50 protein-coding genes and 1 pseudogene (2 of these 51 running past the window's edge) are annotated in these 56,643 nt (G+C 72.4%); 30 read left to right on the plus strand and 21 right to left on the minus strand.

Translation table 11 applies throughout. The features are described from left to right. Nucleotides 1–108: the 5' portion of a hypothetical protein gene (locus ACZ3OF_RS25395; protein WP_467306951.1), read on the minus strand. It extends 39 nt beyond the left edge of the window; the window shows 108 of its 147 coding nt (coding positions 1–108); the start codon lies at nt 106–108; its stop codon lies beyond the left edge, outside the window. Nucleotides 109–169: 61 nt separating this feature from the next. Continuing rightward, nucleotides 170–1,249 (minus strand): GNAT family N-acetyltransferase, encoded by a 1,080-nt coding sequence (locus ACZ3OF_RS25400; protein WP_467306953.1) that lies wholly within the window; start codon nt 1,247–1,249, stop codon nt 170–172. Between the two features lie 505 nt (nt 1,250–1,754). Here ACZ3OF_RS25400 and ACZ3OF_RS25405 point away from each other — a divergent pair. From ACZ3OF_RS25405 to ACZ3OF_RS25415, 3 genes are all read left to right on the plus strand, one after another. Then, nucleotides 1,755–2,021, plus strand: a complete 267-nt coding sequence (locus ACZ3OF_RS25405) for a ferredoxin (RefSeq protein WP_467306955.1) — start codon at nt 1,755–1,757, stop codon at nt 2,019–2,021. Further along, nucleotides 2,011–3,405 (plus strand): NAD(P)/FAD-dependent oxidoreductase, encoded by a 1,395-nt coding sequence (locus tag ACZ3OF_RS25410; RefSeq protein WP_361673953.1) that lies wholly within the window; start codon nt 2,011–2,013, stop codon nt 3,403–3,405. The genes ACZ3OF_RS25405 and ACZ3OF_RS25410 overlap by 11 nt, the downstream gene beginning before the upstream one ends. A 98-nt stretch (nt 3,406–3,503) precedes the next feature. Next, nucleotides 3,504–4,754 (plus strand): cytochrome P450, encoded by a 1,251-nt coding sequence (locus ACZ3OF_RS25415; protein WP_467306958.1) that lies wholly within the window; start codon nt 3,504–3,506, stop codon nt 4,752–4,754. Nucleotides 4,755–4,779: 25 nt separating this feature from the next. Here ACZ3OF_RS25415 and ACZ3OF_RS25420 read toward each other — a convergent pair whose 3' ends face one another. Next, on the minus strand, nt 4,780–5,673 hold the full coding sequence (locus ACZ3OF_RS25420; protein ID WP_361673949.1) for an aminoglycoside phosphotransferase family protein: 894 nt from the start codon (nt 5,671–5,673) through the stop codon (nt 4,780–4,782). Nucleotides 5,674–5,829: 156 nt separating this feature from the next. Continuing rightward, entirely contained in the window at nt 5,830–6,459 is a 630-nt protein-coding gene (locus tag ACZ3OF_RS25425; RefSeq protein WP_361673947.1) for a TetR/AcrR family transcriptional regulator, read from the minus strand. An 89-nt stretch (nt 6,460–6,548) separates the two neighbouring features. Between ACZ3OF_RS25425 and ACZ3OF_RS25430 the strand changes: the two genes are divergently transcribed. Both ACZ3OF_RS25430 and ACZ3OF_RS25435 read left to right on the plus strand, forming a co-directional pair. Then, nucleotides 6,549–6,956 carry a DUF4345 domain-containing protein gene (locus tag ACZ3OF_RS25430; RefSeq protein WP_467306961.1) on the plus strand — a complete coding sequence of 136 codons (408 nt, stop codon included), beginning with the start codon at nt 6,549–6,551 and terminating at the stop codon, nt 6,954–6,956. Nucleotides 6,957–7,104: 148 nt separating this feature from the next. Continuing rightward, complete coding sequence (locus ACZ3OF_RS25435; protein WP_361673943.1) at nt 7,105–7,608, plus strand: GNAT family N-acetyltransferase; 504 nt, start codon at nt 7,105–7,107, stop codon at nt 7,606–7,608. 130 nt (nt 7,609–7,738) lie between these two features. Here ACZ3OF_RS25435 and ACZ3OF_RS25440 read toward each other — a convergent pair whose 3' ends face one another. Beyond that, on the minus strand, nt 7,739–9,379 hold the full coding sequence (locus ACZ3OF_RS25440; RefSeq protein ID WP_467306962.1) for a HEAT repeat domain-containing protein: 1,641 nt from the start codon (nt 9,377–9,379) through the stop codon (nt 7,739–7,741). 160 nt (nt 9,380–9,539) lie between these two features. Between ACZ3OF_RS25440 and ACZ3OF_RS25445 the strand changes: the two genes are divergently transcribed. Further along, complete coding sequence (locus ACZ3OF_RS25445; protein WP_361673939.1) at nt 9,540–10,157, plus strand: DUF1707 SHOCT-like domain-containing protein; 618 nt, start codon at nt 9,540–9,542, stop codon at nt 10,155–10,157. 110 nt (nt 10,158–10,267) lie between these two features. Here ACZ3OF_RS25445 and ACZ3OF_RS25450 read toward each other — a convergent pair whose 3' ends face one another. Beyond that, a complete protein-coding gene (locus ACZ3OF_RS25450; RefSeq protein ID WP_361673937.1) occupies nt 10,268–11,446 on the minus strand; it encodes an acyl-CoA dehydrogenase family protein in 1,179 nt (392 codons plus the stop codon). A gap of 178 nt (nt 11,447–11,624) precedes the next feature. Beyond that, on the minus strand, nt 11,625–11,825 hold the full coding sequence (locus ACZ3OF_RS25455) for a hypothetical protein (protein ID WP_361434042.1): 201 nt from the start codon (nt 11,823–11,825) through the stop codon (nt 11,625–11,627). A 296-nt stretch (nt 11,826–12,121) separates the two neighbouring features. On the opposite strand from ACZ3OF_RS25455, the pseudogene ACZ3OF_RS25460 reads away from it, so the two are divergent. Both ACZ3OF_RS25460 and ACZ3OF_RS25465 read left to right on the plus strand, forming a co-directional pair. Beyond that, nucleotides 12,122–12,401 (plus strand): annotated as a pseudogene (locus tag ACZ3OF_RS25460) (siderophore-interacting protein); the annotation flags it as partial. Nucleotides 12,402–12,443: 42 nt separating this feature from the next. After that, the gene (locus ACZ3OF_RS25465; RefSeq protein WP_361674330.1) at nt 12,444–12,659 is read left to right on the plus strand and encodes an SIP domain-containing protein; all 216 of its coding nucleotides are present in this window, start codon (nt 12,444–12,446) and stop codon (nt 12,657–12,659) included. 92 nt (nt 12,660–12,751) lie between these two features. On the opposite strand, the gene ACZ3OF_RS25470 is transcribed toward ACZ3OF_RS25465, so the two are convergent. Continuing rightward, nucleotides 12,752–16,162 (minus strand): ATP-binding protein, encoded by a 3,411-nt coding sequence (locus tag ACZ3OF_RS25470; protein ID WP_467307028.1) that lies wholly within the window; start codon nt 16,160–16,162, stop codon nt 12,752–12,754. Nucleotides 16,163–16,258: 96 nt separating this feature from the next. On the opposite strand from ACZ3OF_RS25470, the gene ACZ3OF_RS25475 reads away from it, so the two are divergent. Next, nucleotides 16,259–18,346 carry a SpoIIE family protein phosphatase gene (locus ACZ3OF_RS25475; protein ID WP_467306965.1) on the plus strand — a complete coding sequence of 696 codons (2,088 nt, stop codon included), beginning with the start codon at nt 16,259–16,261 and terminating at the stop codon, nt 18,344–18,346. A gap of 13 nt (nt 18,347–18,359) precedes the next feature. Next, a complete protein-coding gene (locus ACZ3OF_RS25480; RefSeq protein WP_361673933.1) occupies nt 18,360–19,373 on the plus strand; it encodes a PHP domain-containing protein in 1,014 nt (337 codons plus the stop codon). Nucleotides 19,374–19,508: 135 nt separating this feature from the next. Here the strand turns inward: ACZ3OF_RS25480 and ACZ3OF_RS25485 are convergent, their stop codons facing one another. Together ACZ3OF_RS25485 and ACZ3OF_RS25490 are read right to left on the minus strand one after the other, a co-directional pair. Continuing rightward, complete coding sequence (locus ACZ3OF_RS25485) at nt 19,509–20,900, minus strand: NADP-dependent succinic semialdehyde dehydrogenase (protein WP_361673931.1); 1,392 nt, start codon at nt 20,898–20,900, stop codon at nt 19,509–19,511. Nucleotides 20,901–21,244: 344 nt separating this feature from the next. Then, nucleotides 21,245–21,919 (minus strand): ThuA domain-containing protein, encoded by a 675-nt coding sequence (locus ACZ3OF_RS25490; RefSeq protein ID WP_361673929.1) that lies wholly within the window; start codon nt 21,917–21,919, stop codon nt 21,245–21,247. Between the two features lie 136 nt (nt 21,920–22,055). Between ACZ3OF_RS25490 and ACZ3OF_RS25495 the strand changes: the two genes are divergently transcribed. Then, nucleotides 22,056–22,862 carry a class II aldolase/adducin family protein gene (locus tag ACZ3OF_RS25495; protein ID WP_467306968.1) on the plus strand — a complete coding sequence of 269 codons (807 nt, stop codon included), beginning with the start codon at nt 22,056–22,058 and terminating at the stop codon, nt 22,860–22,862. A 27-nt stretch (nt 22,863–22,889) separates the two neighbouring features. Here the strand turns inward: ACZ3OF_RS25495 and ACZ3OF_RS25500 are convergent, their stop codons facing one another. Further along, complete coding sequence (locus ACZ3OF_RS25500; RefSeq protein WP_361673925.1) at nt 22,890–23,510, minus strand: TetR/AcrR family transcriptional regulator; 621 nt, start codon at nt 23,508–23,510, stop codon at nt 22,890–22,892. A 90-nt stretch (nt 23,511–23,600) separates the two neighbouring features. On the opposite strand from ACZ3OF_RS25500, the gene ACZ3OF_RS25505 reads away from it, so the two are divergent. The 3 genes from ACZ3OF_RS25505 to ACZ3OF_RS25515 all read left to right on the plus strand — a co-directional run bounded on the left by ACZ3OF_RS25505 (nt 23,601) and on the right by ACZ3OF_RS25515 (nt 28,075). Continuing rightward, a complete protein-coding gene (locus tag ACZ3OF_RS25505; protein WP_467306971.1) occupies nt 23,601–26,294 on the plus strand; it encodes an FHA domain-containing protein in 2,694 nt (897 codons plus the stop codon). Nucleotides 26,295–26,396: 102 nt separating this feature from the next. Then, complete coding sequence (locus ACZ3OF_RS25510) at nt 26,397–27,071, plus strand: SH3 domain-containing protein (protein WP_361673921.1); 675 nt, start codon at nt 26,397–26,399, stop codon at nt 27,069–27,071. After that, nucleotides 27,071–28,075: a serine/threonine-protein kinase gene (locus ACZ3OF_RS25515; protein ID WP_467306973.1), complete on the plus strand. Its 1,005-nt coding sequence runs from the start codon at nt 27,071–27,073 to the stop codon at nt 28,073–28,075. The genes ACZ3OF_RS25510 and ACZ3OF_RS25515 overlap by 1 nt, the downstream gene beginning before the upstream one ends. Before the next feature lie 7 nt (nt 28,076–28,082). On the opposite strand, the gene ACZ3OF_RS25520 is transcribed toward ACZ3OF_RS25515, so the two are convergent. Then, nucleotides 28,083–28,991, minus strand: coding sequence for an NAD(P)-dependent oxidoreductase (locus ACZ3OF_RS25520; RefSeq protein WP_467306975.1), 909 nt, complete (start codon nt 28,989–28,991; stop codon nt 28,083–28,085). 111 nt (nt 28,992–29,102) lie between these two features. Between ACZ3OF_RS25520 and ACZ3OF_RS25525 the strand changes: the two genes are divergently transcribed. Then, the gene (locus tag ACZ3OF_RS25525; protein ID WP_467306977.1) at nt 29,103–29,690 is read left to right on the plus strand and encodes a TetR/AcrR family transcriptional regulator; all 588 of its coding nucleotides are present in this window, start codon (nt 29,103–29,105) and stop codon (nt 29,688–29,690) included. Nucleotides 29,691–29,764: 74 nt separating this feature from the next. Here ACZ3OF_RS25525 and ACZ3OF_RS25530 read toward each other — a convergent pair whose 3' ends face one another. After that, the gene (locus ACZ3OF_RS25530) at nt 29,765–31,099 is read right to left on the minus strand and encodes a streptophobe family protein (RefSeq protein WP_361673913.1); all 1,335 of its coding nucleotides are present in this window, start codon (nt 31,097–31,099) and stop codon (nt 29,765–29,767) included. A 162-nt stretch (nt 31,100–31,261) separates the two neighbouring features. Between ACZ3OF_RS25530 and ACZ3OF_RS25535 the strand changes: the two genes are divergently transcribed. Both ACZ3OF_RS25535 and ACZ3OF_RS25540 read left to right on the plus strand, forming a co-directional pair. Next, nucleotides 31,262–32,611 carry a DUF6777 domain-containing protein gene (locus tag ACZ3OF_RS25535; protein WP_467306979.1) on the plus strand — a complete coding sequence of 450 codons (1,350 nt, stop codon included), beginning with the start codon at nt 31,262–31,264 and terminating at the stop codon, nt 32,609–32,611. Between the two features lie 72 nt (nt 32,612–32,683). After that, complete coding sequence (locus ACZ3OF_RS25540) at nt 32,684–33,187, plus strand: FBP domain-containing protein (RefSeq protein WP_361673909.1); 504 nt, start codon at nt 32,684–32,686, stop codon at nt 33,185–33,187. A 16-nt stretch (nt 33,188–33,203) separates the two neighbouring features. Here the strand turns inward: ACZ3OF_RS25540 and ACZ3OF_RS25545 are convergent, their stop codons facing one another. Beyond that, nucleotides 33,204–34,418 carry an acyl-CoA dehydrogenase family protein gene (locus tag ACZ3OF_RS25545; protein WP_467306982.1) on the minus strand — a complete coding sequence of 405 codons (1,215 nt, stop codon included), beginning with the start codon at nt 34,416–34,418 and terminating at the stop codon, nt 33,204–33,206. 136 nt (nt 34,419–34,554) lie between these two features. On the opposite strand from ACZ3OF_RS25545, the gene ACZ3OF_RS25550 reads away from it, so the two are divergent. From ACZ3OF_RS25550 to ACZ3OF_RS25565, 4 genes are all read left to right on the plus strand, one after another. Next, entirely contained in the window at nt 34,555–35,730 is a 1,176-nt protein-coding gene (locus tag ACZ3OF_RS25550) for a CaiB/BaiF CoA transferase family protein (protein WP_467306984.1), read from the plus strand. Nucleotides 35,731–35,825: 95 nt separating this feature from the next. Beyond that, on the plus strand, nt 35,826–36,491 hold the full coding sequence (locus ACZ3OF_RS25555) for a GntR family transcriptional regulator (protein ID WP_467306986.1): 666 nt from the start codon (nt 35,826–35,828) through the stop codon (nt 36,489–36,491). A gap of 58 nt (nt 36,492–36,549) precedes the next feature. Beyond that, entirely contained in the window at nt 36,550–37,113 is a 564-nt protein-coding gene (locus ACZ3OF_RS25560) for a 3'-5' exonuclease (RefSeq protein ID WP_361673903.1), read from the plus strand. Between the two features lie 119 nt (nt 37,114–37,232). After that, the gene (locus ACZ3OF_RS25565) at nt 37,233–38,477 is read left to right on the plus strand and encodes a glycoside hydrolase family 64 protein (RefSeq protein WP_467306989.1); all 1,245 of its coding nucleotides are present in this window, start codon (nt 37,233–37,235) and stop codon (nt 38,475–38,477) included. A gap of 87 nt (nt 38,478–38,564) precedes the next feature. Here the strand turns inward: ACZ3OF_RS25565 and ACZ3OF_RS25570 are convergent, their stop codons facing one another. Together ACZ3OF_RS25570 and ACZ3OF_RS25575 are read right to left on the minus strand one after the other, a co-directional pair. Then, entirely contained in the window at nt 38,565–39,107 is a 543-nt protein-coding gene (locus ACZ3OF_RS25570) for a GNAT family N-acetyltransferase (protein ID WP_361673899.1), read from the minus strand. Between the two features lie 155 nt (nt 39,108–39,262). Continuing rightward, complete coding sequence (locus ACZ3OF_RS25575) at nt 39,263–39,403, minus strand: hypothetical protein (protein ID WP_361673897.1); 141 nt, start codon at nt 39,401–39,403, stop codon at nt 39,263–39,265. Between the two features lie 45 nt (nt 39,404–39,448). Between ACZ3OF_RS25575 and ACZ3OF_RS25580 the strand changes: the two genes are divergently transcribed. Continuing rightward, nucleotides 39,449–40,162, plus strand: coding sequence for a CBS domain-containing protein (locus ACZ3OF_RS25580; RefSeq protein ID WP_361673895.1), 714 nt, complete (start codon nt 39,449–39,451; stop codon nt 40,160–40,162). Between the two features lie 57 nt (nt 40,163–40,219). Here ACZ3OF_RS25580 and ACZ3OF_RS25585 read toward each other — a convergent pair whose 3' ends face one another. Both ACZ3OF_RS25585 and ACZ3OF_RS25590 read right to left on the minus strand, forming a co-directional pair. Continuing rightward, on the minus strand, nt 40,220–40,519 hold the full coding sequence (locus tag ACZ3OF_RS25585; RefSeq protein ID WP_361433997.1) for a DUF1876 domain-containing protein: 300 nt from the start codon (nt 40,517–40,519) through the stop codon (nt 40,220–40,222). Between the two features lie 51 nt (nt 40,520–40,570). After that, nucleotides 40,571–41,533 (minus strand): ion transporter, encoded by a 963-nt coding sequence (locus ACZ3OF_RS25590; protein WP_467306991.1) that lies wholly within the window; start codon nt 41,531–41,533, stop codon nt 40,571–40,573. Between the two features lie 206 nt (nt 41,534–41,739). On the opposite strand from ACZ3OF_RS25590, the gene ACZ3OF_RS25595 reads away from it, so the two are divergent. The 6 genes from ACZ3OF_RS25595 to meaB all read left to right on the plus strand — a co-directional run bounded on the left by ACZ3OF_RS25595 (nt 41,740) and on the right by meaB (nt 52,506). Then, nucleotides 41,740–43,659: a serine/threonine-protein kinase gene (locus ACZ3OF_RS25595; RefSeq protein WP_361673891.1), complete on the plus strand. Its 1,920-nt coding sequence runs from the start codon at nt 41,740–41,742 to the stop codon at nt 43,657–43,659. A gap of 148 nt (nt 43,660–43,807) precedes the next feature. Beyond that, entirely contained in the window at nt 43,808–46,042 is a 2,235-nt protein-coding gene (locus ACZ3OF_RS25600; protein ID WP_467306992.1) for an RICIN domain-containing protein, read from the plus strand. Nucleotides 46,043–46,103: 61 nt separating this feature from the next. Next, nucleotides 46,104–47,429: a nicotinate phosphoribosyltransferase gene (locus ACZ3OF_RS25605; RefSeq protein ID WP_467306994.1), complete on the plus strand. Its 1,326-nt coding sequence runs from the start codon at nt 46,104–46,106 to the stop codon at nt 47,427–47,429. A gap of 96 nt (nt 47,430–47,525) precedes the next feature. After that, a complete protein-coding gene (locus ACZ3OF_RS25610; RefSeq protein ID WP_361673885.1) occupies nt 47,526–49,334 on the plus strand; it encodes a methylmalonyl-CoA mutase subunit beta in 1,809 nt (602 codons plus the stop codon). After that, nucleotides 49,334–51,508 carry a methylmalonyl-CoA mutase gene (gene scpA, locus ACZ3OF_RS25615; protein ID WP_467306996.1) on the plus strand — a complete coding sequence of 725 codons (2,175 nt, stop codon included), beginning with the start codon at nt 49,334–49,336 and terminating at the stop codon, nt 51,506–51,508. The genes ACZ3OF_RS25610 and scpA overlap by 1 nt, the downstream gene beginning before the upstream one ends. Continuing rightward, entirely contained in the window at nt 51,505–52,506 is a 1,002-nt protein-coding gene (gene meaB / locus ACZ3OF_RS25620) for a methylmalonyl Co-A mutase-associated GTPase MeaB (protein WP_467306998.1), read from the plus strand. Before scpA ends, meaB begins: the two co-directional genes overlap by 4 nt. Nucleotides 52,507–52,604: 98 nt before the next feature. Here meaB and ACZ3OF_RS25625 read toward each other — a convergent pair whose 3' ends face one another. Together ACZ3OF_RS25625 and ACZ3OF_RS25630 are read right to left on the minus strand one after the other, a co-directional pair. Beyond that, nucleotides 52,605–54,572 carry an Ig-like domain-containing protein gene (locus tag ACZ3OF_RS25625; protein WP_467307000.1) on the minus strand — a complete coding sequence of 656 codons (1,968 nt, stop codon included), beginning with the start codon at nt 54,570–54,572 and terminating at the stop codon, nt 52,605–52,607. A 234-nt stretch (nt 54,573–54,806) separates the two neighbouring features. Next, nucleotides 54,807–55,226: a TOBE domain-containing protein gene (locus ACZ3OF_RS25630; RefSeq protein WP_361673875.1), complete on the minus strand. Its 420-nt coding sequence runs from the start codon at nt 55,224–55,226 to the stop codon at nt 54,807–54,809. Between the two features lie 262 nt (nt 55,227–55,488). Here ACZ3OF_RS25630 and ACZ3OF_RS25635 point away from each other — a divergent pair, with 262 nt between their 5' ends. Together ACZ3OF_RS25635 and ACZ3OF_RS25640 are read left to right on the plus strand one after the other, a co-directional pair. Further along, nucleotides 55,489–55,953 (plus strand): DUF5709 domain-containing protein, encoded by a 465-nt coding sequence (locus ACZ3OF_RS25635; protein ID WP_467307003.1) that lies wholly within the window; start codon nt 55,489–55,491, stop codon nt 55,951–55,953. A 79-nt stretch (nt 55,954–56,032) separates the two neighbouring features. Next, nucleotides 56,033–56,275 (plus strand): DUF6480 family protein, encoded by a 243-nt coding sequence (locus ACZ3OF_RS25640; RefSeq protein WP_361673871.1) that lies wholly within the window; start codon nt 56,033–56,035, stop codon nt 56,273–56,275. A 79-nt stretch (nt 56,276–56,354) separates the two neighbouring features. Here ACZ3OF_RS25640 and ACZ3OF_RS25645 read toward each other — a convergent pair whose 3' ends face one another. After that, nucleotides 56,355–56,643, minus strand: partial view of a thiamine pyrophosphate-requiring protein gene (locus ACZ3OF_RS25645; protein ID WP_361673869.1) — the 3' portion only. It continues 1,529 nt past the right edge of the window; only the last 289 of its 1,818 coding nucleotides appear in the window; its start codon lies off the right edge, out of view; its stop codon occupies nt 56,355–56,357.

Here is a 56,643-nt window from a genome sequence, read left to right on the forward strand (position 1 = left end):
GCCGGACTCGGTGAGCTGCATGACCGTGCTGTTCTTCAGCGGGCGGCGGTGGAGCAGCTTGCCCACGGGTCCGGCGATGTCGATCCGTCCTGCCTCGCTGAGGCTCAACCCAGCGGCTCCTTCTCGTACGTCGGCATGGTCGTGGTGCCGGTGTCGGGCGGGGGTCGTCTCAGCCCCGGACTTCGGGGTCGTCGGTCCAGCTGAAGGACTCGATGAGCCAGTCGCCCGTGGCGCGCGTCAGCCGGGTGTGCTTGCGGCCCCACGCCGAGAAGGGGACGCCGTCGCGGATGCCGTGCTTGTAGTAGAGCGAGCTCCGCAGGGCGCGATCGGCGCTGACGACGGTCGAGAACTGGACCTCGAACTCCTCGAAGTCGCTCAGCTCGGGCCCGTTCAGATAGTCCTGACGGGGCTCCAGGAACTCGTCGACGTCCATCCGCGTGACCTGCCCGTCCGCCGCCACGTACTCGATCACGGCCTCCGGCGCGAGCACCGCACGGGCCGCGTCGAGGCTGACCGGCTCTCCGGAGCGGCGGGTGAACGCGGAGAGGAAGGCCGTGACCGCCGTGTCCACGGCACGCTCGTCCGCGGAGCGCTCCGGGGTCCTGCGCCACTCGCGGGCCAGGACCGCGAACACCGAGTCGCTGCACCAGGCGTTCTTGATGAAGGCGCCGTCGCGGAGAACGGACTCATGACGCATGCCGATGCGGCGCATCAGCGCGGCGGACGCCCGGTTACGGATGTCACAGATCCCGATCACGCGGTGCCAGCCGAAGTACTCGAAGGCGATGTCGAGCGCGGCGGCGACGGCCTCGGAGGGGATGCCGGTGCCGTGCACGTCCGGGTGGAAGGCGAACCCCACCTGGCCGGTGGCCGGTTCGTCGGGCTCACGCCGGAGCAGAACCTCCCCCACGACCCGGCCGGACTCGTTCTCCACGGCCAGGTCGAACCAGTCACCGGGTTTGGCGAGCGCCTCCCCCGCGATGTAGCGCTCGACGACCTCGGCGGTCACCTCCCGCCTGTGCGGCTCGTGCGGCAGATAGCGGGCGACCTCGGGCAACGACCGGTGTGCGTAGATGGCTTCGACGTCGTCCATACGCACGGGACGCAGGCTGAGCCGCTTCGTACGCACCGGGTACGGCGGGTGGACGGGGGCGCCCTCGGCAGCCGGGTCGGCGGGCGTGGCCGGGCCGGTCGAGTCTGCGGCGTCGGCGGGGTCGGTCGGCCGGGAGGGGTCGGGTACGTCCGTCATGGGGTCTCCATTCATACGGTGAACTGCACAGTCTGCCGTGCCCGGTTCGAGCCGGCCGACGGCAGGGCGGGTGCTGTCGGCGGGGCGCTGCTTCACCGTGCCGGGGTGTGATGAACAGGGGCCGCCACCTCGGTCTCGGCGTCGGTGGCTCTCGCGGGCGGGTCTGCGCATCCGCGCTGCGGGCGCCTGGGGCTCGCGAGGGGTCTGGGCATGGGCCTGGGTCTGGGTCTGGGCCTGCGCGGACCGGACCCGCCGGGACGGGCGACCGGCCGTCGACGTCACGTACGACGGCCGTGGGCACGCCCCCGGTCGGTCGAACCGTCAGCCGTCGGTCCGCGCCGTGGCCACCGGGGCCACCGGGGCCACCGGGCCACTCCTTCGGCGGTCCTCGGCGAGCGCGGGGCCCGCTGGGGCTCCCATGCTGGTCCGGGGGAGATGACCGCTGTCCGAGGCCGCCGTCGAATCCTGGCTCCCTGGGACCTGGCCGCGGAGGACCGGAGCGCTGATGAGGCTTGTCGTCGATCTCAACAGATGCCAGGGATACGCGCAGTGCGCCTTCCTCGCGCCCGAGGTATTCACCATGCACGGTGACGAGTCCCTCGTCTACGACCCACGTGCCGAGGACGAGCATCGGGAGAAGGTGGCGCGTGCCGTCGCGGCCTGCCCGGTGCAGGCGATCATGGCGGAGGGACTGACCGAAGTGGCACGCACCCCCGCGGCGCAGGCCTCGCAGGCCGTTCCGCCCCGGCAGGAGTCGTCCGATGTCGGTTGAGGACTTCCACGCGTGGCTCAGGCGCGAGGGCAGGATCGTGATCGTGGGAGCGTCCCTGGCGGGGCTGCGGGCGGCGGAGACGCTGCGCGCCGAGGGCTTCGCCGGCTCGCTCACGCTGATCGGGGACGAGCCGTACGAGCCGTACGACCGTCCCCCGCTCTCCAAGGCGGTCCTCCTGGGGAAGGCCGCACCCGACCGCACCGAGCTGCCCCGGCGCCGGGAGATCGACGCCACCTGGCGGCTCGGGGTCGCGGCGACAGGCCTCGACATGGCCGCCAAACGGGTGCGCCTGGCCGACGGGGACGCGGTGGAGTACGACCGCCTGCTGATCGCGACCGGCGTGCGCGCCCGGCCCTGGCCGCACGAGGAGGAAGCACGGCTGGACGGGGTCTTCGCGCTCCGGAGCCGTGACGACGCGGTGGGCCTCCACCGCCGGATCGAGGCCGCGCCCCGTCGCGTCCTGGTCGTCGGAGCCGGGTTCACCGGTTCGGAGATCGCCTCGGCGTGCCGGGACCGGGGCATCGACGTCACCGTCACGGAGCGCGCCGACGCTCCCCTGGTGGCCGCGCTCGGCGGAGTGGTCGGTGCGGTCGCGGCGGACATGCACCGCGAGAACGGCGTGGATCTGCGGACAGGTGTCACGGTCACCGCGCTGGAGGGCGACGCGGCGGGCCGCGTCCGGGCCGCGCGTCTCTCCGACGGCAGCGTCGTCGAGGCGGATGTCGTGGTCGTCTCGCTCGGGGCGATCCGCAACACCGAGTGGCTGGCGGGCTCGGGCCTCGGCGCGGGCCCCCGCGGTATCGCCTGCGACGCGGGCTGCCGGGCCTTCGACATCCGGGGCATCGTCACGGACGACATCTACGCCGCGGGAGATGTGGCGCGGTCCCCGAACGCCCTGTTCAACTACCAGTTCCTGTCCCTGGAGCACTGGGGCAACGCCGTGACGCAGGCAGAGGTGGCCGCGCACAACATGATCAGCACCAGTGCGGAGCGCCGTCCGCACATGGGGGTGCCCGCCTTCTGGTCCTCCCAGTTCGGCGTGAACATCAAGTCGGTCGGCGTGCCCTCGATGGGCGACGAGATCATGATCACGCAGGGCACGCCGGCCGAGCGGCGTTTCATCGGGGTGTACGGCCATCAGGGCCGCGTCGTCGCGGCCGTCAGCTTCGACAACTCACGGTGGCTGGAGTTCTACCAGCGGCTGATCGAGACCGGTGCGCCGTTCCCCGTGGAGTTCCCGACGGTGGACCGGCGGCCCGAGGGCCGCAAGCCGGTCCCGGCGGACTTCCCCGACCCGTCCCTTCCGACGCACGGCCCGACGGTGACCCTCAGCGGTTACTCACCGACCGACCAACAGCTGGTTTTCACCCCGGCCCACCGCTGACCGACGCCCGCGGGCCCAGCCCTGACCGATGCCCGTCCGGCCCACCGCTGACCGACCCCTGGGCGCCCGTTCCGGCCCTCTCGACCCGAGGACACCCCATGAAGCACGCCGTCCCGCTCCTGCGCCAGATCACCGACTACGCACATCGCGCGAACCCGTACCCGCTGTACGAGAAGCTCCGCGAGACCCCGGTGCTCCACGAGGAGGAGGACGGCCTCTACGTCATCAGCTCCTACTACGACATCCTCCATCTGCTCCACGACCCCCGTATCAGCTCGGACGCCGCCAACGTCACCGCGCCGGGCGCCGAGGGAGGTGCCGCCGGCACGGGCGGCGCGGAGGAGACGGGGCTGCCGCCGAGCTTCATCCGGCTCGACCCGCCCGAGCACGACCGGCTTCGGCGGCTCGCCAACCGTCCCTTCGGCCCGCCGCACAGCCCCCACCGGATCGACTCCATGCGCGACGAGCTGGCCGAGATCGTCTCCGGGCTGCTCGACGGCCTGGGGGACGCGACGGAGATCGACCTGGTCGACCAGTTCGCGTACCCCTTTCCCGTGACCGTGATCTGTCGGCTGCTCGGGGTCCCGCGCGAGGACGAGCCGCGGTTCCGCTCCTGGGTCGACCCGATCGTGGCCGGTCTGGACCCGGACGCGGGCGGTGGCACCGCCGAGCGCCGGCGGGAGTCACAGGAGGCGCGGGTGCAGCTGGGCATGTATCTGGCCGGGCTCGTCGAGCAGCGCGGCAGGGAGCCCCGTGACGACATGCTGTCCCAGCTGGTGACGAGCCATGGCGAGGACGGGCGCATGACGACGGTGGAGGTGCTCAGCACCGCGGTCCTCCTCCTCATCGCGGGGCACGAGACGACGGTCAACCTCATCACCAACGGCATGCTCACCCTGCTCCGCCACCCGGACGTCCTCGACAGGCTGCGCGACGACCCGGGCCTCGCCGTCAACATCGTGGAGGAGCTGCTGCGTTACGAGCCTCCCGTCCAGCTCGTACCGCAGCGCACCTGCATCGCGGACATCGAGGTGCGCGGGGTGACCATTCCGAAGGGCTCACGGATCTGGCTCGTACTCGCCGCGGGCAACAGGGATCCGGAGCGGTTCAAGGAGCCCGACCGCTTCGACCCTGACCGCAAGGACATCCAGCACCTCGGCCTGGGCAGCGGTGTCCACTCCTGCTTCGGCGCGCCCCTGGCCCGGCTGGAGGCCCAGATCGCGCTGTCCGCGCTGGCCCGCCGCCTCGACGGCCCGCGGCTGTTGGAGGACCCGCCGCCGTACCGTCACAACGCGGTGCTGCGCGGCCCGCGCCATCTGCGCATCGGCGTCGACGGAGTACGTCCCTAGCCGGGGTGCGCCGACCCGGTGGCGCTCACCCGGTGGCGTGCACCATGCGTGTGAGGATGGTCCGGCCGCGGTCGATGAGCTGCGGCTCCTTCTTCGTGACGCCCGCGTCGAGGTAGGTGACGCCGAGACGCGCGGTGAAGAGGGGCAGGGCCTGCCGTTCGGTGTCGGTCAGCCCGCGTCCGTATCCGCCGAGGAACGCCGGCTCGAGTTCGGGGCGTGGGGGCCAGGCGGCACAGCACAGCCACACGAAGTCCTCGACGGCGATGCCGTGGTCGGACTTCTCGAAGTCGATCAGGCTGTGGGTGTCGCGCCGGGAGTCCCAGAGCCAGTTACGGGTCGAGTAGTCGCCGTGCCGGAAGACGATCGGGAGATCCTCGGCCAGCCGCGGCAGCTCGTGGCTCACCCGCTGGACGAGGGCACGCTGGGCGTCGGTGAGGTGGTGCGCGGTGTGCTCCAGGCAGGCTGCGGCCTCGTCGGCCTGCCGGGCGACCGATGCCAGGATTCCTGCGCGCTCCCCGCCCGTGGTCGGCACCGGGTGATCGTGCCATCGCCTGAGCAGCCGGCCGGCGAGCTCGTGTACGCGGATTTCCTCGGCGGCCGTGAGAGGGAGGCCCCTGACGACGCGGCCCGGGAGCGGCGAACTCAGGATGGCGCGCAGGCCCGGATCGCAGGCCAGGAGCCGAGGCGCCTCTCCGTCGGCGAGGGAGCGGGCCGCATGGTCGTAGCCGCGCACCTCGCGCGCGAAGTTCGCCGGGTTCGGGCTCAGCTTCACGTACGCCGCCGCCGTGCCGGAGTCCACGCGCCAGACCTTGGAGTCACCGCGTGACCAGGAGACGTCCAGGACCTGCGCGAGGCTGCCGGGCAGACGGTGCGTAACCCATTGGCGCAGGTCCGCGGGGAGAGGGGCGTCGAACGTCACGTATGGGGCTCTTCTCGGTGGGGGACGGCGGTACTCGAAGTTCCGGCCTACCCGCCCCACCGCCTCCCCTACGCGACGACCCGCCCACGTTCATCCGAAAAGGAGCCGCACCTGGGCGTCCTCGTGCCACGGGGCCGCGTGGCGGCACCGACAGTCCTAGGCTCCCGCGCCCGGTGCCGGTCGAGGCCAGTCGGGCGCGGGGTCCTCGGCGAGCAGCGGCCGGAGGGCGCCGATGACCGCGCCGACGCAGACGTCGCGCACCTGGGTGCGGGTGCAGGTCTCGTGGGTGAGCCAGTCGACGCAGAGGACCTGCACGAAGACCAGCCAGCTCTTCAGGACGGCGGACACGGCTTCGCGGGCGGTGTCGTCGGCGAGGGGGAGGACGGCCAGCAGCCGCGCACGGAGCGCGTCCAGCTCGTTATTCATGATCGTCTGGATCACCGGGTCACCGGCGAGGACCCGGTTCGCGGCGAGGACGGCGTTGCGGTTCGCGACGAAGTAGTCGAGGTGGACGTTCATTCCCTGGATGAGCTGCTCCACCAGGGAGTCGGCAGGGTCGAGCCTCGTCCGCGCGAGCAGCTGGTCCGCGGCCTGCTGGTAGACGGCCGCGAAGAGGTCGTGCTTGCTGGGGAAGTGACGGTAGAGCAGGGCCCGGGAGACACCGGCTTCTTCGGCGACCTGCTCCATCAGCACGTCGGCGTACGGATACGCGGCGAAGAGACGCGCGCCGACGGCGAGGAGTTGGGCGCGGCGGTCGGCGGGGGTGAGTCGCTGGCGGGGAGGCACGCGCGCAGTCTAGTTGACATGCGTCTACTGAGACTCCACTGTAGTAGACACATGTCAACTAAGCTCCGCCACGGCGGCTTGGGGGGAAAATGGCCAGGGCTCTGCGCGTACTCACACATCTGATGGGCTGGTCCTGCGTGGCGATCGGCCTGTTCCACGTGGCCCTCGGCAACGCGGCGACCCCCGGGCTCGGTTCCGCGGGCGCGACGGTCGACAGCTGGGGCCGGTTCATGGGCGCGATCTTCGCCGGCTACGGCCTGGCCTGGCTCTGGGCCGCACGACAGCACCCGATCCCGGCACGGGCGGTGCGGTGGCTGACCAGCGTCTTCCTCCTGGGCGGCGTGGGCCGACTGCTCTCCCTCGCCGTCCACGGCAGCCCGCACGACTTCCAGATCGCACTGACGGTTCTCGAACTCGGCCTGTCGCCGATCCTCTTCCTCCTGGCCGACGCGGAGGAGCGAGCCGCACGACGCAACGCGGAACCCGTAAGCAGCTGACCGAGTTCGGCCGCGAGTTCCGCACCACCCCCGCCGGAGTCCACGGAGCGCACGAAACCGCGGGCCGAGCCGACCTCACAGACCCTCGTCAGGGGCGGACCGATGCCCCAGCTGTAGCCGGTGATGTTCCCTGGACCAGAGTAGCGACATGTCTACGTACGAGACGATGTCGTTCCACCTCGAGACCGAGCGGCTGACACTGCGGCCGTGGGCCGAGTCGGACGCCGGCGAGTTCCGCGCCCTCCTCGCCGAACGCGGCAAGGAAACGCCCACGGTCGAGTACACCCGAACGGCCATCGCGAAGCTGCTCACCGCGACGGAGAGCACGGGGATCGCCCTCCTGCCCATCCAGCGCCGTGAAGAAGGTGACTTCATCGGCTACTGCGGGTTGATCATCGGCCGGTCCACCGTGGAGGAGCCTGAGATCGCGTATGAGCTGTTCCGGCGCGCGCATGGGCGTGGCTACGCCACCGAGGCCGCCCGCGCGGTGCTGGATGCCGCTGTCGCGACCGGGCGGAAACGGCTCTGGGCGACCGTCGGCGCGTGGAACACGCCGTCCTTCCGTGTCCTTGAGAAGCTCGGGTTCGAGCGGGATCACGTGTCCACGGAGGAGAGTGGTGAAGTCGTATGGCTCACGCGCTCGTTGCCGTGAAGCGGGTCGCGCCCCCGGGGCTCGACGCCCAGGGGCGCGAGTGCGCTCAGGCAGGGCGGACAGCTCGACGGCGGGCGCGTATGCCTCGTCGGCGGCGCGACCGGCCGAGCCGGTGGGACGGCGATGGCGCTCAGTCCCGGCAGCCGTACGCCGCGGCCACCTCCGCCAGTCCCTCCAGGCCGCCGTCCGCGCCACCGCCCTCGCCCACGCGGGCGATCAGGACCACCCGGGCCGGCACTCCGGCGGCCGCGTACGCGGCGAGCCGGTGATGACCGTCCAGGACCGCACCGACCAGCCACCTCTCCTCGTACCGGGCCTCCACGTACCGGTCGTCGATCCAGCCGAGGACCACGGCGGCCGGCCGCTCCCCCGCCGCTATCGCGGCCGTGTGCCGGGCGAGGGTCGCCGGGTCGAGCGCTTCCGGCGGCTGTGAGGGCAGGAAGGCGCCGTAGGTGGACGGCACTCGGCCGCCCGGAACAGGCGTGGTGAGCTGGAAGTGCGCGACGCCGGGCCAGTGGTCCTCGGGAAGGTCGTCACCGTACTCGCACTCGTCGCCGTCCTCCCGCACCCGGGCCACCGCTCGGCGGTACCACCACGACCGGGCCGGCTCGGTCACCTGCTCCATGGGGAGGTCGAGCAGGAGGACGCGGTAGTGACCGGTCTCCAGCTCGCCCAGCACGGGGGCCCATTCGACGAGCAGCGCGGCGTCGAGCCTGTCCAGGCCGGCCAGCCGCCCGCGCATGCGGGCCGCGACCCGAGTCGCCTCGCCGTCCGGCCAGTCCAGCAACGTCAGGCCCAGCTCGCACGTGTCGCACAGCGAGCCGACCCGGTAGAGCGGCTTTCGGTCGAACATCAGGGACCGGTCCCAGCGCGGCCAGGAGGAGCCGGGAACCGGCGGGTCGAAGGCGAGCCGAATCCGGCCCGCGCCCCCGTCGACGGAGAACCGCGCCCTCGCGCCGGACTCGACGACGAGGTCCCGCATCGTCATGGCCGCTCGCTCGGTGCGGCCGTCGGCCCAGGCGGCGCGCACAGCCGCCGCGTACGCCGCCCCGCTCGCCCCCTCCGGCAGGAGCGGGTCGCGACCGGTGAGCCGTACGAGTGCGTGGTGGACGTCGTACACCCGCTCCTCGCCGCTCTCGGCCAGCCATCGCAGCAGGTGCGGTACGGCGGCCGGATCGCCCATCAGCTCCAGGGCGACGGTGAACGCGGTGCGGTCGAGCCCGGTCACCTCGGACAGGCCCCGGGCGATCGGCACCGTCCACCGGCGGGCACCGAGGCGGCCCAGCGCGAGCGCGGCGCGGCCGCGCGGTGCGGTGGAGTCCTCGAGGAGGGCACCGAGGCGCGGCGCGAAGGACGGGTCGCCGGAGAGCCCCATGGCGTCGACGAACTCGGGGGCGGGCGAGCCGCCGGCACGAGCATCGCCCTCACGGGATTCCGAGGCCGAGTCCGCGTGCGTACGCAGGAGCTCGGCGGGCAGCCGCAGCCCACGCGCCACGGCGGCCCTCAGCACGGCCCGGCGGTCGTCGGCGGCCATCTCGGGCTCGGCGAACAACCGCAGCAGCACGGCGTCGCCCGGCTCGCCGAGGCCCCCGAGGAGCCAGGTGAGATAGGGGCGGAAGGCCGCCCGGTCCGCGTCCGATCGGTACAGCTCCTCGACCGCCTCGGCGACAGCGCCGGACGGGTCGGTGTGCAGCGCATACAGCGCGGTCCACGGGTCGTCGGCGCAAAGGGCGGCGCGGAGACGTACCCGGACGGTGTCGTGATCCCCCATGCGGGCAGTATCGGCCACGAACGGGTGGCCGTGTTCACGAGGACGCCCCCGGGCGCGACCACCGTCATGCGGCTGCGTCGAACGCGCCACCGGCGCCTCCGACATGAAGGCGATGTGTGGACCTGGCCCGTCCGGTCCGTGGGCTGGCTATCCTTGGGGCATGATCTTCCGATCTTCGGAGCCTTCTCCGCGCCGTGTCAAAGCAGGGGACCTTCGTGCTTCGCACGATGACCGTGAAGCGGTGGTGGAGCGGCTGCAGGAGGCGGCAGCGGAGGGGCGGATCGATCTTGATGAGCTGGATGCGCGCCTGGAGGTGGCGCTGAAGGCCAGAACATACGCCGAGTTGGCCGTGGTGACTGCTGATCTGCCGGGGCCGAGTTCCTCTGCGGCCCGGTCGCCGTTGGTGCTCAAGGGCGGCGTGTACGGCGTGTCTCAAGGCCCTGGGCGCTGGGAGGTTCCCGAGCGCGTGATCGCCCATGGTGGCGTGGGGGGTGTGAGGGTCGACTTCACCCGGGTCGAGTGTCGCCTCCGGGAGGTCGAGGTGGAGGCGCACGGGGAGACCGCCGGTGTCACGGTCGTCATCCCTGACGGCTGGACCGCGGACACCAGTGGCATCGATCCCGGCGCCGGCGGCCTGACGGACGAGACCACGTCTGCCCGCCTGCCGGGAACTCCGCTGGTCCGGCTCACCGGTTCCGCCGGCATGGGGGGAGTGGTCATCCGCCACCCCAACCGGCGTGAGCGGCGCAAGTTGCACAGCAATCCGACGCAGGACTAGGCCTCTTCCTTCGGATCACCTCGCGGACCGTATGACGATGGCCACGAGATGGAGCCCGGCGCGGCGGAGGGTGGCGTCGGCTGCGGCCCAGGCTCCGTCGTCGTGGCGGTTCAGCGGCGGACGCGGGGCATGCCGAGGCCTATCCAGGAGATGATCTCCCGCTGGATCTCGTTGTTGCCGCCGCCGAAGGTGAAGATGACGGCCGAGCGGTAGCCGCGTTCGAGTTCGCCGTGGAGGACCGTGCCGGCCGAGCCCTCCTTGAGGGCGCCGGCGGAGCCGACGATCTCCATGAGCCAGGCGTAGGCGTCGCGGCGGGCCTCGGAGCCGTAGACCTTGACGGCGGAGGCGTCCTGGGGGGTGAGGGTGCCGTGCTGGACGGCGTTCACCATCTGCCAGTTGAGGAGTTTCATCGCGTCGAGCCTGGTGTGCGTGCGGGCCAGGCTCCGGCGGACCCAGCCGAGGTCGATGACCCGTCGGCCGTCGGCGAGCTTGGTGTCGGCGGCCCAGCGCTGGACGTCGTGGAGGGCGCGGATCGCCATCGTGCCGTGGGCGGCGAGGGTCACGCGCTCGTGGTTGAGCTGGTTGGTGATGAGCCGCCAGCCCTTGTTCTCCTCGCCGACGCGGCGGGAGACGGGCACGCGGATGTTCTCGTAGTAGCTGGCGGTGGTGTCGTGCGAGGCGAGGGTGTTGATGAGGGTGCAGGAGTAGCCGGGGTCGCTCGTCGGTACGAGGAGCATCGTGATGCCCTTGTGGGCCGGGGCGTCGGGGTCGGTGCGGACGGCGAGCCAGACCCAGTCGGCGGTGTCGCCGTTCGTCGTCCAGATCTTCTGTCCGTCGACGACGTACTCGTCGCCCTCCCTGACCGCCCGCGTCTTCAGGGCGGCGAGGTCCGTCCCGGCGTCCGGCTCGCTGTAGCCGATGGCGAAGTCGATCTCGCCGGAGAGGATCTTCGGCAGGAAGTACGCCTTCTGCTCGTCGGTGCCGAACTGCATGATCGTCGGGCCCACCGTGTTCAGGGCCATCAGCGGCAGCGGGACGCCGGCCTGGGCGGCCTCGTCGAAGAATATGAACTGCTCCATGGGGCTCAGCCCGCGCCCGCCGTACTCGGTCGGCCATCCGACGCCGAGCCAGCCGTCGGTGCCGAGCCTGCGGATCGTCTCGCGGTAGAACCGCTTCTGCGCGGCGGGGTCGGCGTAGCGCGCGTGGACGTCGTCCGGCACGAGTTCGGCGAAGTACGCACGCAGCTCCTCGCGCAGGCGGTGCTGGGCGGGCGTGTACTCGAGGTGCATGGGGCCTCCCGTGGCGGCGTCCTGGGACCGTGCGCGCGACGGCGGCCACGGTAGAACGTGTTCCACAAATGGGGAAGCCCCACGACGGTCCCGGACGGCCGCGGGGGACGACGTACCGCCTTGGCCCGGTGGGGGAAGAGGCCGGACCAAGGCGGTCGGGGTTTCTGCTGGGCGTGGGTCAGGGCAGGAGCTCGTCCAGGGAGGCGCGTCCCTTCTCCGCCATGCGGCGCTCCGCCCACGCGAGGCTCTTCGGATTCACGTCACGACCTGAGGCGAGGACCAGGTCCTCCGCCGTGTATTCGCCCTCCGACCCGGCATGCAAGAGGCGGTCGGGCGTCGGGCTGTCCCCCGGAGATGTCTTGTCGGACTCAGCGTTCATGCCGCCTCCTAGGAGTTCTTCCGGTACCGGCCATTCTCGTGTCCGGGTCCCGGGATCGCATCCGGGCCAGGTCGAGGCGGCGGTGGGGCGGGCCGGGCGGGGCTGGGTGGCACGCCCCGGCCCGTCGTCGTGTCGGCGGCGTGTCGGCGCGGGCCGGGACGGTGGTGCCCGACCACCGCCTCCACGCACCGGCGTGGATACGCCGACGAACAGGAACCCCCATGTCCCGGTCGCAGCCCGACCCCTTCCCCCTCCGCCGCATCCAGGTCGTCGCCGTCCGTTCCGTCACCCCGCGCATGCTGCGGATCACCTTCGGTGGCAAGGCCCTCGCCGGCCTCGCGCTCGCCGGACCCGACCAGCAGGTGAAGCTCTGCTTCCCGCCCCGGCCAGGCCGAGCCCGTCCTGCCCACCCCTGACCCGGACGGCGACATCATGCGCTGGTACGCGGCGATCCCTGAGGCCGAGCGCCCCTGGATGCGCAGCTACACGATCCGCGCCCACGATCCGGCGGCCGGGACCGTCGAGATCGACTTCCACCTGCACGGCGCGGACGGCCACGCGCACCACGGTCCCGCGACACGCTGGGCGCGGGCCGCGCGGCCCGGTGACACGCTCGGGATGTTCGGCCCGTCGGCGTACTTCGCCGCGCCGCTCCCGCTCGGCGCGGCGGACTGGACGCTGCTCGCCGCCGACGGCTGCTCGCTCCCCGCGCTGGCCACGGTCGCCGAGGCCCTCCCACCCGGGCACCGGGCCGTGGCCTTCGTGCACGTCGGGCCGGCGGCGACGGTGGTCGTGGAGCGGCCTGAGACCGGGCGGGCGGCGTCGGCCGCCTGAATCCCCGCAGTCGGGCGGTCGTGGGCGCCTGAAAGGAAGGGGGCGGTGGTGGAGCGGCCTGAGAGCCGGAGGCGGCCTGCGCAACCCCACGCTCAGACCAGTGCCGCGGCCTCCTTCACCGAGAGGCCGCGGCCTTCCGCGTACCGCTGCTCGTACGTCCCCGGGTCCAGGACCGCGCGCAGCGCGTCCTCCGCGCGTTCCCGTACCGACGACTCGGTCTGCTCCGTGAGAGGGCGGAAGCCCCCACCGCCCGGGTCCGCGCCATGGGCGTCGTACGCGCCCAGGAGACGGGCGCCGTCCTCGGCGTCGCTCGGTGTGCCGAGTCCGGCCTTGGCCCAGGCGGCCGTCGAGAACTGGCCGACCACGAGATAGGGGGCCACCAGGTAGGCGAGGCTCTCCACGTCCCGGACGGAACGGGTCAGCCGCTCGGCGGCCTCGGCGTACCCGCCGTCGAGACACGCGAGCCAGCCGCGCAGTCCCCCGGTCAGGCCGATGAAGAGGTCGGGCGTGTCGCCGCTGAACTCCTCTTCCATACGGTCGAGTTGTTCCCGAGCGAGGGCGGTGCGTCCGGTGTGTCCGTAATGCTGGGCGAGGAGCAGCCGGGCCGTACTGACCGGCTCTCCGCTGGGTTCCGTCGAGGCCTCCTCGGCGGCTTCGACGAGGAGCCGCTCGGCCTCCGAACGGGCCGAGTCGTCGGACGGGATCCTCAGCCGTACGGCGGCGAGCCGGGCCTTGAACGCGGGGAGCTGGGAGCGGGCGCCGAGCCCCGCGGTGGCGTGCGCGGCCCGCTCGAAGTCGGCGGCGGCCTCGGCGAGCCGGCCCGACCGCTCGTACGCCTCGCCGCGTGCGGAGAGGGATTCGGCGATGCCCCAGGCGTCCTGGAGCCGCTCGAAGCGGGTGAGCGCCGCTTCGGCGTCGTCGGGGCGGCCACCGAGGAGTTTGGCCCGTACGAGGTGGGTGAAGGCGAGCTCCCAGTCGAACCCCTGGGCACGGCACGCGGCGAGGAGGGCGCCGAGGGTCTCGTCGAGATCGTGGAACTCGCCCGTCATCAGGCGGGCGAAGAACCACATGGTGCCCGGCTGGCGGCAGTTCTGCGGCAGGCCGGGACGGTACGCGGAGATGACGGCGTCGAGGCGGGCGCGGATCCCGGGCCGCTGGAGCGCGGTGGCACCCTCGCCGCCTTCGGACGCGAACACGAGCAGCCGGCACCCGCGTCGCGCCTCCCACAGCTGCTCCTCGGACCACGGCGGCGGCGTGTCGGTGCAGCGGTCGGCGAGCGGCACGGCGGGTCGTACGGGTGGCGCGAACGGGTCGGGGCCGAGGGCGGCCGCGGCGTGGGACCAGACGCGGGCGTCGGTCTGCCGGGCCCGGAGCTGCCAGAACCAGCTCATGGAGTGGACGAGACAGAGCGCTTCCTGTTCCTCGCCACGGTCGACGGCGGTCCGCAGGGCGGCCGTCAGGTTGTCGTGCTCGCGCTCGAATCGGCGCAGCCAGACGTCCTGCCCGGGCCCCCGGAGTGCGGGGTCCCCGGTGCGGGCGAATTCCCGGTGGTGGACGAGGTGCCGCCACTCGGCGTCACCCCGGTCCCCGGCCCCGTCGAGCCGCTCGCCGGCGTACTCGGCGACCGTCTCCAGGAGCCGGTAGCGCATGTTCCCGTCGTCGCCGGGCGCGGCGACGACGAGCGACTTGTCGACGAGCGAGCCGAGCAGCTCGAGCACGTCGCCCCGCGACGTCACGGCCCCGAAGCGGGCACCGGCGGCCGGAGCACCCGGATCCACCCCGGCGCCGTCCGAGCGGCCCGCCCCCGGCCCGCTCGCACCACCCGTGCGACCCGCCGAACCGCCCGCCCCTGACACTCCGCCGCCCAGCCCCGTCGAACCACCCGCCCCCGACACGCCGTCGTCCCCCGTCGAGCAGACCGCCTCCGCCGCCGACAGGTCGCAGCCGCCAGAGAAGACCGACATGCGGCGCAGCACGGCGCGTTCGGGCTCGGTCAGGAGGTCCCAGGACCAGTCGACCACCGCCCGGAGCGTCTGCTGCCTGGGCAGGACCGTCCGCGCGCCCGAGGTCAGGAGCCGGAAACGGTCGTCGAGGCGGTCGGCGATCTGGCGCGGGGACAGCAGCCTGAGCCGGGCGGCCGCCAGTTCGATCGCGAGCGGGAGACCGTCCAGACGCCGGCAGATCTCGGCACACGCCTCGGGGTCGCCGGCCGGGTCGAAGCCGGGTCGGGCGGCCGCACCCCGGTCCGCCAGGAGCCGCAGCGCGGTGTGCTGCGGCAGCGGCTCCACCGCTCGTACGAACTCCCCCGGTACGCCCAGCGGTTCGCGGCTCGTCGCCAGAACCGTCACTCCCGGGCAGCGCGCGAGCACCTGCTCCACCAGCTCCGCCGCCGCGCCCACCACGTGCTCACAGTTGTCCAGGAGCAGCAGCAGCCGGCGCGACGCGCAGTACTCCACGATCCGGGTGAGCGCGTCACGGGCGGCACCGCCCCACAGCTGCGTCTCACGACCGCCCAGCGCCGTGAGGACGGCGTCGGCGACGTCGGACTCCTCGCGCACGGAAGCCAGTTCGGCGATGCGGACCCCATCCGGCTCCCGCTCCGCCACGCCTTCGGCGGCCTCCAGGGCCAGCCGTGTCTTGCCCACCCCGCCGGGCCCGAGCAGGGTGACGAGACGCCGCTCGGCCACCTCGGCCACCAGGGCTTCGACCTCACTTCCGCGCCCGACGAAGGAGGTCAGCCGGGCGGGAAGGCGGAGAGGCGGGCGCGCCTCCGACGTCTCGCCGGCGAGCAACTCCGCGTGAAGTGCGCGCAGTTCACTCCCAGGATCCGTCCCCAGGCGGTCGGCGAGGAGGGTACGGACCGCTTCGTAGGCCTCCAGCGCCTCGGCCGTGCGGCCCGCCGCCCGCAGGGCGCGGATGCGGAGCGCCTGGAGGGGCTCGTCCATGGAGTGCTCCGCGGCCAGGGCCTCCAGCGAGGGGAGCGCCGTCCCGGCCTGGCCCAGGGCCACGGCGGCGGCGAGCCTGTCCCTGCGGGCCTGCGCGTGGCGCTGTTCCACCCGTACGACGAGAGGATCGCCGTCCCGGCCCGGCAGATCGGCGAGCGCGGGCCCCCGCCACAGCCCGAGCGCGTCGTCGAGCAGCCGCGCCGCCCGCTCCGCCTCCCCCGCCGCCAGCGCGGCGGCCCCCTCGGCGGCCAGCCGCTCGAACACGTACAGGTCCACGTCCTCGGGCTCGGCCGCGATCCGGTACGCGCCGGTGAGCGAGACCACGGCGTCCCGTCCCAGCACCCGGCGTAGCCGCCCGACCAGGGCCTGGAGCGCCTCGCTCCCGTCCCCGGGCGGGTCGTCCTCCCAGATCAGCTCGATCAGCTGACCCGTCCGGACGCCGCGCCCGCCGGCGGCGGCCAGCGCCGCGAGCAGGGCCCTCAGCCGGGCGCCGCCGAGCCGGGCCTCCCGGCCGTCGGCCGGCACGGCCTGGCAGGGGCCGAGGACTCGGTACGCGATGATCACCGGCCCATTCTCCCCCGCTCGGTCACAACTCCGGCACGCGGTGTGTCGCCGCCATGGCGTCGGAGGGGTACGGGTTCGACAATGGTGAGGATGACCGATGACGACCGGCGCACGCACAGTGGCGAGATCGGGCCCACCGAGCGGCTCGCCATGAACCGGACCGGCAGCTTCGACTGGGATCTCGACACGGGCACCATCGACGTCGACGAGGCCGGGCTGCTGGTCTTCGGGCTGGACTCGGACAGGTTCGACGGGCGCCCCGCCACGCTCGTCCAGCGCCTCGACGCCGAGGAGCGCACCCGCCTCGACCAGGTGATCCGCCATGCGATCACCAGTGGCGAAACCTCGTACTCCGCACACTTCCAGACGGAGGACGAGGACGGTACACCCCAGTGGACGCATGTGCAGGCACGGATTCTGCGGACGGCCGACGGCATGGCGCACCGGATCGTGGGGATCGTCCGGGACACCACCACGGAGGTCGCGCACTCCGAGTTCGTCCTCGATCTGGAGAAGCGCCGCGAGGTCCAGACGAGCATCGTCGAGCGGACCACGCACGCGCTGTCGCGGGCCGTGACGGTCGACGACGTGACGGCGGCGATGACCGGCCCCGGCGGGCTCGCCCGGCTCGGCGCGGACGGGCTCGCGCTCGGCCTGGTGGAGAACGGCTCGCTCAACATCATCGCGCTCAGCGGGGAGTCCCTGGACGCCCTGAACGACTTCCGCCAGCGCCGCCTCGAGCGTGGTCTGCCGCTGGCCGAGACGGTGCTGAGCGGGCGGCCCCGGTTCGTGCCCTCCTTCTCCACCATCGGGCGCGACTTCCCCGAACTCGCTCCGTACGTCGAGCGGCTGAGGTTCAGGTCCGCCTGCTATCTGCCGCTCGTCGCACAGGCGCGTTCGCTCGGCGGGATGGCGCTGTTCTACCGGCGCCGCTCGTCGTTCAACGCCGACGAACGCAATCTGCTGCTCGGGCTCTCCGCGATCGTCGCACAGTCCCTCCAGCGCGCCATCCTCTTCGACGAGGAGCGGGAGTTGGCGACCGGGCTGCAGGAGACGATGCTGCCGCGCCGTATCCCGGCGATCTCCGGCGGCGAGATCGCGGTCCGCTACCACGCGGCGTGGAGCGGGCGGCAGGTCGGCGGTGACTGGTACGACGTGATCGCGCTGCCCCGGGGCCGGGTCGGGATCGTCGTCGGGGACGTCCAGGGGCACGACACGCACGCGGCGGCGATCATGGGCCAGTTGCGCATCGCGCTGCGGGCGTACGCGGGCGAGGGCCACGCGCCCTCGACCGTGCTGGCGCGGGCTTCCCGCTTCCTCGCCGAGCTGGACACGAACCGGTTTGCGACCTGCACCTACGCCCAGGTCGACCTGGGCACCGGGACCCTGCGCGCGGTGCGGGCCGGCCATCTGGGGCCGCTGATCCGGCACACGGACGGACGGGTCGGGCAGCCGAAGCTCCGGGGCGGGTTGCCGCTGGGACTGGCGAGCGTGTTCGGGGACGAGGAGTTCCCGGAGACCCGGCTCGACCTCGTACCGGGCGAGACGCTGGTGCTGTGCACGGACGGTCTGGTCGAACAGCCGGGCTCGGACATCCAGTCCGGCCTCGAGGCGCTGTCGTCGGCGATGAGCAGCGGACCGCCGCAGGCGGAGGCGCTCGCGGACCATCTGTCGGAGCAGCTGTGGGAGCGGTGGGGCGCGGGCGACGACGTGGCGCTGCTCGTGCTGCGGCGCAGCCCGGACCCCGGCACGCCGCGGGCGCCGCGCATCCACCAGTACATCCACCAGGCGGATCCGCAGGGCCTCTCGGACGCGCGGGCGGCGGTGGGACAGGCGCTGCGGGACTGGAACATGGCCGAACTGGCCGATGACGCCGAGCTGTTGACGGGAGAGCTGCTCGTCAACGTACTGCTGCACACCGAGGGTGGCGCGGTGCTCACGCTGGAGGTGCTGCCGGAGCCGGTCCGGCGGGTACGGCTGTCGGTGCAGGACCGGTCGAGCGCCTGGCCCCGCAGGCGTACGCCGGGCGAGGCGGCGACCTCGGGGCGCGGACTGATGCTGCTCGACGCGCTCGCGTCGCGGTGGGGCGTGGAGCCGCGCGGCGAGGGCAAGGCGGTGTGGTGCGAGATCGGCCCGGCGCACGCGGAGGCCGTACCCGAGCCGTCCGCACGAGGGTGAGCGAGGAGCGGCTATGGACCCCGTGGCGGCGCTGGACCGGATCGCCTTCCTCCTGGAGCGCTCGCAGGCGCCGACGTACCGCGTCAGGGCGTTCCGTACCGCGTCCGCCGCCGTCGCGGCCATGGGGGACGGCGAGGCGCGACAGCGCGCGGCGGCCGGGACCCTGGAGTCGGTCAAGGGCATCGGGCCGAAGACGGCGGCGGTGATCCGGGAGGCCCTTGAGGGGCGGATTCCGGAGTATCTGGAGCGCCTGGAGGCCGAGATCCCCGTGCCGGAGGCCATCGGCGGCGCGACCCTCAGGGCCGCGCTGCGGGGCGACTGCCATCTGCACTCGGAGTGGTCGGACGGCGGCAGCCCGATCGAGGACATGGGCCGGACGGCGGCACGGATCGGTCACGAGTGGGCCGTCCTGACGGACCATTCACCCAGCCTGAAGGTGGCCCGCGGTCTCTCCCCCGAGCGGCTGCGCGAGCAACTGGACGTGGTGGAGCGGCTGAACGAGCAATGGGCCCCGTTCCGGCTGCTGACGGGGATCGAGTGCGACATCCTGGAGGACGGTTCGCTGGACCAGGAGCCGGAGCTGCTCGACCGGCTGGACGTGGTGGTCGGCTCGGTCCACTCCAAGCTGCGGATGGACGCTCCGGCGATGACGCGGCGGATGGAGAAGGCGGTACGCAATCCGCTGATGGACGTCCTCGGTCACTGCACCGGGCGGTTGGTCAGCGGGGGGCGGCTGCGTCCCGAGTCGGTCTTCGACGCGGAACGGGTCTTCGAGGCGTGCGCCGAGTCGGGGACGGCGGTGGAGATCAACAGCCGCCCGGAGCGCCTCGACCCGCCGCGCCGGCTGCTGCGGCAGGCGGTGGCGGCGGGCGTCTGGTTCGCGGTGGACACGGACGCGCACGCGCCGGGCCAGCTGGAGTGGCAGATCTTCGGGTGCGCGCGGGCGGAGGAGTGCGGGGTGCCGGCGGAGCGGGTGATCAACACCTGGCCCGCGGAGCAGCTGCTGGCGTGGACGCGGGAGCGGTAGGACGCGGTCCCGCGCCACGAGGCGTGGGGCGGGTGCGCTGCCGGACGGTGGTCGCGTGCGCTGTCGGACGGCGGTCGCGTGCGCTGTCGGAAACGAGGGTCAGGTGCCGGACGAAGGTCAGGTGCCGGACGAAGGTCAGTTGCGCTGCCAGACGGTGGTCGCGTTGCAGAACTCGCGGATGCCGTGGCCGGAGAGCTCGCGGCCGTAGCCGGAGCGCTTCACACCGCCGAACGGGAGCGCGGGGTGGGAGGCCGTCATTCCGTTGACGAAGACGCCGCCCGCCTCCAAGTCCCGTACGAAGAAGGCGATGTCCTCGTCGTTACGGGTCCACACGTTCGAACTGAGCCCGAACGGCGAGTCGTTGGCAACGGCCACGGCCTCCTCGATGTCGCTCACCGGGTAGAGCGTGGCGACCGGGCCGAAGGTCTCCTCCTGGTGGATGCGCATCTCGGGCGTGATGCCGGTGAGAACGGTCGGCAGGTAGAACCAGCCGCGCGGGAACGCGTCGGGACGGGAGCCGCCGCAGAGGACCGTCGCGCCCTTCCTCACGGCGTCGTCGACGAGTTCCTCCAGGTCGGCGCGGCCCTGCTCGGTGGCGATCGGGCCGACGTCGGTGGACTCCTCGATGGGGTCGCCGACGGTCAGCGCGGTCATGGCGGCGGTGAATCGTTCGGCGAAGTCGTCGTAGACGTCGCCGTGGACGATGAAGCGCTTGGCCGCGATGCAGGACTGGCCGTTGTTCTGGACGCGGGCGGTGACGGCGGTCTTGACGGCACGCGGCACGTCCGCCGAGGGCATGACGATGTACGGGTCGCTTCCGCCCAGCTCCAGGACCGTCTTCTTGACCTCGTCGCCCGCGATGGCGGCGACCGAGCGTCCTGCGGGCTCGCTGCCGGTCAGGGTGGCGGCGACGACCCGGCGGTCGCGCAGGACGGACTCGACGGCACCGGACCCGATGAGCAGGGTCTGGAAGCAGCCTTCGGGGAAGCCGGCGCGGCGGAAGAGGTCACCGAGGTAGAGGGCTGTCCTGGGCACGTTGGAGGCGTGCTTGAGGAGGCCGGTGTTGCCGGCCATGAGGGCGGGCGCGGCGAACCGGATCACCTGCCAGAGGGGGAAGTTCCAGGGCATGACGGCGAGGACCGTGCCGAGGGGACGGTAGTGCACACGGGCCGTGTCGGCGCCGGAGTCCCGGACGTCTCCCGGGGCGGGGTGCTCGTCGGCGAGCAGCGCCTCGGCGTGGTCGGCGTACCAGCGCATGGCCTTGGCGCACTTGGCGGCCTCGGCGCGCGCGGACGTGATCGTCTTGCCCATCTCGGTGGTCATCGTGCGGGCGACGTCCTCGGCGTCCTCGTCGAGGAGATCGGCGGCACGGCGCATGAGGCGGGCGCGCTCGGCGAAGGTGGTCGTGCGGTACTGCCGGAAGGTCTCGTGCGCGGCGTCGATCCGCCGCTCGACCTCGTCGTGCCCGTGCGCGTCGTACGTTCGCAGTGTCTCGCCCGTGGCGGGATTCACGGTGGCGATGGCCATGCGGTCTCCTCCTGCCCGTCCGCCCCACAGGCACCCTCCCGCGCCCGGCGGCCGATCGCAATCGGGGAGGGGGCACAGGGGTGAGATTCTGCTCAGGAGGGGGCGGTGGCGGTCGCCAGGGCGGGTGGGAGCGGTCCCGGCGGCGCGGCGGGTGCGGCCGCCCGGGCGTGCCGGTCACCATGGCGCCGGGATGCGCGCGGGCCGGTCGCCGTGGACCGAGGGGCGCGGGCGGCCGTTCCCGCCGTGGCGCGGGGATGCGCGCGGGCCGGTGTCCGCAGATCGGTGGACGGATGCCTGGCCGGTCGCCGTGGATCGGGGGCGCGGGCCGTCCCGTACGGTCCGCTTCAGGGAGCGGCACTCCCGCCGGAGACCCAGCTCAGCGCCCCCGCCAGATGCTCCCGGAACACATCGTCCTCGTACGCCTCCGCCGCGTGCCCCAGCGCCGTGAAGAAGACCCTGCCGTCGCCGGCCTCACGGCACCACACCAAGGGATGGTCCGCGCCCAGCGTCCCGCCTCGGTACGTCGACTCGTCCGCGCGCGCCAGGACCCGTACGCCCTCGCCGCGAGGGTTCGACGTGAAGTTGTACCACTCGTCCGTCCAAGCCCACCGGCCCGGCAGCGGGGCCGTCGCGGGGTGGTCGGGCGCGTCCACGCACACCACGCCCGGCTGGATCTCCGGGTGGCCGTCGAAACGCGTGCCGAGCAGCTCGCCGTAGAAGGGCCAGTGGGGCTCCGCGTTGGCCGCCGCGTGGATCGCGAGGAATCCCCCGCCTCCCATGACGTACGCCTCGAAGGCCGACCGGCCGGGCGCGCCGAGAACCGTGCCGGTCGTCGAGAGGAAGACGACCGCCGCGCACCGCCCGAGCCGCTCCGGTGTGAAGGCGGCCGGGTCCTCGGTCACCTCGGCCGCGTGTCCCGCCGCCCCGGCGAGCTCCGCGAGCGCTTTCGCGCCCGCCGGGATCGAGTCGTGGCGGTAGCCCGCGGTACGGGTGTAGATCAGGACGTCCGCGAACGGCACGAGGTCGCTCCCTGGGAGGAAGTAAGCGCTTTCCGGCCGACCGTACCCACCCACCTCCACGCGCCGCAACCATTGGCGAATCGGATACACTCTGTATCTTTTGGCGGCATCGCGTCCCGCCGCCGTGAGGAGCCCCGTGAGCACTCTCCCGCCCGCCCTGGCCGCCGCCGTGGGCCCGTTGCCCGAAGGAGTCACCCTCCCCCTGCCGCCCACCTTCGACACCGTCGAGGAGGAGCGCCAGTACCGCAAGGAGCAACTCGCCGCGGGATTCCGGCTCTTCGGGAAGTTCGGGTTCGCCGAGGGGGTCGCCGGGCACATCACCGTCCGCGATCCGGAGAACCTCGACGCCTTCTGGGTCAACCCGTTCGGGATGAGCTTCAGCCAGATCAAGGCCTCCGACCTGATCCTCGTCGGGCACGACGGAACCCTGCTCTCCGGCAACCGCCCCGTGAACCGTGCCGCGTTCGTCATCCACTCCCAGGTGCACGCGGCCCGGCCCGACGCGGTCGCCGCCGCGCACTCGCACTCGTTGCACGGCAAGGCGTTCTCCAGCCTCGGCATTCCGCTCGATCCGATCACGCAGGACGCGTGCGCCTTCTTCGAGGACCACGGGATCTACGACGACTACCGCGGCGTGGTCAACGAGCTGGACGAGGGCAAGCGCGTCGCGAAGGCCCTCGCCGGACACAAGGCGGTCATCCTCAAGAACCACGGACTGCTCACGGTCGGACACTCGGTCGCCGAGGCCGTCTGGTGGTTCATCACCATGGAACGCTCGTGCCAGGCCCAGCTGTTGGCGATGGCCGCCGGTACACCGCAGCTGATCGACCGCGAGACGGCGCTGATCACCCGGGGCCAGGTCGGTACCCCGCTGGCCGGCTGGTTCCAGGCGCGGCCGCTGTGGGACCAGATCACGGCGTCGGACCCGGATCTCTTCGACTGACCTTCCCCTCGGCCACGGTCTCGTCGCCTACGTCTCGATGTCGATCTCCCGCGTCGACGCCGCCAACAGGGGCGCCAGGAAGTCCCGTTCGAGAGAGCCGGGCGGCAGCTCCTCCGGCTCGACGTAGCTCTGCGCGAGTCCGCCCTCGCGCAGGGCGATCAGCATCCGGGCGAACCGGTCAGCGTCCACGGTCAGTTCGCGTCCCGCCCGGCGCAGTACGTCCGTCAGGCCCCGGGCGATCTCGGCCCGCAGACGGGCGTCGTGCCGGGCGAGCACCCAGGCCGCCTGCCGGTCCCGGATGGCGTGCAGGGTGAACTCGGTGGTGACGAGGTACCAGTCGCGCTCGTCCGGTTCGATGTGGGAGGCGAGTTCGGCGAGCCGCTCCAGGGTGTAGTCCTCGGCGGCGAGGCTGTCGACGGCGTCCGCGAGCCGCCGTACGGTCCGTTCGCTGTGCTCGTCGAAGAGGGCGAGGAACAGCTCTTCCTTGCTGGCGAAGTTCGAGTAGTAGGCGCCACGGGTGTAGCCGGCACGCTCGCAGACCTGCTCGATCGTGGTGGCGTGGAAGCCGTGCTCGGCGAAGGTCTCCAGAGCGGCCTTCAGCAGGGCTGCCCGCGTCCGGGGACGGCGCTTGGTGACACCTTTCGGCACGGGTGAGCCTCCTTGCGGTCGCACTGGAGGCGCCCACGATACCGGCGGCTCTCGCAGGCACGGATCAGCCCCGGACGATAAAATTCACGCATGGGACAGCGGCCCGTCGCGCCCGCCGCACCCGAGCTCGTCCTCGAGATCGCTGGGGACGCCACCGTGATGAGTCCGAGCCGGGTCTACCGCATCGGGCGCGACCCCACCAGCGACATCGTCCTCGACGACGACCGAACGTCCTGGCACCACGCGGTCCTGCGGGCCGTCGGCGACCACTGGACGCTGGCCGACGAGGGCAGCACGAACGGCACCTTCGCCGACAGCCACCGCATCGCCGTGCGCGAGGTCGGCCCGGGTACGGTCATACGGTTCGGGCACCCCGGAGACGGTCCGCGCGCCGTCCTGTCGGGGGCTGCGGCACCGACGGCTCCACCCGAGAAACGGGGACCGGCGCCGGTTCGTGCCGAGCCCGGGGCTCCCGCGCCTCCGGCGCCCGGGCCCGAGCCGTCCGCACCCGCACCCGCACCCGCCGAGCCTGTACGTGCCGAGGCCGAGGCGCCTGCCGCGGTAACCCCCGCCGCGGAGACACCCGTCGACGAGGCTCCTGTCGGGGAGGCCCCCGTCGCGGAGGCCCCCTCGACCGGATCGCCCGAGGCCCCCGCGCGGGAGCCCGGGCCCGCGACGCCGGTGCCTCCACCCGTACCGGGTCCCGAGCCGGCCCCCTCGCCCCGTCCCGTACCGACCCCGGAGCCCCCGGCTCCCGCGCCGCCGCGGACCCCGCCCCGGCCGTCGTCGGTCTCGTATCCGGCGGCGACCGGTACCTTCCGGCAGCCGACGTCCGTGCGTCCGCTGCCGACCCGCACCGTGCGGATCGGGCGCGCTCCCGACAACGACCTCGTGGTCGACGACCTGGTCGTCTCCCGGAACCACGCCGAACTGAATGCGCACGCCGACGGCACGTACTGGATCAAGGACCTCGGCAGTCACAACGGCACCTTCCTCAACGGCCGCCCCGTCGCCGAAGCCCGTGTCACCCCGGACGACATCGTCGGCGTCGGACACTCCGCGTTCTGCCTCATCGGAGGGCAGCTCGTCGAGTTCACCGACACCGGCGAGGTCTCCCTCGACGTGCAGGATCTGGCCGTCACGGTCGATCAGGGCCGCAAGACCCTCCTGGAGGGCGTGTCCTTCCCCGTCGGGCAGAAGTGCCTGCTCGCGGTGGTCGGGCCGTCCGGTGCGGGCAAGTCGACGCTGCTCGGGGCGCTCACCGGTCAGCGCCCCGCCGACCACGGCACGGTCTTCTACGACGGCCGGGACCTCTACCGCGACTACGCGGAGCTGCGCCAGCGCATCGGTCTCGTACCGCAGGACGACATCCTCCACCTCCAGCTCACCGTGAAGCGGGCCCTGACCTACGCCTCCGAGCTGCGCTTCCCCGAGGACACCGCGGCCGACGAGCGCCGGGCCCGGGTGGACGAGGTGATCGGCGAACTCGGCCTCGGGGAGCGCGTGGACCAGCCCATCCACAGTCTCTCCGGCGGCCAGCGCAAGCGGGTCAGCGTGGCCCTCGAACTGCTCACCAAGCCGTCGCTGCTCTTCCTGGACGAGCCGACGTCGGGGCTCGACCCGGGCATGGACCGCTCCGTGATGCACATGCTGCGCGGGCTCGCCGACGACGGCCGTACCGTCATCGTCGTCACGCACAGTGTGCTGAGCCTGGACGTCTGCGACCGGCTGCTCGTGCTCGCGCCCGGCGGGCGCGTCGCGTACTACGGACCGCCGGACGAGTCGCTGGACTTCTTCGGCTTCGCCCAGTGGCCGGAGGCGTTCGAGGCCTTCGAGACCGACCGTCGAAGGGACTGGGCGGAGCAGTACCGCTCCTCCCGCCAGCACCGGCGGTACATCGCCGACGCGATGCAACGGCCTGGGCTGCCGCCGGCGGAGGCCGCGCCGGAGCCCGGTCCGCCACGCAAGGCGCAGAGCTGGGGCTCCCAGCTCCGTACCCTCGTCCGGCGTTACTCCGCGGCCCTCGCCGCGGACCGGACGTTCATCGCCATCATGATCGCTCTGCCGTTCGTGATGGGTGCGATGGCCCGGGCGCTGTCGGAGGGCAGCCTCAACCCCGAGTCGACGCTGAACGTGCTGCTGATCCTGTGTGTCGGCGGGGTGCTCACGGGCGCGGCGAACGCGGTACGGGAACTGGTGAAGGAGCGCACGATCTACCGACGGGAGAGAGCCGTCGGCCTGAGCCGTTCCGCGTATCTGATGTCGAAGGTCGTGGTGCTGGGCACGATCACGGTCGTCCAGGCGGTGGTCCTCACGCTGGTGGCACTGATCGGTGTCCCGCTGAACGTGCCGGACGGCAAGGGCGTCCTCATGCCGCCTCTCGTGGAACTCACGCTCGCGGTCGCGCTGCTCTCGTTCACGGCGATGATGCTCGGACTGTTCGTCTCCGCCCTTGTGCGCAAGGAGGAGGTGACGATGCCGCTGCTCGTCCTCCTCGCCATCGTGCAGGTGGTGTTCTGCGGGGCTCTGCTGACCGTCACCGGGACGCCGGTCCTCGAACAGCTGGCGTGGCTGGTGCCGTCGCGGTGGGCGTTCGCGGCGATGGGAGCGACCATCGACATCGGGACGATCGCGCCGAGCGACAAGACGGCGGATCCGCTCATGGAGCACACGCTCGGCGCGTGGCTCTTCGACATGGGGATGCTGGTCGTGCTCTGTCTCGTGCTCGGCTTCATCGTGGCGCGGCTGTTGCGGCGCCAGGAGCCGGTGATCATGCGGAAGTAGCCGATGTCCCTGGACCGACGTCCTGGATATTGGATCCAAGATCCAGGATCAGACATCCAGGATCAGATATCCAATATCCGGAACAGCGAAGGCAGGCGGCCCATGGGCATCCCGGTCACTCCCTCGGTATCGGACGACATTCCGGGCTTCCGGCCGACCCATGTCGTGCCGCGCGACGGTCTGCCGACCTGGGAGGCTCCCGACCCGGCCATGCCGACCGTGCCCCTCGACGCGTTCCTGCCCGTGCAGCTCACCGACCGGGCCGGAGACTGGGGCCAGATCCTCTGCTCCAACGGCTGGACCGCGTGGGTCGACGCCCGCTTGCTCGTCTCCGTACCCGTGGATCCGCCGGAGGCCCGTCAGGCGCTCGCCAGGACCGCCGACCCCCAGCCGCTGATCGCCCGTGCGGAGGAGTCGCTCGGCCGCTATCGGCGGGCGGCCGAGGAGCTTGCGGCCGGCCGGGCCGACGGGGACACCTTCGGGCGGCGGACGCACGGACTGCGGGTGGGGATGGTCGTCGACGGGGAGTCGCTCTGGCTGTTCGACGCGGAGCACGAGCGCTGGGTGTACTGCGACGGGATGGCGCTGAGCACGTACGCGGCCTCGGCCGGCCCCTCGGCCGCATCCGCCCCGCCGGAGGGCGAGGTGGTGGAGGCCGGACACGAGCCGACGCGGGTGGTGCCCCGTCTCGACGAGGGGGACGAGCCACCGGAGCGCCCCGCGGGACCGCCGCCCACCCGGATCGTGGACCGGTCGAACCTACCGGGTGAGGGCTGATGGCCGGCGCGGCGCGGAACACCGATCTGCCCGCCGGCCGGGAGTCGGGGCTGATCGGCAAGCAGATCGCCGGCTATCTGGTCGAGGCCGAGATCGGCCGTGGCGGGATGGCGGTCGTGTACCGGGCTCGCGATCTGCGGCTGGAGCGGACCGTGGCGCTGAAACTGCTGGCGCCCGAACTGGCCCGCAACGACACCTTCCGCAAACGGTTCGCCCACGAGTCGCGGGTGGCGGCCGCGATCGACCATCCGCACATCGTGCCGGTCTTCGAGGCCGGCGAGACGGAAGGCGTGCTGTACATCGCGATGCGTTATGTCGCGGGGCGGGATCTGCGGGCGCTCCTCGACCGCGAGGGCCCGCTGGAGCCGGTGACGGCGGGTCGGATCGCCGTACAGGTGGCGTCCGCGCTGGACGCGGCGCACGCCCACGACCTGGTCCACCGGGACGTGAAGCCGGGCAACATCCTCGTCGCCGAGGGCACCGACCGCGACCACCCGGAGCACGTCTATCTCACGGACTTCGGACTCACGAAGAAGTCCCTGTCCCTGACGGGTCTGACGACGGTGGGGCAGTTCGTCGGAACGCTCGACTACGTGGCGCCCGAACAGATCTCGGGGAAGCCGGTGGACGGCCGCTGCGACGTGTACAGCCTGGCGTGCGTGGTCCAGGAGACGCTCACCGGAATGCCGCCGTTCCGCCGTGACGACGACATGGCGCTGCTCTGGGCCCACCAGTACGATCCGCCGCCCCCGCTGTCGGCGGAACGGCCGGAGCTGCCGGAGGCGGCGGACGAGGTGCTGGCGAAGGCTTTGGCGAAGGTTCCGGAGGAGCGTTACGGGACGTGTCTGGAGTTCGTCGCGGCGCTGCGGGCGGCCCTGGAGCGGGGCGGTCCCGGCCCGGGCGGCCGTACCGGACCGCTCGGGCCGGAGCCGCCGTCCCCGCCGCCCGAACCGCCGGCCTGGGCCCGCCCGGCGTTCCGGGCACCTCCCGCGATGTGGTCCTGACCCAGGGCTACTTCGCCGCCGCGGCGGCGTCGGCCCCGCCCGGCCCGAGCACCGCGATCAGCCGCGTGAGGCTGTCCTCCTCGAAGCCCTCGGCCGCCGCGCGCCGGAACGCCTCCAGCGTGGCGGCGGGAAGCGCCGGGTCCACGCCCGCGTCCCGCACCGTGTGCACGACATGGTCCATGCTCGCCACCGCCATCGAGATCCGCTCCACGTCGCCGGCGTGCTGCCCCGACTCGATCCGCGGTGTGTAGAAGTCGATGAACTGACTCATCCCGCCCAGCGTCTCGACCGCGTACGGCCTGATCTCGGAGGCGCTGATGCCGTGCGCGTTCGCCAGCGCCACCGTGTGCAGCCAGGCGGTCAGGCTGTTCCAGAAGAGGTCCATCTGGAGCTGGTAGTAGAGCGCGGCCAGCCCCGGGTCCTCACCGCGGTAGTCCGTACCCGTGATCACCTTCAGAGTGGCCTCGCACTCCTCGAAGAGGTCCCGGGGGCCGCTGTAGTAGGTGCCGGACTCCGTCGAGCCGATCCCGGACGGCGGCGTCATCACCCCGCCGGTGAGGTGCCGGGCCCCGTGCCGCTCCGCCCAGGCGGCCCCCTCCCGGGCCCGGTCCGGGGTGTCCGAGCTGAGGTTGACCAGGACACGGCCCTCCAGCGCCTCGGCGGCGGGCCCCAGGATGGCGTACATCGCGGCGTAGTCGGTCAGGCTCAGCACCACCACCTTGTCGGCCGTCAGCGCCTCCTCGACTGTGGCGGCGCGTACCGCGCCTCTGGCGACCAGATCGTCGGCGCGGCGCGCGGTGCGGTTCCAGACGGTGACGCGGTAGCCGGCGTCCAGGTAGGCACCGGCCATCGCCCGGCCCATCGGGCCGAGACCGATGACCGTCACGGACAGGGTGTTCACAGCGGACGTGCTCACAAAGATCCCCTTCCCCGAGAGCGTCACTAGAACGAACGCTCTATCTGACGAGGAACGTAGCACACCACTAGAACGATCGCTCAAGTTCGGTAGGGTGACGGGGTGAAGACCATGGCCCCCGTTGATCCCGAGACCGCCGGAACCCGTGAGCGGATCGTCCGTACGACGTCACGCCTGATGCAGCGCCAGGGCTACGAAGGCACCGGCGTCAAGCAGATCTCCCGCGAGGCGGGGGCGACGCTCGGGTCCGTGTACCACTTCTTCCCGGGCGGCAAGCAGGAGCTCGGCGTCGCCGCCGTGCGGCTCGGTGACGAGGAGTTCACCGGGTTCCTGCGCCAGGCGCTCGACGCGGAGCCGGAGCCGGAGGAGGCCCTTGTCGCGCTCACCACGGCCCTCGCGCGGGGGCTGCGGGAATCCGACTGGCTCGACGGATGCCCGGTCACCTCCACCGTCGTGGGTACGGCGACGAGCGCACCCGACATCCAGCAGGCGGCCGCCGAGGCGTTCGCGCGGTGGCGGGCGGTGGTCGCGGGGAGGCTCGTCGCCACGGGGTTCGCCGAGGCCGACGCCGAGGAGCTGGCGCACACGGTGATCGCCACACTGGAAGGCGCCGAGCTGGCGGCCCAGACCGCCCGCAGCACGGTGCCGCTGGAGATCGCGGGCCGGCATCTGGCTCGCCTCGTCGACTCGTACCGATGACTCGGACGTCTCCGATGACTCGGATGACTCGGATGGCTCCTGGCTCCCGTACGGGCGAACGACTTCTGACCCTCTCAGCCCTTCGGCGACCTCTCCCGAGGGTCGTCCACCTCGCCGCGGCGGTGGACACGGGAGGCGAGCAGCCCGCCGAGGAAGCCCGCGACGAGGCCCCAGAGCGCGGCGAAGCCGGCCACCTTCCAGATGTGGGGGCGCAGCACGACCTGGCCGCCCAGGGATTCGAGCTCGCCGATGCCCAGGATGGAGAGCCCGAAGCGTGCTTCGACGAGGGTGACCGGGGCGACGACCAGCATGGTCAGGGCGAAGGCGATGCCCAGGTGGAGCGCGTGCTGCCACAGTCGCGTACGGGACGGCGAACGGACGGCGGCCACGAAGGCCACGGCCAGGACGAGGACGGCCGCGATCGGCAGCAGCCACCAGGCCCGTGAGTCGTACGAGGCGAGGGACGACAGGTCCACGGTGGAGAGGCCGCCGGTGTCGGTGCGCAGGACCGAGTCCAGGATCTGGGGCATCGGCAGCCCGAACGGCCCTTCGACGATCCCCTCCCAGGAGCCGCCGATGCCGACGCCGAGGGCGAGCCAGCTGACATTGGGCAGGCCGAGCAGGATCACGGCGAGGGTCTCGGCCGCGTGGCCCCGGGTCGCCGCCACGACGATCCCGATGACCAGGCCGACGAGCACGTACGCGAGGAGCAGCAGCAGCATCGCGGAGGCGACCGGCCGCACGGCCTCGTGGTAGCGGACGAGTCGGGGCGGAAGCGGGGTCCCGCGCGAGACCAGCAGGGCGATGAGGAGGACACCGAGGATCCACAGCAGCCCGAAGAACAGGGTGGGGCCCACGTCGGTGCGGAATCCGACGGTGGGGTTCGCCGCGTCGAGGAGTTCGCCGAAGAGGTCGGACATCGTGTCCTGGCTCTCGCCGCCGCCGACCGAGATGGGGAAGTCGTGGCGGGCGAGGGCGGAGAGGCCGGCGAGCGCGGCCAGCCAGAGCAGGACGGTGCGGGCGGCGCGGGCGAGCAGGTCGCGGGTCCGGGCGACGGCGTGGTGGCGCAACGGGAGGAGAAAACAGAAACCGGTGACCAGTGCGCCCACCAGGGTGACGGTGAGGGGCATCGCGGTCAGTTCGGCGTTCGTGCCGGCGAGTGCGCCGGCGTCACCGGAGAGGTCGATCTGGCCGCCCGCGGCCATGACGACGACCGCGGCGACGATGTTCACGAAGCCGCTGGGCAGGTCGGCGGCACCGGCGGCCCAGAGGCCGAACGCGGCGACGACCGCCATCGCGACGAACCCGGCGAGGACCGCTGCCAATGCCTCGCCCCAGTGGCGGGCGAGGTGCTGGGCGTCGTGCGCCGGGCGGGGTGTGGTGGGGAGCCGACTGCTCACGCTCCCCACGCTAGTACCGGGGGTTGATCTCCGCAGGACCTCCGCGGGACCGGTGGAGACCTCCGCAGCACTTGTGGACGCCGACCGCGGGTACCGGTGGACCTCGTCCGCTTGCGGGCGGCACCCGCTCCGCGCACACAATGGGCGCGGAACGGAAGAAAGGGAAAAAACGTGACTTCCCACCCGCCGTCCGACCGTCCCTCGGTACCCCCCTCAGGTCCCCCTTCGGGTCCGCTGTCGGGCCCGAGCACCAAACCGGGAGCGGTCGGTCCCCCACCGCCCTCCGGGCCGCCGCGCGGCGCCTCGGGGGGCGGTTCGGGCGGTTCCGGAGGCGGATCGGGCGGCGGAGGCGGATCCGGCGGCGGTGACGGAACCGGTGGCGGTGGGGTACCCGGCGGCCCGGACGAGGGAGCCGGCGGCGGCGAAGGGGGTGGCGGTGGTCCCTGGTGGCGTTCCGTACCCAAGGTCGCGTCGATCGCCGCTGTCCTGGTCGCGACCATCGCCCTGGTGGTCGTCCTCACCCGTCCGGACGGCAACGGAGGCGACGGAGGCGGCTCGGCGGGCGGCGAGGTGTTCCTGCAGAACGCCTCCGCCACCGGCCCCGACCCCTTCACCAAGTCGACGGCCCGCGCCGCCGACGCCTCGCAGTCCCCCGCTCCGCTGCCCAGCGCGACCAGGTCCGCGGACGCCAACGCCACGCGCGGCGTGTCGGGTTCGGCGGCGGGTCTGTACGGCGGTACGCAGAACGTGGCGAGCTGCGACGTCGAGCAACAGGTGCGCTTCCTCGCCGACCAGCCCGCCAAGAACACGGCCTTCGCCTCGGTCCTGGGCATCCCGGCCAACGAAGTCCCGGGGTATCTGCGCTCCCTGACCCCGCTTCAGCTCCGGGTCGACACCCGGGTCACCAACCACGGCTTCAGGGACGGCGCCCCCACCTCGTACCAGGCGGTCCTCCAGGCCGGTACCGCGGTGCTCGTCGACGACCGGGGTGTGCCCCGAGTGCGCTGCGCCTGCGGCAATCCGCTGACACCGCCGGTCGCCCAGCAGGCTCCGAAGACGACGGGCACCCGGTGGGCGGGCTACCAGCCCTCCCAGGTGGTCGTAGTGACGCCCTCGGTGACCGTGGTGAACGTCTTCATCGTGTACGACCCCGAGAACGACGGCTGGTTCGCCCGCGAGCCGGGTGACACGGGGAACCAGGACAAGCCGACGTCCCCGCCGACGGCTCCCCCGTCGCCTTCCGTCTCGGACTCGGTGACGGACTCCCCGACCTCGAAGCCCCCCTCGACCTCCCCGAACACGTCGCCTCCTGCCCCCGAGTCGCCCGAGTCGCCCGCCTCACCGGAGTCACCCGCCTCACCGGATGCGCCCGATACGCCGTCGGAGCCCGCCACGGAGGGAACGTCCACCGGCGGCGCGACGGACCAGTCGGCATCGGTGGTCAGCCCTGCCCCGCAGCCCGGGCCGGAGGCCGGCACGGACGCCTTCGCGCACGTCACGGACGCGCAGCCGGTCTCCTGAGGCGACCGCCCGAAGGGGGCTCGGGAAATATCCGGATGCCCGGGCCCCCGCGATCCGTGTACCGTCCACCGAGTGGAACCTCTCACCGACCGACAGATCCGTTCGTCCTTCGTGAACTGCACGAAGGGCGAGGCAAGCAGGCTCAAGCTCCCGCTGGACTTCGCCGAGCTCCCCTGGCAGGACCTCGACTTCCTCGGCTGGGTCGACCCCGGCGCGCCGCTGCGCGCCCACCTCGTGGTGGCCCGTGAGGACGGCCCGCTCGGCATCACCCTGCGGGTCCCCGCCACGAGCCGCACGAGCGCGGTCAAGTCCAGCCTGTGCCAGGTCTGCCTGACGGGGCACGCCTCGTCGGGTGTGACCCTGCTCGCGGCGCCGCTCGCCGGCAGCCGCGGACGCGAGGGGAACACGGTCGGCATCTACATCTGCTCCGACCTGGCCTGTTCCCTCTACATCCGCGGCAGGCGCCAGCCCAGGCTGCGGGCCGGCCGTCAGGAGGAGTCGCTGACCGTGGAGGAGCGGATCGAGCGGACGACCGCCAACCTGGACGCGTTCCTCGCCAGGGTGACGGCCGGCTGAAGCGGCACGGCCGGGCTCAGCGGAAGGCCTGCTCGCCCGTGAGGGCCTTGCCGATGACCAGGGAGTGGACCTCGCTGGTGCCCTCGTAGGTGAGGACCGACTCCAGGTTGTTGGCGTGGCGCATCACCGGGTACTCCAGGGTGATGCCGTTCGCGCCGAGGACGGTGCGGCACTCGCGGGCGATGGCGATCGCCTCCCGTACGTTGTTCAGCTTGCCCACGCTCACCTGCTCGGGCGTGAGGCCGCCCGCGTCCTTGAGGCGCCCCAGGTGGAGGGCGAGGAGCATGCCCTTGCCGAGCTCCAGGGACATGTCCGCAAGCTTCTGCTGGGTCAGCTGGTAGGAGGCGAGGGGCCGCTCGAAGACGATCCGGTCGCCGGCGTACGCGATGGCGGTCTCCAGACAGTCACGGGCGGCGCCGAGGGCGCCGAACACGATCCCGAACCGCGCCTCGTTGAGGCAGCCGAGCGGGCCGGACAGTCCACGCGCCCCGGGCAGCATCGCGTCGGCCGGCAGGCGTACGTCCTCCAGGACCAGTTCGCTGGTCACGCTGGCCCGCAGGGACAGCTTCTGCTTGATCTCCGGCGCGCTGAAGCCGGGGGTGCCGGCGGGCACCAGGAAGCCGCGGACGCCTTCATCGGTACGGGCCCAGACAACGGCCACGTCGGCGACCGAGCCGTTGGTGATCCACATCTTGGTGCCGTTGAGCACCCAGTCGTCGCCGTCGCGCCGAGCGCGGGTGCGCATGGCTCCGGGATCCGATCCCGCGTCCGGCTCGGTGAGCCCGAAGCAGCCGATGTACTCACCGGCCGCCATGCCGGGCAGCCACTGCTGCTTCTGCTCCTCCGAGCCGAACTTCCAGATGGCGTACATCGCGAGGGAGCCCTGCACGGAGACGAGGCTGCGCAGGCCGGAGTCGACGGCCTCCAGCTCCAGGCAGGCCAGCCCGTACGCGACGGCGTTGGTACCGGCGCAGCCGTAGCCCTCCAGGTGCATGCCGAGGACTCCGATGCCGCCGAGCTGCCTGGCGAGTTCGCGGGCGGGGATGGCGCCCGACTCGAACCACTCGGCGACATGGGGACGCAGCTCCTTGTCCGCCATGGTGCGCACGGTCCGGCGGATCTCCCGCTCCTCGTCGCTCAACAGGCCGTCGATCGCCAGCAGATCGAAGGGGTGGACGGGAGTCGACTTCGACGCGTTCGGCGACTGCGACGACTGCGGCGACGGCTTCACGGACGGCCTCCAGGCTCGTGCGGCTACTCGGCGTACCGCAGCGTAGCGGCAGATCGGATTTTGGATCCAGTATTGAATATCGGATCTCCGATGCGTACGTTCCAGCTGGATCCGATCACCGGCGGAGGAGAGCCCGATGCGCGCAGATCAGCAGGTGACGCCCGGCCCCGGGGCCCTGTCCGGGATCGTGGTGGCCGACTTCGGGCGCGTGCTGGCCGGGCCGTACATGACGATGCTGCTGGCCGATCTGGGCGCCGACGTCATCAAGATCGAGCGGCCCGGCTCCGGCGACGACACCCGGGCCTGGGGTCCGCCCTTCGCCGAGGGCCAGGCCACCTACTTCCTCGGGGTGAACCGCAACAAGCGCTCCGTCGAGCTGGACCTGACCGACCCGGCGGGTCTGGCCGCGGCCCGCTCGATCGTCGACCGCGCCGACGTCCTCGTGGAGAACTTCCGGCCCGGCACGATGGAGAAGCTCGGTCTCGGCTACGAGGACGTACGCGCGTCCAACCCCGGACTCGTCTACTGCTCGGTCACCGGATTCGGCGCCGCGGAGGGCGCCCGTCTGCCCGGCTACGACCTCCTCGTCCAGGCCATGGGCGGGCTGATGAGCGTGACGGGCGAGCCGGGCGGGCAGGGCACGAAGGCGGGCGTGGCGCTCGTCGACGTGATCACCGGCCTCCACGCGGGCATGGGCGTCCTCGCCGCCCTGCGGCACCGGGAACGTACGGGCGAAGGCCAGCAGGTCGAAGTCTCCCTGCTCACCTCGCTCCTGTCCGCGCTCACCAACCAGTCGGCCGCCCACCTCGGCGCCGGTGTCGTCCCTCGGGCCATGGGCAACCGGCACCCGAGCATCGCCCCGTACGAGGTGTTCGAGGCGCAGGACCGGCCCCTGGTCCTCGCCGTGGGGAACGACCGCCAGTTCCGGGCGCTCTGCGCACGCCTCGGTCTGCCCGGCCTCGCCGACGACGCGCGCTTCGCCACCAACGCCGCCCGCGTCGCCCACCGCGAGGAGCTGGTCGCGGCGCTGGCCGGTCCTCTCGCCGAACGGCCCGCCGACGCCTGGTTCGAGGACCTCACCGCCGCCGGAGTGCCCTGCGGGCCGATCAACGATCTCGCCGCGGCCTTCGACCTGGCCGACCGGCTGGGCCTCGCGCCCCGGGTCCCGACCGAGGCGGCGGGGCCGGGCCAGGTCGTCAACCCGATCGCCCTCGGCGTCACCCCGCCCACCTACCGCGCCGCGCCCCCGCGACTGGGAGAGCACACCGCTTCCCTGCTCACCGAGCTGGAAGGGTCACCCGACGGCCCGTAGGAAGATATACGGATCAGGTCGGGGACCGACGGAACCGGCAGCACGACCGAACGACGGAACGACCGAACGACCGAACGACGGAAGGGTCACAGGCGATGAGCAGCGCGGTGCAGAAGGGGCGGCCGCCGACCGCCCAGCAGTTCGTCCTCGGGGAGCTGCGGCGCGCGATCACGGCCGGTGAGCTGCGGCCCGGTGGGCAGATCCGCCAGGACGCGCTCGCCGCCCGGCTCGACGTCAGCCGCGTGCCCCTGCGGGAGGCCCTGAAGATCCTGGAGGGCGAGGGCCTCGTCGTCCACCACATCCACCGGGGCTACTTCGTCGCAGAGCTCTCCCTCGCGGATCTGGAGGAGGTCTACCGGATCCGGCAGCTCCTGGAGACCGAGGCCGTCCGCATGGGTGTCCGGAGGGGCGAGGACGGGCTGCTCGTCTCCCTGGAGAAGATCCAGCGGGAGGTGGAACGGGCGGCCGACGCCGGGGACGTCACGCTGATGGCCGCGGCCAACCGCCGCTTCCACTTCGCCCTGATCGAGGCCTCCGGGATGCCGCGCCTGGTCCGGCTGATCACCACGTTGTGGGACGCCACGGACGCGTACCGTTCGCTGTACTACACGGAGGAGCCGAACCGGGAGTTGGCGGTGCGGGAGCACCGCGCGGTCATCTCGGCGGTACGCAACGGTGACGAGGAGGCCGCGGTGCGGTGGCTCGACGAGCACCGGGCCCACGCGGTCGCGGCCCTGCGGGAGATCCTGGACCTGGAGTAGCGCCAGGGCCACGAAATCCGGATGCCCGCCTGCGTACCACCCCTCTAGCCTCGTGCTCATGAACAACGGACGCCTGGTCAACATCGTCGACGTCGAGGCCACTTGCTGGGAGCGGGACGGGGAGCGCCCACCGGGGGCCGTGAGCGAGATCATCGAGATCGGGCTCACCGTCGTCGACCTGGACGCGGGCGAGCGGACGGCACGCCACGGCATCCTGGTCAGGCCCGCCCGTTCCACGGTCAGCGAGTTCTGCACCCAGCTGACCGGCCTCACACAGGCGGAGGTCGACACCGGTCTGGACTTCGCCGCGGCCTGTCGGCTGCTCGCCGTCGAGCACGCCGCCGGGCTCCGCCCGTGGGCCAGTTGGGGCGACTACGACCGCAAGCAGTTCACGCACCAGTGCCGGGTGACGGGTACGGAGTACCCCTTCGGTCAGCGGCACACCAACGCCAAGGCCGTCTTCACCGAGGCGAACGGGCTGGCCAAGCGTCCGGGCATGGCCCGTGCGCTGCAGATCGCGGGCCTGCCTCTGGAGGGCAGGCACCATCGGGGTGAGGACGACGCCTGGAACATCGCCGCGCTGGTCCTGCGGCTGAACGACGGCGGCGCCTGGCCCTCGTAGCATCCCGGACGTCCGAAGCATTGACAGGGTCATCACATCCTTACCATTCTGAGAGCGCTCTGAGAGCGCTCTCAGAGCGCTCTCACCGTCCTCGCACCCCCACCCCGAGGAGCCCCCACGTGTCTTCCCACCGCCGTCGCCGCAGGCTCGTCGTGCTCGCGCCCGCCACCGCCGCCGCCCTTATCGGCACCGCCGTCACGCTCGCCGGTCCCTCCCCCACGGTCCAGGCCGCGACCGCCGACACGACGGCCGTGGGCGCGGCCGCCGTCCCGGCCACGATTCCGCTCACGTTCACCAACAACTCCGGCCGCAACGAGCAGATCTACGTCTACAACCTCGGCACCGAGCTCTCCACCGGCCGCCAGGGCTGGGCGGACGCGAACGGCACCTTCCACCCCTGGCCCGCCGGCGGTTCGGTACCCGTCCCGGCACCCGACGCCGCCATCCCCGGCCCCGCCCAGGGGCAGTCCATGACGGTCCGGCTGCCGAAGTTCTCCGGCCGCATCTACTTCAGCTACGGCCAGAAGCTCGTCTTCAAGCTGGCGACCGGCGGCCTCGTGCAGCCGGCCGTCCAGAACCCGAGCGACCCCAACCGGAACATCCTCTTCAACTGGTCCGAGTACACGCTCAACGACTCGGGCCTCTGGCTCAACAGCACCCAGGTCGACATGGTCTCGGCCCCGTACGCGGTCGGCGTCAAGCGTCCCGACGGCAGCGTCGCCACCACGGGCCGGCTCAAGCCCGGCGGCTACAACGGCTTCCTCAACGCCCTCCGCGCCCGGCCCGGCGGCTGGGCGAACCTGATCCAGACCCGGTCCGACGGCACCGTACTGCGCGCCCTCGCACCGGGCCACGGCATCGAGGCAGGCGCGCTGCCGTCCACCGTGATGGACGACTACATCAACCGTGTCTGGACGAAGTACAGCTCCTCGACGCTCACCGTGACGCCCTTCGCCAACCAGCCGTCCGTGAAGTACTTCGGCCGTGTCTCCGGCAACGTCATGAACTTCACCAACACCGCGGGCGCGGTCGTCACCTCGTTCCAGAAGCCCGACTCCGACAGCGTCTTCGGCTGCTACAAGCGACTGGACGCCCCCAACGACCAGGTACGCGGCCCCATCTCCCGTACGCTCTGCGCGGGCTACAACCGCTCCACTCTCCTCACCAACCCCCAGCAGCCGGACACCACGTCGGCCGGCTTCTACCAGGACGCCGTCACCAACCACTACTCGCGTGAGATCCACGCGCGCATGGTGGACGGCAAGGCCTACGGCTTCGCCTTCGACGACGTCGGTGCGCACGAGTCCCTGGTGCACGACGGCAACCCGCAGCAGGCGTACGTCACGCTCGACCCGTTCAACTAGGGCCGGATCAGGAAGCCTTCGCCGTCGGCCGGCCATGGTGGCCGAGCGCGGCCCCGCGCGGTCGCGCCTCACTGCCGGGTGACAGCCCTAGGCCTTCGATTCCGGCTTCCACTCCTGGGCGAGGAGCCCGAGCAGCACCTCGTCCAGGAACTCGCCCATCACCCAGGCCGAGGAGCGCAGCACGCCCTCGCGGACGAAGCCGTTGCGCTCGGCGGAGCGGAGCATCGCGGCGTTGTCCGCCAGGGTCTCGATCTGCAGCCGGTGCAGGCCGCGCACGACGAATCCGTAGTGGCACAGCACCGCGACGACGTCGGTGCCGTAGCCCTTGCCGCGGCAGGACGGAAGCAGGCCGAGGCCGATGTGCGCGGACCGGCTGTGGTTGTCGATGCCCCACAGCGTCGCGGTGCCCACCAGTGTGCCGCCGTCCAGCTCGATCACGGAGAACGGGACATGCCCCTGCTCCGTGTCGTCCACGGCGAGCCGCGGGTCCTTCGAGCCGGGCGTGATCGGCCGCCACGGCCGGCTCTCCGCCCGCGAGGCGTTGACCACGTCGTCGTAGAGCTCGGCCCGCAGGATCGGGATGTCGTCCTCATGCCGGGCCCTGAGCCCGACCTTGTCGCCCCTCAGCATGCGATCTTCCTATCGGACCGGACAAGCGGCGGCAAACCAATTAGCGGTCGGGGCCCGGGCCCGCCACGCGTCGGGCGGGGCGCTCCTCGGTGACGGGTTCGCGTACGGCGCGACACCGCCTCCGGACTTCTCCCGCGCACCGACACACTCTCCGGTCATACGTCCGTACCCGCCAACGTTCCTGTCGCGACGGGCGGTTCGGGCCGGGGCGTGGACCGGGCCGTCGACAGGTTCCACGGCGGCGGCACGTACGTCGACCCCCAGCGGAAGATCCGCGTCACGGACAGGCCCGCCATGTGAGGGATCATGGACGGAGGAGCGGAGAAGGGACGGAACGGACGATGCGGAACCGCACTGTCGCCGACCTGATGACGCCGACCGCGGTGGCCGTGCAGCCGGGGACGTCGTTCAAGGAGATCGCGCGATTGCTCGACGAGTACGGCATCACCGCCGTACCGGTCGTCGACGAGGCCAACCGGCCGGTCGGCGTGGTGTCGGAGGCGGATCTGCTGCGCCGCCACAGCGCCAAGGACGGCCCGAGCACCGCCGGAGCGATGATGACCAGCCCCGTGGTGGTGGCCCGTCCGTCCTGGACGGCGGTGGAGGCGGCGCGGCTGATGGAGCGGCACCGCGTCAAGCGGCTGCCGGTGGTGGACGCGGGCGGTCAGCTCATCGGGGTGCTCAGCCGGAGCGATCTGCTGCAGCTGTTCCTTCGCCGCGACCGAGCGATCCAGGAGGAGATCCTGGAGGACGTCGTGGTCCGCATCCTCGGCCTCTCCCCCGCCGCGCTCCACGTCGACGTCGACGAAGGCCGGGTGACGCTCAGCGGCACGCTGGCGCGCCGGAGTCTGTCACCGGTCTTCGTCCGGCTGTGCGAGAGCGTCGACGGCGTGGTGGAGGTCGTGGACCGGCTGTCGTACGACGACGAGGACGACGACGCCGAAGGCGAGGACGTGGCCGAGAACCGGCTGCCGGAGCTGGGGCACGACCGGCCGGGAGGCCCGGACCCGGATCAGGGCGCGCCGGTCGGGGATCTGCGGCCGCCCGGGGTGTGACGCGGGACCGGGCCCGTGGCCGAGATGCCGACGGGCCCGGTGCGTGAGGCGGTCCCGTTACGAGACCGCCTCGGGCCAGCCGTATCCGGGACCGGTGTGCTGGGGTACGGTCCCCGCGCCCACCGCTTCCATCTCCCGGTTGGCCTCGCGCATCAACTGCCCGGCCAGGTCCCTCATGGCCCGGCTCGCGGCGAGTTCGTCACCGATCGCGGGTACGTCCACGTCCGACGGGTTGCACCGTGCGCTGCCGTGGCCGGTGAGGGTCGACGTGCCGGTGTTGAGATGTGCCTCGGCCTTGGTCCTGCCGTCCTCTTCGACCAGTTCCAGGCCGACCGTCCACTCGAGAGTCCGTGTCATGGTCTGCCTCCTCGCACCGTCGGGGCGCGTGGGCCCGCCGCGCGTCCCTTCCTACTCCCATGATCCGTCCACGCGCGCGTGAGCGCGCGGCGGCGGGAGCGCGGAGAGGGCGGACTCGACGTCGTCCAGGGCACGCCGGGCCGCCGCGATCCGCTCGCGCACGCCCGCCTCGTCGACGGCGAGGCCTACACTGGCACCTGCGCCGACACCGACACCGACGGCATCGTGGCCGGCCTTGTCGGCCGCCTTCCTGTCCGCCGCCTCCATCTCCGCCTTCTCGATCTCCCGGGCCTCCTCCAGCGAATTGATCACGACGCCGATCAGCACGTTGACGAGCACGAACGAGGCGATGAGGACGTACGAGACGTAGTAGAGGAAGCTCCACCGGTAGATCGCCAGGCCGGCGTGGACCGCGTCACCGAGCCCGTCGAGGGTCATCAGGAGGAAGAGCGTGAGCACGGCTCGCCCGATGGAGCCGAAGTGCTCGGGGTCGTGCCCGGCGAAGAAGACCCAGCCGACCATGGCGTACACGTACAGCAGCAGCGCCCCGACCAGCAGGAAGCTGACGGTGCCGGGCAGGCTGCGGCCGACGGCGACGAGGACGATCCGCAGCTGGGGGAGGAAGCGCGCGGCGCGCAGGACGCGGGCGAGACGGAGGAGTCGCAGGACCGTGGAGTTCTCGCGCGCGGCCGGGACGAACGCGGCGAGGACCACGACCAGGTCGAAGAGGTTCCAGGGGTCCCGGAAGAAGTCCAGCGGGCGAGTGGCGTGCGCACCCGCGCGGAGCACCATCTCCGTCGTGAACGCCGCCAGGAAGAGGTGCTCGACCGTCTGCAGCTCGGCGTGCCAGCGGGCGCTGACGCCGGCGTACGTCTCCACCCCCAGCACCGCGGCGTTGGCGAGGATGAGGAGGAAGACGGCGGTGGCGAACCAGCGGGCCTCGGTGATCTCGCGACATCGTTCCGCCACGCGCGCGCGGTGACTGCGGCCCACCACGGCGGACTGATCCGACATGTCGATGCTCCTCGATTCGTTGACCATGCTCATGTGTTCCAACGGCACGGGCGCGCAAGGGTTCTGGGTACGCACCACCGAGCGGGCCGCGGCCCCGAACGGCGTCCGCACCGCGGCCCTGCCTCCATGAGCCGTCGCCCGCACCGCTAGGGTTTCGGCCTGTCGGGGGACAGGGCGAGCTGCGGAGCACCACGGGAGTCGGGAACGTGCGGACGGGTACGGGGACGGGTGCGGGAACGTTCCAGCCGCTGGGGGACGACGATCCGCAGACCGTCGGGGCGTACCGCCTGGTGGCGCGGCTCGGTGCCGGCGGCATGGGGCGCGTCTACCTGTCGTACACCCCTGGCGGCAGACCCGTCGCGGTGAAGGTGATCCGCCCGGAACTGGCGGACGACGGCGATTTCCGCGAGCGGTTCCGCCAGGAGGTCGCCAACGCCCGCCGCGTGCAGGGCGTGTACACCGCACCGGTCCTCGACAGCGACACCGAGGGGCCGGTGCCGTGGCTCGCGACGGCGTACGTCCCCGGACCCTCGCTCGCCGAGGCCGTCAAGAAGCACGGACCGCTGCCCCTGTCGACGGTGCTGCTCCTGACGGCCGGGGTGGCCGAGGCGTTGCAGGACATCCACCGGGCCGGGATCGTGCACCGCGACCTCAAGCCGTCGAACGTGCTGCTCGCGCTGGACGGGCCGCGGGTCATCGACTTCGGGGTCGCGCGTGCGGTCGACGCCACCGCGCTCACCCACAGCGGCTCCGCCGTAGGCACGCCCGCCTTCATGGCTCCGGAGCAGGCGCTCGGCGGGGAGATCACCGGGGCGGCCGACGTCTTCGCGCTCGGTCAGATCACCGCGTTCGCGGCGACCGGCGTGGGCGCCTTCGGCGACGGCCCCTCGCACGGCGTGCTGTACCGCATCGTGCACGAGGCGCCGCGGCTCGGTGATGTCCCGGACGAACTGGCCGAGTTGGTCGCGGGGTGTCTGCACAAGGAGGCGGCGCGGCGATGGACGCCGGCCGATGTCATACGCCTGTGCGCGGCGGCCGATCCGGAACGGGGACTGCGCCGCTCGGAGAGCTGGCTGCCCGCGTCCGTCGCGGGGCAGCTCGCCCGGCACGCGGCGGACGCGCCGGCACCCCCGCCCGCCGCCGAGGACACGATGGCCCTCCGCATGCCCCGGCAGGGCGGCCCGGGGCCCCTCCCGGCGACCGGCGGCGCGTCCGCCCTCCCGCCCGGCCCCGTGCCCGTCGCTCCCCCGGCGGGCGCCTTCGGCCCCGCCCCCGTCGGCCCGTTCGGCCCGGCATCCACGCCGGCCCCGGCCGTGCCGCCCGCACCCGCCCCGCTCCGGTCCGCGCCGACCGGCCCCTCTCGTACGGAGCCCACGTCCGGGCGTCGCACCAAGCGGTGGGGGCTGGTGGCGGGTGGCGTGGTCGTGACGGCGGCCACCGTGACCGGGGCCCTGTTCCTGTCCGGCATGCTGCGTCCCGGCGGGGGCACGGGTGCGGTCGACGAGCGGGCGGGGCACGCGTCGAGCCCGGCGGCGGAGCAGCACCCGATCCGCTCCGCTCCGCCCTCCGCATCACCGTCGAAGAAGCCGGAGGAGTCCGCGAAGGCGTCCCCCTCCGCCACCCCGACCGCGACGCCCGCCGCCTCTGGTTCCCCACTCGCGCCCACCGCGTCGAAGAAGCCGCCCGCCTCCAGTACGCCGACGGAAGCCGACCGGCCCGCCTCCGTCACGTACGCCGGCATTCGTATGACGGGCAAGCACGATCTGTACCTGGCCGACCGCCCCGTGCGGTCCAAGGCCGACACGGGCTCCAGCGACGAGGACCTGACCTACGCCGTGTACTCCTCGGGGGCCGTCGTGGCTCCCGGTTCCACGAGCCGGAGCCAGCTGACCCGGCTCGCTCCCCGCGCTGCCGGCACCCTGGACGGCTGCCTCGGGCAGAGCGGCAGCGAGACGTACGTGTGGGTGCGGGACCTGGCCGTCGGGGACCGTCTGTGCCTGGTCAGCGGGACCGGTCACGTGGCCCTGATCACCTTCCGCGGCACGGCGCCCTCGCCCGGGACCACGGCTCACATCACCCTGGACGTCAAGGTCTGGCGCAACGCCGTGCATCCCGTGGGTGGTTGACGCCTGCCTCTGAGCGGCTCCAAAGTCCAAGCCCTCCCTCGCGCCCGTCCATGTGCGCGGCCCGTCGGGCCGAGCAAGCTGCGGTACGCCCGGTTCCGCGACGGGCGGTCGCCGCGGGCCCCGCGGGCCGCCCCGGAGAGGAGTTCGCATGCCCGCTCGAAGATCCGTACTGGTCACGGCCCTTGCCGCCGTGGCTCTCACCCTGACCGGCGGCGGTGGCGTCGCGTCCGGGACGTCATCGGCCGAGAGCACTCCGGCCGCCGCCACCTACACCGTCACGGTCGGCTCGAAGGGTTCCTGGACCCACCCGGACGACACGCCCGCCGCCCCCTATCTCGACAAGGACGGCACCTTCTACTTCCAGCAGGCGCACGCGCTCTACGGAGCGACCCAGCCCCGCCGTTGGACCTTCTACACCGGTACGGACTTCGACACCGCCACCCGGTCGAGCGCGATCAGCGACGCCGTGAACCCCGCCAACGGCAACGACCGGAACAACGACACCACCTGGCGGTGCAACAACAGCCCGACGGGCCTGGAGTCCACCGCCCCGCCCGCCGGCTCGGGCTACTCCCAGCGGAACTTCTGCGATCTGGCGGGGGTGTGGGTCGACCCGGACACCGGAGCCTGGTACGGCCTGGTGCACAACGAGTTCACCCCGCAGCCCTTCGGTGACGGTGTCCACTACGACGGCATCGACTACGCGATCTCCACCGACCAGGGCCGGACCTGGAGCATCAAGTCCCACGTCATCACCTCTCCGTACAGCACGAAGCGAGGTGACACGGCGGCCTTCCCGCAGCAGACGTACCACTACGGCGACGGCGATCCGCGCCTGTTCGCCGACACCGCCTCGGGATACTTCTACGTCTACTACGGCTCGCGCATCGTGGAGAAGGGCGGCGGCTGGAAGGCCTTCCACGCGCACGTGGCCCGGGCCCCGATCTCCGGCAGGATGGCGCCCGGTACCTGGCGGAAGTGGTACGACGGCGCCTGGACAGAGCCGGGCGTGGGCGGCCGCGAGAGCAACATGGTCCCGGTCGACGCCGCCGGCACGACGGGCTACACCCCCGTCTCCGACGAGTACGACCCGGCGAACGCCGGCACCGTGGGCCAGCAGGTCGCGGCCGGGCTGATGCCGCCCACCTCGCCGTTGTTCGTCATGGACATCACATACAACGCGCATCTCGGGCTGTACATCGGCGAACCGCAGGCCGTCGACCAGAGCGGCGGGGCGCCGCAGCAGTTCTACGCCACCGACGACCTGTCGAAACAGCGGTGGCGGCTGATCGGCGACACCGGCGGCCACACCAACGCCTCGTGGTACCGCTGGTTCCTGGACAGCACGAGCCGGACGAGCTCCGCGATCGTGGGCAAGAACTTCCGCTCGTACTGCTCCTTCGGATGCTCCGGCGGCGCGTCCGGCGAGTACGTCGACGTCACGATCGCCACATCGGAGCCCGCCACCCCCGTCGACCCGAGCCGTACCCATCGCATCGCGTCCGGGGGCGGGCGGGTGCTCGCCCAGGTCTCCGGCGGGTCCGCCACCACCTCACTGCCGGCCGGCTCCGGCGCGGCCCTTGAGTCGTGGATCTTCACCTCGCTGGGTGACGGTTCCTACCGCGTCGCGAACGCCTCCACCGGCGGGCTCCTCGGGGTCGACCCGGCCGTCACGGGCAGCCGTGCCTGGGGCACCCGGCCGACCGTCACCGCGGCCGGGCCGGGCGGGCCGACCGTCGGCCAGCAGTGGTTCGTGATCCCCGGCACCACCGCGGCGGGCTCGGCGACGGGAACGTACCGGCTGGTCAACCGCTACAGCGGCCTGGTGATCGGGATGTCCGCGGACGCGGCCCGGCCGGCCGAGACCACCCCCGCCCGCTCCTGGACCGACACCTCGGGCAGCGGCGTCGGCGGGGCGCGCACGGCGGCGGAGCAGACGCTCACCCTCACCCCGGTGGGCGAGGCACCCGACTCCCTCGACGGCGTCCGGACCCTGGTCACGGGCGGCAAGGCGCTGGACAACCCCCGTCACAGCACCACCCCGGGGACGCAGCTGATCACCTATGCCGTCAACGGCGGCGCCAACCAGAGCTGGCGGTTCACCCGGCAGCCGGACGGCTCGTACCAGCTGGTCAACGTCGAGTCGGGGCTCTGTGCCGACGTCGACGGCGGCTCCACGGCGGCCGGCGCGAGGGTGATCCAGTGGACCTGTACGGGCGGCGCCAACCAGCGCTGGTCCGTGACGCGCCGCCCGGACGGTGCGTACTCCGTCGCCTCGGTGAGGAGCGGTCTGCTCCTGACCACGGCGTCGACCGCGAACGGCGCCCTGGCGACCCAGCAGCCGGACACCGGCTCCGTCCTCCAGCGGTGGACGATCGGCTGACACCGCCCGGCCGGCCGAGCGCCCCCGTGCGGGGCGCCGGACGGCCGCGCATGATCGAAGCATGCAGGTGACCACCACCGACCTGTACGAGGTCACGATGGCGCTCTCGTATCTACGGGAGGGCATGCGGGCGCCTGCCACGTTCAGCCTCTTCGTCCGCGAGCTCCCGCCGGGCCGCGGGTTCCTCGTCGCCGCCGGTCTCGAACCGGTCCTCGAGCACCTCTCCCGCTTCCGGATCGGCCGGGCGGACGTGCGGGAGTTCGCCGAAGTCCTCGGGTGGCCCGTCGAGGCGCTCGAACCGCTGCACGGCCTGTCCTTCGACGGGCAGGTCCGTGCCGTCCCGGAAGGGCGGCTCGTCTTCGCGGGCGAGCCTCTCGTCGAGGTCACCGCGCCGCTGCCGCAGGCCCAGCTCGTGGAGACGTACCTGCTCTCCCTGCTCTGCCATCAGACGACGGTCGCGTCCAAAGCGGCGCGGTGCGTGCTCGCGGCCGGCGGACGGCCCCTGGTCGACTTCTCGCTGCGCCGGAGCCACGGACCGGCGGCCGGTACGCAGGCGGCCCGGCTCGGCGCGCTGGTCGGCTTCGCCGGCACCAGCAACGTCGCCGCCGCGGTCCGGTACGGCATTCCCGGCTCGGGCACGATGGCCCACTCGTACGTCCAGGCGTTCCCTTCCGAGGAGGCGGCCTTCCGGGCGTTCGCCCGCTCCCACCCCGGCCCGGTCACGTTCGTCGTCGACACGTACGACACCGACCGTGGGGTCGAGACGGCCGCGCGCGTCCTGGCCGAGCTGGAGCGCGGCCCGGGGTGCGCGGTCCGTCTCGACAGCGGTGACCTGGGCGCGCTCGCCCGCCGGGCTCGCGCCACGCTGGACGCGGCGGGGCTCCGGGACGTCGGGATCATCGCGAGCGGCGGTCTCGACGAGTACGCGATCGCCGGGCTCGTACGGGACGGGGCGCCGATCGACGTCTTCGCGGTGGGGACGCGGGTGGGCGTGGCGGCGGACGCTCCGTATCTGGACGCGGCGTACAAGCTGGTCGAGTACGACGGCACGCCGGTCATGAAGTTCTCGCCGGGGAAGACGACGGCGCCGGGTCCGAAGCAGGTGTTCCGGGGCCCCGGTCTCCGGGACGTCCTCGGCCTGGCGAACGAGGAGCCGCCGGCGGGTACGGAGCCCTTGCTGCGGACGGTGATGCGCGGTGGGCTGCGGACGGAGCCGCCGGACACGCTGGGTGCGGCGCGCGCCCGTTTCGAGGCCGACCTCGCGCTGCTTCCGGAGCCGGCGCGTCGGATCGAGGACCCCGTGGCCCCCGTCCCGGCCATGTCGACGCGCCTGGGGGTGCTGACGACCGTCGTCCGGCACCGGATCGAGGCGCGGTCGCGCTCCTAGACCGGAAGCGACCTGCGCTTCAAGGTTTCCGGGAGAGGGCAAGGTCACAGCCGTGTGCCCTGCTGCCCCTTTGTTTACCTGGCCTAACATCCGAGCATGACAGTCCTTCCCGACGACGGGCTCAGCCTCGCCGCCGAATTCTCCGACGCAACCCGTGAGCAGTGGCAGCGCCTTGTGGCAGGCGTGCTGAGCAAGTCGGGCAAGGACGTGGAGGGCGCGGCGGCCGAGGACGCCCTGACGACGACCCTGGAGGACGGACTGCGCGTCCGTCCCCTCTACGCGGCCGGTGACACCGCGGCCGATCCCGGCTTCCCCGGCTTCGCGCCCTTCGTGCGGTCCGGCCGCGCCGAGGGGAACACGCTGGGCGGCTGGGACGTGCGGCAACGCCACACCACCGCCGACGGCGGTGCGGTGCTGACCGACCTGGAGAACGGTGTCACCTCGCTCTGGCTGGCCGTCGGCGAGGGCGGTATCCCCGTGTCGTCGCTCGGTCAGGTCCTGGACGGTGTGTACCTCGACCTGGCGCCGGTCGCCCTCGACGCGGGGTGCGAGGTCGAGGACGCCGCGCGGGAGTTGCTGCGGCTGTACGAGGAGCGGGGTGTCGCGAAGGAGGCCGCGCGCGGCAGCCTGGGCGCCGATCCGCTCGGTTTCGAGGCGCGTACGGGCCGGTCGTTCGAGTTCGCGCCGGTCGCCGGCCTCGCGCGGCGGTGTGCCGAGGAGTACCCGGGCCTGCGGGCGCTGACCGTCGACGCGCTGCCGTACCACGAGGCCGGAGGTTCGGCCGCGCAGGAGCTGGGGTGCTCGCTGGCGACCGGAGTCGCGTATCTGCGGCAGCTGACCGAGGCGGGGCTCAGCGTCGAACAGGCCTGCGGGCAGCTCGAGTTCCGGTACGCGGCCACCGCCGACCAGTTCCTCACGATCGCCAAACTGCGGGCCGCGCGCAGACTGTGGGCGCGGGTCGCCGAGGTGTGCGGAGCGAGCGCCGCGGGCGCGCAGACGCAGCACGCGGTGACGTCGTCGGTGATGATGACGCGTCGCGACCCGTGGGTGAACATGCTGCGCGCGACCGTCGCCACGCTGGCCGCCGGTGTCGGGGGGGCCGAGTCCGTCACCGTGCTGCCGTTCGACCACGCGCTCGGTCTGCCGGACGCGTTCGCCCGCCGTATCGCCCGTAACACCTCGACGATCCTCATCGAGGAGTCGCATCTGTCCCGGGTGATCGACCCGGCGGGCGGTTCCTGGTACGTGGAGCGGCTGACGGACGAACTGGCCGAGGCGGGATGGGAGTTCTTCCAGGGCATCGAGCGGACGGGCGGTCAGGCCGAGGCCCTGCGCTCGGGCCGTCTCGGGCAGGAGCTCGCGGCCACCTGGGAGGCGCGCAGCGCGAAGCTCGCCAAGCGGCGCGAACCCATCACCGGTGTCAGCGAGTTCCCGCATCTGACCGAGAAGCCCGTCGTGCGCGAGCCGGCGCCGGAGCAGCCGGCGGGCGGTCTGCCGCGGGTGCGTCGCGACGACGCGTTCGAGGCGCTGCGCGCGCGTTCCGACGCCCACCTCGCCGCGACCGGGGCCCGGCCCCGGATCTTCCTGGCCACGCTCGGCCCCGCCGCGGCGCACACGGCGCGGGCCACGTTCGCCGCCAACCTCTTCCAGGCGGGCGGAATCGAGCCCGTCATGGAGGGCACGTTCGAGGAGAGCGGGGCGAGCGAGGCCTGCCTCTGCTCCAGCGACGCGCTGTACGAGGAGCAGGCCGAGGCCCGGGCCGAGGAGCTCGGGTCGCTGGGCGCCCGCCATGTCTTCCTCGCCGGACGGCCCGCCGCACACGCCGGTGTCGACTCCTACGTCTTCGCCGGCTGCGACGCCGTCGCCGTACTCTCCGCCACGCTCGACCGCATGGGAGTGTCCTGATGTCCATCCCCGATTTCTCCGCGATCGGTCTGGGGACTCCGACCGCCGCGGCCGGCGCCGACGAATGGCGGTCGGCCGTCAAGAAGGCCGCCGGGGGTGACGACCTGCTCTGGGAGACCCCGGAGGGCATCGCCGTCAAGCCGCTCTACACCGGGCAGGACCTGGAGGGCCTGGACTTCCTGGAGACGTATCCGGGCATGGCGCCGTATCTGCGCGGACCGTACCCGACGATGTACGTCAACCAGCCCTGGACGATCCGTCAGTACGCCGGCTTCTCCACCGCCGAGGAGTCCAACGCCTTCTACCGGCGCAACCTGGCGGCCGGTCAGAAGGGTCTGTCGGTCGCCTTCGACCTGCCCACGCACCGCGGTTACGACAGCGACCATCCGCGCGTGACCGGTGACGTCGGCATGGCGGGTGTGGCGATCGACTCGATCTACGACATGCGGCAGCTCTTCGACGGCATCCCCCTGGACAGGATGACCGTGTCGATGACGATGAACGGCGCCGTGCTTCCCGTGCTCGCGCTGTACATCGTGGCGGCCGAGGAGCAGGGCGTACCGCCGGAGAAGCTCGCGGGGACCATCCAGAACGACATCCTCAAGGAGTTCATGGTCCGCAACACGTACATCTATCCGCCGAAGCCGTCGATGCGGATCATCTCCGACATCTTCGCGTACACCTCGCAGCGGATGCCGCGCTACAACTCGATCTCCATCTCCGGGTACCACATCCAGGAGGCGGGCGCGACGGCCGACCTGGAGCTCGCGTACACGCTCGCCGACGGTGTGGAGTACATCCGGGCGGGGCGGGAAGCGGGCCTGGACGTGGACGCTTTCGCGCCCCGGCTCTCCTTCTTCTGGGCCATCGGCATGAACTTCTTCATGGAGATCGCCAAGATGCGGGCGGCCCGGCTGCTGTGGGCCAAGCTGGTCAAGCAGTTCGATCCGCAGAACGCCAAGTCCCTCTCGCTGCGCACCCATTCGCAGACCTCGGGCTGGTCGCTCACCGCGCAGGACGTCTTCAACAACGTCACGCGTACGTGCGTGGAGGCGATGGCGGCCACGCAGGGCCACACCCAGTCGCTGCACACGAACGCCCTCGACGAGGCGCTCGCCCTGCCGACCGACTTCTCGGCGCGCATCGCCCGCAACACGCAGCTGCTCATCCAGCAGGAGTCGGGCACGACGCGTGTGATCGACCCGTGGGGCGGCAGCGCCTATGTGGAGAAGCTGACGTACGACCTGGCGCGCCGGGCCTGGCAGCACATCCAGGAGGTCGAGGCGGCGGGCGGCATGGCCAAGGCCATCGACGCGGGCATCCCGAAGCTGCGCATCGAGGAGGCCGCGGCCCGTACGCAGGCCCGTATCGACTCCGGGCGGCAGCCCGTGATCGGCGTCAACAAGTACCGGGTCGACTCCGACGAGCAGATCGACGTGCTCAAGGTCGACAACTCCTCGGTACGCGCCCAGCAGATCGCCAAGCTGCGGCGGCTGCGCGAGGAGCGGGACGAGACCGCGTGCCGGGACGCCCTCGACGCGCTGACCCGCGCCGCGGGCGGTGAGGGCAACCTGCTGGAGCTCGCCGTGCGCGCGGCCCGCGCCAAGGCGACCGTGGGTGAGATCTCGGACGCACTGGAGAAGGTGTACGGGCGGCACGCGAGCCAGATCCGTACGATCTCCGGCGTGTACCGCAACGAAGCCGGCGAGTCCCCGTCCGTCGAACGCACCCGTACCCTCGTGGACGCCTTCGCCGAGGCCGAGGGCCGCCGCCCCCGCATCCTGGTCGCCAAGATGGGCCAGGACGGCCACGACCGCGGCCAGAAGGTGATCGCCACCGCCTTCGCCGACCTGGGCTTCGACGTGGACGTCGGCCCGCTGTTCCAGACGCCCGCCGAGGTCGCGCGGCAGGCCGTCGAGGCGGACGTGCACATCGTCGGGGTGTCGTCGCTGGCCGCCGGGCACCTCACCCTCGTACCGGCGCTCCGCGAGGAGCTCGCCGCGGAGGGGCGCGAGGACATCATGATCGTCGTCGGTGGGGTGATCCCGCCGCAGGACGTGCCGACCCTGCTGGAGATGGGCGCGGCGGCCGTGTTCCCGCCCGGGACGGTGATCCCGGACGCGGCGTACGACCTGGTGCGGCGGCTTTCGGACGGCCTGGGGCACGAGTTGTGATCGACCGGGACGCGTATGTGAAGGGTGTGCTCGGCGGGAAGCGGGCGATCGTGGCCCGCGCGATCACGCTCGTCGAGTCCACCCGCCCTCAACACCGTCTGCTGGCACAGGAGTTGCTGACCGAGCTGCTGCCGCACAGCGGGAAGGCGCGGCGCATCGGGATCAGCGGCGTGCCGGGGGTCGGGAAGTCGACGTTCATCGACGCGTTCGGCACGATGCTGACCGGTCTCGGTCACCGGGTCGCGGTGCTGGCCGTCGACCCGTCGTCGAGCCGGACGGGCGGCTCCATCCTGGGCGACAAGACGCGGATGGAGCGGCTCGCCGTCGACCCGGCGGCGTTCGTACGGCCGTCCCCGACGGCGGGGACGCTGGGCGGGGTCGCCAAGGCGACGCGCGAGTCGATCATCGTGATGGAGGCCGCCGGCTACGACGTGGTCCTCGTCGAGACGGTCGGCGTGGGCCAGTCCGAGACGGCCGTGGCCAACATGGTCGACTCGTTCCTGCTGCTCACGCTCGCGCGGACGGGAGACCAGTTGCAGGGCATCAAGAAGGGTGTCCTGGAGCTGGCGGACGTGGTCGCCGTCAACAAGGCGGACGGTCCGCACGAGCGGGACGCCCGCGCGGCGGCTCGTGAGCTGTCGGGTGCGCTGCGGCTGATGCACGGCGCGGACGCCGCCTGGACGCCTCCCGTGCTGCACTGCAGCGCCCGCGAGTCGACCGGTCTCGACACGGTCTGGGAGCGCCTCGAACAGCACCGTACGCTCCTCGACTCCACGGGCCGTCTCGCCGCCCGCCGCCGCGACCAGCAGGTCGACTGGACCTGGACGATGGTCCGGGAGGAGCTGCTGGGGCGCCTGCACGCGCACCCCGCCGTGCGGGCGCTGACCCCGTCGCTCGAACAGCAGGTCAAGGAAGGCGGGTTGACGGCGACGGTGGCCGCCGAACGGCTGCTCCGCGCATTCGAGGAGCCGGGCGCGACGGACCCGGACGGGATCTGACACAGACGGGGCGTCGCGGAGCTTCATGAGGCCGGAAGCGGGCCGGGGACATGCATCCCCGGCCCGCTTCGGCGTTCACCTCGATCGGGCCGCCGGGATCAGCGCCATTGGCCGTGGCGGGGTCCGCGCACGGTGATGCCCGTCGTCTCGGGGGCGGGGGTGTTGCCCTCGCACCTCAACGGGCCGGTGATGGTGGTGTCGGCCAGAGTGATGCCGCCCGTGTTGGACTCGAAGGTGACCGGGCCCGTGACCGAGCCGCCTTCGCACAGGACGAGCGGTCCTGTCGTCCCGCGCACGGTCAGCGGTCCGGTGACGCGCACACCGCACAGGGACAGCGCGAGAGCGCCGTCGGCGGAGAGCCCTCCGGTGGGGACGGCGTTCGAGGCCGCCAGGGCGGCGCCGGGCTCCATCCGTACGGGGCCGTACTGCTGCGCTCCCGCCGCGAGACAGAGCGACTCCCCCGCGCGCACCGTCAACGGGCCCACGTGGCGTCCGGTCAGGCATGGACGGCTGAACCCGACGGTGACGGCGACCGGTTCGGGCGTGCCGCTCGCGTGGCGCGACGGGTCGCCTTCGTACCGGGCGGTGAGCGCGTGGCTTCCCGGCCGCAGGACCGGCGTACGGAGCACGGCCCGCCCGTCCGCGAGCGGCACGGTGCCGAGCGGAGCGTCGCCGTCGAGGAACGCGACGCTGCCGCTCGGGGTGGAGCCGGCGGGGGACGTGACCGTGGCGGTGACGGTCGTGGAACGCCCGTACAGCGGGGTGGTGGTGTCCGCGGTGAGGGCGAGGCTCGTGTCGTACCGCCAGGTGAGGGCGGCCCGGCCGTCGCCACGGTGGACGCCGGACGTCAGGCTCGCACCGGTGGTGGTGGGATCGGCGTGGCCGCTGCCGCCGCCTCCACCGGCGCCCGGCAGGTTGTCGGGGTTGCCTCCCCCGGAACCGCCACCGCCGCCGAACCAGCCGCCGCCCCCGCCACCGCCACCGTTGCCGCCACGCCCTCCGTTGCCGCCGGCGCCGCCGCTGCCCGGATTGGGCAGTCCGGTGTTGGGGTCGGTGTCGCCGCCGGGCGCGCCGGGGCCGCCGAGACGGGAGTTGGGGCTGCCGGTGCCGTGGGAGGTCGAGGTCGCGCCTCCGCCGGCGCCGTGGCCGTACCCGCCCGGTCGGGCGTACTCGCCTCGCCTTGAGCTGCCGGGTGTGTCGGCGGCGCCCACGGTGAGCTGGAGCACCTCGCCGGGGGTGACGGCGAGGGTGGCGCGGGTGTGGCCGCCGGCGCCCCGGGGGCCCCGGACGCGGGCGGGTTGGGGGTGACGTGGCCGGCGGCGCTGCCGCCCTCCGCGCCGAACAGGTCCACGGTCACGGAGCTGACTCCGGCCGGGACGGTGAAGGTGTCGGTACCGGGCGCGGTCCAGGTGCACCCGGCTCCGGCACCGGTGGTGGGGACGCCCGTCGTGCCACAGCCGGGTTCGGCCGCGGCAACGTGGGCGATGGCGGCTGTCGCGGTGGGCGGGTGGAGCGTGCCGACGGCGATGAGGGCAGCGGCGCCGACCAGGGCGAGGGCAGCGGTCGGCGTGGGGCGGAGTGTGTTCATGTGTCAGTTCTTGCCGACGCCCACACCGGCGGCGGCAGCTCCCCTCGGTACTCGTGAGGCTGCCGCCGCTGATCGCCGCGCCGCCGCTGACGAGGGTGCCGTCGCCCTCGCCGCAGCCGACGGTGGCCGTCTGTCCGGTGGTGGCGGCGGTGGGACCGCTCACCGAGGTGTGCCGGACGGTGACCGTGAGGCCGCTGGCGTCGATGCCGAGCCAGTGGGTGACATCGGTGCCGACGACGCCGGTGGAGCCGAGGTACTCGGTGGTTCCGTCGGGGCTGGGGACGGTGCCGTTGATCTTGTGCCGTTGGAGGAGGCCGGTGCCGATGGTCTGGCTGATACCGCCGCCGGAGATCAGGCCGCTGGAGCAGGCGGCGTCGGTGGTGATCTCGGCGAACGTGGACGCGGGGCCGGCGGTGGCACCGGGGGTGTGGACCGTGACCCCGACGGAATTGGCGTACGCGGCGGACGGGACGGTCACGGAGAGGGCCGCTCCTGCCACGAGGGCGAGGGCCCTGGCCGTGCGTCGGGGCCGGCGGGTGGACGACAGCGTGCATGGGATCCATCTCCTGGGATCTCCGCAGGACGCAGCCCAGTGCGGTGGGCGGCAGCTGCGTACCGTAGCAGCCGAAGTGGTCCGCATGTATGAGGTGTTTGGAGACTTAGACCTGACATATGCAAGGTCGACGTGCCGTTCGGTCGACCGCGACCGCGGTCAGGCGTTGGCGAGGGAGATCTCGGTGGACTTGATGAGCGCCACGACCGAGGAGCCGGCCGCGAGGCCGATGTCCGCGACGGCGTCCTTCGTGATGGCGGCGGTGAGAATGCCGCCTTCGACGGCCACCTTGACGCTGGCCATGGCAGCACCGGTCGATACCTCGCTCACGGTGCCGGGGATCTGGTTGCGGATGCTCAGTCCGTCCACGGGGCCGGTTGCCAGGGCCACTTCGGTGGACTTCACCAGGATGCGCACCGCGGCGCCTTCGCCGAGGCGGAGGTCCTCGACGGCATCGGCCGTGATGGCGGCGGTGACGTTCTGGCCGCCGTCCAGGCGAACCTTGACGGTGGCCATGGCCTCACCGGTGGTGACCGATGTGACGGTGCCGGGGAGCTGGTTTCGCATGCTCAGACTCATGAGTTCTACCCCAAATGTCCGGATGAGCGGCTTATGCACGCCTCTCCGGCACTGTAGCCCCGGCCGACGATCCATTCCGGGGACGCGGCAGGAGCATGAGGTGGGCAGCCGCGGGCAGGCGGGGGCGGGTCAGGATCCGCCCTGTCGGCGTTGCCGGGGATATTCTGAGGATGTCGATCAGCAACGGAGACGGGGGCGAGGACGGCCGATCGTCGGCCCTGGGCGGGGCGGGGCACGACCCCACCGAGAGGAGATCCGGACCATGTCCGAGAACCAGCCCACCTCCCGCGGAGACGACGTCTACCAGCCCGCGAGCACGGACAGCGCCGACCACCCGGACGGCGAGCTCGACCCGGACAACGCGCTCGGCACACCGGCCACGGAAGACATGGGTGAGCCCGGCTACTCCCCACCCGATCTCCCCCGGGGCGTGACTCGGCACGGCACGACCGTACGGGAACAGCGCGAGGGCGAGTCCCTCGACGACCGCCTCGCCCAGGAGAACCCGGACGTCGAGGCCCCGGGGGGCGACGGTATCGGCGACCTTCAGGACGGCGAGGGAGAGCCCGTCGACGCGGAGTCGGGCCTGTCACGCGCCGGCCGCCTCGCCGTGCCCTCCGGAGGCGGTACGACCACGATCGTGGCCGAGGACGTCGGCCCCGACGACGGCATGTCCTCGGCGGAGGAGGCCGCGGTCCACGAGGAGACGGGCATCGACGGCGCCTGACCCGCCACCCCCGGCCCCTGACGGTGAACCCGCGGCGCCGGTCAGGCATGGTCCTGCCCGCGGCGGGGACCCGCCCGATATGACCGACAAATACCAGGAAAGCAACCCGGACCCCGACCCCCGCACGACACCAGGGCTGGAACCGGGCGGCGGGGTGCCGCCCGGGGAGACTCCCCCGGGAGAGGCCAGTACCGGCACGGGCGCCGGACCCTATCGGCCGCTCAAGGCCGGCTGGGGCCGCGGCCCGTTGGTGATCATCGTGGCAGTGGCCGTTTTGGTCGCCCTCTTCTTCCTCGTCTACGCCATCGTGCTCGCGCTCTGACCAGGAGGACCCGGAACCCGCGGCGCCCGCCGACGCGGGCGCCCGCGTACCCCGTACGCGGGCGCCGTGCCGGCGGTGTCTACTCGGCGTCCGGCCCGTCGTCGTCGCGGTGGCGGCGGCCGGGCAGCATCTCCTGGACCTTCGCCTTCAGCCCCTGCCTGATCATGCCGATCCGATCGCTGTCGCCCTGGATGACCGCCGTGGCGGCGGCCTCGATCTGGTCGAGGCTCGCGTGCGGAGGGATCGGCGGCACCGCGGGATCGGTGCGGAAGTCGATGACGAAGGGCCGGTCGGCCGCCAGGGCCTGCCGCCAGGCGGCTTCCACCTCCTCGGGCTTCTCGACACGGACCCCGCCGAGGCCGATGGAG

It is taken from the genome of Streptomyces sp. NPDC022552 (genome assembly GCF_055561875.1).

Coding starts and splice junctions, on each gene's coding strand:
- ACZ3OF_RS25640 (WP_361673871.1), top strand. CDS start 56,033: ATGACCGACAAATACCAGGAAAGCAACCCGGACCCCGACCCCCGCACG.
- ACZ3OF_RS25550 (WP_467306984.1), top strand. CDS start 34,555: ATGCGCGCAGATCAGCAGGTGACGCCCGGCCCCGGGGCCCTGTCCGGG.
- ACZ3OF_RS25505 (WP_467306971.1), top strand. CDS start 23,601: ATGGGACAGCGGCCCGTCGCGCCCGCCGCACCCGAGCTCGTCCTCGAG.
- ACZ3OF_RS25580 (WP_361673895.1), top strand. CDS start 39,449: ATGCGGAACCGCACTGTCGCCGACCTGATGACGCCGACCGCGGTGGCC.
- ACZ3OF_RS25430 (WP_467306961.1), top strand. CDS start 6,549: ATGGCCAGGGCTCTGCGCGTACTCACACATCTGATGGGCTGGTCCTGC.
- ACZ3OF_RS25630 (WP_361673875.1), bottom strand. CDS start 55,226: ATGAGTCTGAGCATGCGAAACCAGCTCCCCGGCACCGTCACATCGGTC.
- ACZ3OF_RS25560 (WP_361673903.1), top strand. CDS start 36,550: ATGAACAACGGACGCCTGGTCAACATCGTCGACGTCGAGGCCACTTGC.
- ACZ3OF_RS25510 (WP_361673921.1), top strand. CDS start 26,397: ATGGGCATCCCGGTCACTCCCTCGGTATCGGACGACATTCCGGGCTTC.
- ACZ3OF_RS25435 (WP_361673943.1), top strand. CDS start 7,105: ATGTCTACGTACGAGACGATGTCGTTCCACCTCGAGACCGAGCGGCTG.
- ACZ3OF_RS25485 (WP_361673931.1), bottom strand. CDS start 20,900: ATGGCCATCGCCACCGTGAATCCCGCCACGGGCGAGACACTGCGAACG.
- ACZ3OF_RS25475 (WP_467306965.1), top strand. CDS start 16,259: ATGACCGATGACGACCGGCGCACGCACAGTGGCGAGATCGGGCCCACC.
- ACZ3OF_RS25405 (WP_467306955.1), top strand. CDS start 1,755: ATGAGGCTTGTCGTCGATCTCAACAGATGCCAGGGATACGCGCAGTGC.
- ACZ3OF_RS25610 (WP_361673885.1), top strand. CDS start 47,526: ATGACAGTCCTTCCCGACGACGGGCTCAGCCTCGCCGCCGAATTCTCC.
- ACZ3OF_RS25415 (WP_467306958.1), top strand. CDS start 3,504: ATGAAGCACGCCGTCCCGCTCCTGCGCCAGATCACCGACTACGCACAT.
- ACZ3OF_RS25575 (WP_361673897.1), bottom strand. CDS start 39,403: ATGGCGGGCCTGTCCGTGACGCGGATCTTCCGCTGGGGGTCGACGTAC.
- ACZ3OF_RS25480 (WP_361673933.1), top strand. CDS start 18,360: ATGGACCCCGTGGCGGCGCTGGACCGGATCGCCTTCCTCCTGGAGCGC.
- ACZ3OF_RS25635 (WP_467307003.1), top strand. CDS start 55,489: ATGTCCGAGAACCAGCCCACCTCCCGCGGAGACGACGTCTACCAGCCC.
- ACZ3OF_RS25515 (WP_467306973.1), top strand. CDS start 27,071: ATGGCCGGCGCGGCGCGGAACACCGATCTGCCCGCCGGCCGGGAGTCG.
- ACZ3OF_RS25585 (WP_361433997.1), bottom strand. CDS start 40,519: ATGACACGGACTCTCGAGTGGACGGTCGGCCTGGAACTGGTCGAAGAG.
- ACZ3OF_RS25555 (WP_467306986.1), top strand. CDS start 35,826: ATGAGCAGCGCGGTGCAGAAGGGGCGGCCGCCGACCGCCCAGCAGTTC.
- ACZ3OF_RS25465 (WP_361674330.1), top strand. CDS start 12,444: ATGTTCGGCCCGTCGGCGTACTTCGCCGCGCCGCTCCCGCTCGGCGCG.
- ACZ3OF_RS25570 (WP_361673899.1), bottom strand. CDS start 39,107: ATGCTGAGGGGCGACAAGGTCGGGCTCAGGGCCCGGCATGAGGACGAC.
- ACZ3OF_RS25590 (WP_467306991.1), bottom strand. CDS start 41,533: ATGTCGGATCAGTCCGCCGTGGTGGGCCGCAGTCACCGCGCGCGCGTG.
- ACZ3OF_RS25455 (WP_361434042.1), bottom strand. CDS start 11,825: ATGAACGCTGAGTCCGACAAGACATCTCCGGGGGACAGCCCGACGCCC.
- scpA (WP_467306996.1), top strand. CDS start 49,334: ATGTCCATCCCCGATTTCTCCGCGATCGGTCTGGGGACTCCGACCGCC.
- ACZ3OF_RS25400 (WP_467306953.1), bottom strand. CDS start 1,249: ATGACGGACGTACCCGACCCCTCCCGGCCGACCGACCCCGCCGACGCC.
- ACZ3OF_RS25410 (WP_361673953.1), top strand. CDS start 2,011: ATGTCGGTTGAGGACTTCCACGCGTGGCTCAGGCGCGAGGGCAGGATC.
- ACZ3OF_RS25605 (WP_467306994.1), top strand. CDS start 46,104: ATGCAGGTGACCACCACCGACCTGTACGAGGTCACGATGGCGCTCTCG.
- ACZ3OF_RS25440 (WP_467306962.1), bottom strand. CDS start 9,379: ATGGGGGATCACGACACCGTCCGGGTACGTCTCCGCGCCGCCCTTTGC.
- ACZ3OF_RS25450 (WP_361673937.1), bottom strand. CDS start 11,446: ATGCACCTCGAGTACACGCCCGCCCAGCACCGCCTGCGCGAGGAGCTG.
- ACZ3OF_RS25600 (WP_467306992.1), top strand. CDS start 43,808: ATGCCCGCTCGAAGATCCGTACTGGTCACGGCCCTTGCCGCCGTGGCT.
- ACZ3OF_RS25445 (WP_361673939.1), top strand. CDS start 9,540: ATGATCTTCCGATCTTCGGAGCCTTCTCCGCGCCGTGTCAAAGCAGGG.
- ACZ3OF_RS25525 (WP_467306977.1), top strand. CDS start 29,103: ATGGCCCCCGTTGATCCCGAGACCGCCGGAACCCGTGAGCGGATCGTC.